Annotated in this window: 49 protein-coding genes and 3 pseudogenes (1 of these 52 running past the window's edge); 30 read left to right on the top strand and 22 right to left on the bottom strand. The window is 74.7% G+C overall.

Features of this window, described 5'->3' with window-relative positions:
• Both AB0442_RS23850 and AB0442_RS23845 read left to right on the top strand, forming a co-directional pair.
• On the top strand, nucleotides 1-1311 hold the 3' portion of the coding sequence (locus AB0442_RS23850; protein ID WP_366165177.1) for a fumarate reductase/succinate dehydrogenase flavoprotein subunit. It extends 636 nt beyond the left edge of the window; only the last 1311 of its 1947 coding nucleotides appear in the window; its start codon lies off the left edge, out of view; its stop codon occupies nucleotides 1309-1311.
• Nucleotides 1308-2045, top strand: a complete 738-nt coding sequence (locus AB0442_RS23845; RefSeq protein ID WP_366165175.1) for a succinate dehydrogenase/fumarate reductase iron-sulfur subunit — start codon at nucleotides 1308-1310, stop codon at nucleotides 2043-2045. The genes AB0442_RS23850 and AB0442_RS23845 overlap by 4 nt, the downstream gene beginning before the upstream one ends.
• Nucleotides 2046-2068: 23 nt before the next feature.
• Here AB0442_RS23845 and AB0442_RS23840 read toward each other — a convergent pair whose 3' ends face one another.
• Nucleotides 2069-4447, bottom strand: a complete 2379-nt coding sequence (locus AB0442_RS23840; protein WP_366165174.1) for a SpoIIE family protein phosphatase — start codon at nucleotides 4445-4447, stop codon at nucleotides 2069-2071.
• A gap of 433 nt (nucleotides 4448-4880) precedes the next feature.
• Here AB0442_RS23840 and AB0442_RS23835 point away from each other — a divergent pair, with 433 nt between their 5' ends.
• Nucleotides 4881-6293 (top strand): ricin-type beta-trefoil lectin domain protein, encoded by a 1413-nt coding sequence (locus tag AB0442_RS23835; protein ID WP_366165172.1) that lies wholly within the window; start codon nucleotides 4881-4883, stop codon nucleotides 6291-6293.
• A gap of 32 nt (nucleotides 6294-6325) precedes the next feature.
• Nucleotides 6326-8542, top strand: a complete 2217-nt coding sequence (locus AB0442_RS23830; RefSeq protein ID WP_366165170.1) for an RICIN domain-containing protein — start codon at nucleotides 6326-6328, stop codon at nucleotides 8540-8542.
• Nucleotides 8543-8624: 82 nt separating this feature from the next.
• On the opposite strand, the gene AB0442_RS23825 is transcribed toward AB0442_RS23830, so the two are convergent.
• Complete coding sequence (locus AB0442_RS23825) at nucleotides 8625-9209, bottom strand: hypothetical protein (RefSeq protein ID WP_366165168.1); 585 nt, start codon at nucleotides 9207-9209, stop codon at nucleotides 8625-8627.
• A gap of 113 nt (nucleotides 9210-9322) precedes the next feature.
• Here AB0442_RS23825 and AB0442_RS23820 point away from each other — a divergent pair, with 113 nt between their 5' ends.
• Nucleotides 9323-9748, top strand: a complete 426-nt coding sequence (locus tag AB0442_RS23820; protein WP_366165166.1) for a YchJ family protein — start codon at nucleotides 9323-9325, stop codon at nucleotides 9746-9748.
• Nucleotides 9749-9799: 51 nt separating this feature from the next.
• Here AB0442_RS23820 and AB0442_RS23815 read toward each other — a convergent pair whose 3' ends face one another.
• Both AB0442_RS23815 and AB0442_RS23810 read right to left on the bottom strand, forming a co-directional pair.
• The gene (locus AB0442_RS23815) at nucleotides 9800-10237 is read right to left on the bottom strand and encodes a hypothetical protein (protein WP_366165164.1); all 438 of its coding nucleotides are present in this window, start codon (nucleotides 10235-10237) and stop codon (nucleotides 9800-9802) included.
• A gap of 93 nt (nucleotides 10238-10330) precedes the next feature.
• Nucleotides 10331-10639 (bottom strand): DUF6087 family protein, encoded by a 309-nt coding sequence (locus tag AB0442_RS23810; protein ID WP_366165162.1) that lies wholly within the window; start codon nucleotides 10637-10639, stop codon nucleotides 10331-10333.
• Between the two features lie 166 nt (nucleotides 10640-10805).
• Between AB0442_RS23810 and AB0442_RS23805 the strand changes: the two genes are divergently transcribed.
• Both AB0442_RS23805 and AB0442_RS23800 read left to right on the top strand, forming a co-directional pair.
• Complete coding sequence (locus AB0442_RS23805) at nucleotides 10806-11180, top strand: RNA-binding S4 domain-containing protein (RefSeq protein WP_366165160.1); 375 nt, start codon at nucleotides 10806-10808, stop codon at nucleotides 11178-11180.
• 108 nt (nucleotides 11181-11288) lie between these two features.
• A complete protein-coding gene (locus AB0442_RS23800; protein ID WP_366165158.1) occupies nucleotides 11289-11696 on the top strand; it encodes a hypothetical protein in 408 nt (135 codons plus the stop codon).
• A 219-nt stretch (nucleotides 11697-11915) separates the two neighbouring features.
• Here the strand turns inward: AB0442_RS23800 and AB0442_RS23795 are convergent, their stop codons facing one another.
• From AB0442_RS23795 to AB0442_RS23775, 5 genes and pseudogenes are all read right to left on the bottom strand, one after another.
• Nucleotides 11916-13079 carry a CapA family protein gene (locus AB0442_RS23795; protein ID WP_366165157.1) on the bottom strand — a complete coding sequence of 388 codons (1164 nt, stop codon included), beginning with the start codon at nucleotides 13077-13079 and terminating at the stop codon, nucleotides 11916-11918.
• Nucleotides 13080-13188: 109 nt separating this feature from the next.
• On the bottom strand, nucleotides 13189-14247 hold the full coding sequence (locus tag AB0442_RS23790; RefSeq protein ID WP_366165155.1) for a LacI family DNA-binding transcriptional regulator: 1059 nt from the start codon (nucleotides 14245-14247) through the stop codon (nucleotides 13189-13191).
• 155 nt (nucleotides 14248-14402) lie between these two features.
• Nucleotides 14403-15275 (bottom strand): annotated as a pseudogene (locus tag AB0442_RS23785) (DUF1996 domain-containing protein); the annotation flags it as partial.
• A gap of 48 nt (nucleotides 15276-15323) precedes the next feature.
• A pseudogene (locus tag AB0442_RS23780) lies at nucleotides 15324-15794 on the bottom strand (discoidin domain-containing protein); the annotation flags it as partial.
• Between the two features lie 140 nt (nucleotides 15795-15934).
• A complete protein-coding gene (locus tag AB0442_RS23775; protein ID WP_366165153.1) occupies nucleotides 15935-19384 on the bottom strand; it encodes a discoidin domain-containing protein in 3450 nt (1149 codons plus the stop codon).
• A 339-nt stretch (nucleotides 19385-19723) separates the two neighbouring features.
• On the opposite strand from AB0442_RS23775, the gene AB0442_RS23770 reads away from it, so the two are divergent.
• From AB0442_RS23770 to AB0442_RS23740, 7 genes and pseudogenes are all read left to right on the top strand, one after another.
• A complete protein-coding gene (locus tag AB0442_RS23770; protein ID WP_366165151.1) occupies nucleotides 19724-20416 on the top strand; it encodes a hypothetical protein in 693 nt (230 codons plus the stop codon).
• A 79-nt stretch (nucleotides 20417-20495) separates the two neighbouring features.
• Nucleotides 20496-21461 (top strand): sugar ABC transporter permease, encoded by a 966-nt coding sequence (locus tag AB0442_RS23765; RefSeq protein ID WP_366165149.1) that lies wholly within the window; start codon nucleotides 20496-20498, stop codon nucleotides 21459-21461.
• A complete protein-coding gene (locus AB0442_RS23760) occupies nucleotides 21458-22291 on the top strand; it encodes a carbohydrate ABC transporter permease (RefSeq protein WP_366165147.1) in 834 nt (277 codons plus the stop codon). Before AB0442_RS23765 ends, AB0442_RS23760 begins: the two co-directional genes overlap by 4 nt.
• Nucleotides 22292-22296: 5 nt before the next feature.
• Complete coding sequence (locus tag AB0442_RS23755) at nucleotides 22297-24789, top strand: glycoside hydrolase family 3 C-terminal domain-containing protein (protein WP_366165205.1); 2493 nt, start codon at nucleotides 22297-22299, stop codon at nucleotides 24787-24789.
• A 147-nt stretch (nucleotides 24790-24936) separates the two neighbouring features.
• A pseudogene (locus AB0442_RS23750) lies at nucleotides 24937-25945 on the top strand (Gfo/Idh/MocA family oxidoreductase).
• Between the two features lie 23 nt (nucleotides 25946-25968).
• Nucleotides 25969-26469 carry an NUDIX hydrolase gene (locus AB0442_RS23745; protein ID WP_344624090.1) on the top strand — a complete coding sequence of 167 codons (501 nt, stop codon included), beginning with the start codon at nucleotides 25969-25971 and terminating at the stop codon, nucleotides 26467-26469.
• Complete coding sequence (locus AB0442_RS23740) at nucleotides 26466-27128, top strand: hypothetical protein (protein WP_366165146.1); 663 nt, start codon at nucleotides 26466-26468, stop codon at nucleotides 27126-27128. The genes AB0442_RS23745 and AB0442_RS23740 overlap by 4 nt, the downstream gene beginning before the upstream one ends.
• A gap of 199 nt (nucleotides 27129-27327) precedes the next feature.
• Here the strand turns inward: AB0442_RS23740 and AB0442_RS23735 are convergent, their stop codons facing one another.
• The gene (locus AB0442_RS23735) at nucleotides 27328-27726 is read right to left on the bottom strand and encodes a VOC family protein (RefSeq protein WP_363546827.1); all 399 of its coding nucleotides are present in this window, start codon (nucleotides 27724-27726) and stop codon (nucleotides 27328-27330) included.
• Nucleotides 27727-28004: 278 nt separating this feature from the next.
• Here AB0442_RS23735 and AB0442_RS23730 point away from each other — a divergent pair, with 278 nt between their 5' ends.
• Complete coding sequence (locus tag AB0442_RS23730; protein WP_366165144.1) at nucleotides 28005-29642, top strand: M4 family metallopeptidase; 1638 nt, start codon at nucleotides 28005-28007, stop codon at nucleotides 29640-29642.
• 80 nt (nucleotides 29643-29722) lie between these two features.
• Here the strand turns inward: AB0442_RS23730 and AB0442_RS23725 are convergent, their stop codons facing one another.
• Complete coding sequence (locus AB0442_RS23725; protein ID WP_366165142.1) at nucleotides 29723-30124, bottom strand: TIGR03618 family F420-dependent PPOX class oxidoreductase; 402 nt, start codon at nucleotides 30122-30124, stop codon at nucleotides 29723-29725.
• Nucleotides 30125-30267: 143 nt separating this feature from the next.
• Here AB0442_RS23725 and AB0442_RS23720 point away from each other — a divergent pair, with 143 nt between their 5' ends.
• The 3 genes from AB0442_RS23720 to AB0442_RS23710 all read left to right on the top strand — a co-directional run bounded on the left by AB0442_RS23720 (nucleotide 30268) and on the right by AB0442_RS23710 (nucleotide 33280).
• Nucleotides 30268-31653 carry a DUF2252 domain-containing protein gene (locus tag AB0442_RS23720; protein WP_366165203.1) on the top strand — a complete coding sequence of 462 codons (1386 nt, stop codon included), beginning with the start codon at nucleotides 30268-30270 and terminating at the stop codon, nucleotides 31651-31653.
• Between the two features lie 179 nt (nucleotides 31654-31832).
• Nucleotides 31833-33035: a cytochrome P450 gene (locus tag AB0442_RS23715; protein WP_366165140.1), complete on the top strand. Its 1203-nt coding sequence runs from the start codon at nucleotides 31833-31835 to the stop codon at nucleotides 33033-33035.
• Nucleotides 33032-33280: a ferredoxin gene (locus tag AB0442_RS23710; RefSeq protein WP_363546842.1), complete on the top strand. Its 249-nt coding sequence runs from the start codon at nucleotides 33032-33034 to the stop codon at nucleotides 33278-33280. Before AB0442_RS23715 ends, AB0442_RS23710 begins: the two co-directional genes overlap by 4 nt.
• A 78-nt stretch (nucleotides 33281-33358) precedes the next feature.
• Here the strand turns inward: AB0442_RS23710 and AB0442_RS23705 are convergent, their stop codons facing one another.
• Complete coding sequence (locus AB0442_RS23705) at nucleotides 33359-34606, bottom strand: MFS transporter (protein WP_366165138.1); 1248 nt, start codon at nucleotides 34604-34606, stop codon at nucleotides 33359-33361.
• A gap of 189 nt (nucleotides 34607-34795) precedes the next feature.
• Nucleotides 34796-36718: an FUSC family protein gene (locus AB0442_RS23700; RefSeq protein ID WP_366165137.1), complete on the bottom strand. Its 1923-nt coding sequence runs from the start codon at nucleotides 36716-36718 to the stop codon at nucleotides 34796-34798.
• Between the two features lie 211 nt (nucleotides 36719-36929).
• Here AB0442_RS23700 and AB0442_RS23695 point away from each other — a divergent pair, with 211 nt between their 5' ends.
• Nucleotides 36930-37286, top strand: a complete 357-nt coding sequence (locus AB0442_RS23695) for a DUF805 domain-containing protein (RefSeq protein ID WP_344627732.1) — start codon at nucleotides 36930-36932, stop codon at nucleotides 37284-37286.
• 285 nt (nucleotides 37287-37571) lie between these two features.
• The gene (locus AB0442_RS23690) at nucleotides 37572-37850 is read left to right on the top strand and encodes an acylphosphatase (RefSeq protein WP_363546850.1); all 279 of its coding nucleotides are present in this window, start codon (nucleotides 37572-37574) and stop codon (nucleotides 37848-37850) included.
• A gap of 46 nt (nucleotides 37851-37896) precedes the next feature.
• Here the strand turns inward: AB0442_RS23690 and AB0442_RS23685 are convergent, their stop codons facing one another.
• Both AB0442_RS23685 and AB0442_RS23680 read right to left on the bottom strand, forming a co-directional pair.
• Complete coding sequence (locus tag AB0442_RS23685; protein WP_366165134.1) at nucleotides 37897-38712, bottom strand: alpha-L-glutamate ligase; 816 nt, start codon at nucleotides 38710-38712, stop codon at nucleotides 37897-37899.
• A complete protein-coding gene (locus AB0442_RS23680) occupies nucleotides 38709-39599 on the bottom strand; it encodes a hypothetical protein (RefSeq protein ID WP_366165133.1) in 891 nt (296 codons plus the stop codon). Before AB0442_RS23680 ends, AB0442_RS23685 begins: the two co-directional genes overlap by 4 nt.
• A 496-nt stretch (nucleotides 39600-40095) precedes the next feature.
• Between AB0442_RS23680 and AB0442_RS23675 the strand changes: the two genes are divergently transcribed.
• Both AB0442_RS23675 and AB0442_RS23670 read left to right on the top strand, forming a co-directional pair.
• Nucleotides 40096-40656, top strand: coding sequence for an AAA family ATPase (locus AB0442_RS23675; RefSeq protein ID WP_366165201.1), 561 nt, complete (start codon nucleotides 40096-40098; stop codon nucleotides 40654-40656).
• 295 nt (nucleotides 40657-40951) lie between these two features.
• The gene (locus AB0442_RS23670) at nucleotides 40952-41719 is read left to right on the top strand and encodes a hypothetical protein (protein ID WP_366165132.1); all 768 of its coding nucleotides are present in this window, start codon (nucleotides 40952-40954) and stop codon (nucleotides 41717-41719) included.
• Between the two features lie 17 nt (nucleotides 41720-41736).
• On the opposite strand, the gene AB0442_RS23665 is transcribed toward AB0442_RS23670, so the two are convergent.
• From AB0442_RS23665 to AB0442_RS23645, 5 genes are all read right to left on the bottom strand, one after another.
• Nucleotides 41737-42384: a response regulator transcription factor gene (locus tag AB0442_RS23665; protein ID WP_344627734.1), complete on the bottom strand. Its 648-nt coding sequence runs from the start codon at nucleotides 42382-42384 to the stop codon at nucleotides 41737-41739.
• Nucleotides 42385-42416: 32 nt separating this feature from the next.
• Entirely contained in the window at nucleotides 42417-44090 is a 1674-nt protein-coding gene (locus AB0442_RS23660; RefSeq protein WP_366165130.1) for a sensor histidine kinase, read from the bottom strand.
• 109 nt (nucleotides 44091-44199) lie between these two features.
• Complete coding sequence (locus AB0442_RS23655) at nucleotides 44200-46917, bottom strand: SpoIIE family protein phosphatase (protein ID WP_366165129.1); 2718 nt, start codon at nucleotides 46915-46917, stop codon at nucleotides 44200-44202.
• 129 nt (nucleotides 46918-47046) lie between these two features.
• Entirely contained in the window at nucleotides 47047-48417 is a 1371-nt protein-coding gene (locus tag AB0442_RS23650) for a cellulose binding domain-containing protein (RefSeq protein ID WP_366165199.1), read from the bottom strand.
• 196 nt (nucleotides 48418-48613) lie between these two features.
• Nucleotides 48614-50131 carry a beta-N-acetylhexosaminidase gene (locus tag AB0442_RS23645; protein WP_366165127.1) on the bottom strand — a complete coding sequence of 506 codons (1518 nt, stop codon included), beginning with the start codon at nucleotides 50129-50131 and terminating at the stop codon, nucleotides 48614-48616.
• A 157-nt stretch (nucleotides 50132-50288) separates the two neighbouring features.
• Here AB0442_RS23645 and AB0442_RS23640 point away from each other — a divergent pair, with 157 nt between their 5' ends.
• From AB0442_RS23640 to AB0442_RS23620, 5 genes are all read left to right on the top strand, one after another.
• Entirely contained in the window at nucleotides 50289-51062 is a 774-nt protein-coding gene (locus AB0442_RS23640; protein ID WP_366165125.1) for a methyltransferase domain-containing protein, read from the top strand.
• Between the two features lie 71 nt (nucleotides 51063-51133).
• Nucleotides 51134-51973, top strand: coding sequence for a GntR family transcriptional regulator (locus AB0442_RS23635; RefSeq protein ID WP_366165124.1), 840 nt, complete (start codon nucleotides 51134-51136; stop codon nucleotides 51971-51973).
• A gap of 80 nt (nucleotides 51974-52053) precedes the next feature.
• On the top strand, nucleotides 52054-52989 hold the full coding sequence (locus tag AB0442_RS23630; protein ID WP_366165123.1) for a polysaccharide deacetylase family protein: 936 nt from the start codon (nucleotides 52054-52056) through the stop codon (nucleotides 52987-52989).
• Nucleotides 52990-53153: 164 nt separating this feature from the next.
• The gene (locus AB0442_RS23625) at nucleotides 53154-53504 is read left to right on the top strand and encodes a hypothetical protein (protein ID WP_344627720.1); all 351 of its coding nucleotides are present in this window, start codon (nucleotides 53154-53156) and stop codon (nucleotides 53502-53504) included.
• Nucleotides 53505-53562: 58 nt separating this feature from the next.
• The gene (locus AB0442_RS23620) at nucleotides 53563-54114 is read left to right on the top strand and encodes an alpha/beta hydrolase (RefSeq protein WP_366165119.1); all 552 of its coding nucleotides are present in this window, start codon (nucleotides 53563-53565) and stop codon (nucleotides 54112-54114) included.
• 5 nt (nucleotides 54115-54119) lie between these two features.
• On the opposite strand, the gene AB0442_RS23615 is transcribed toward AB0442_RS23620, so the two are convergent.
• A complete protein-coding gene (locus AB0442_RS23615) occupies nucleotides 54120-54596 on the bottom strand; it encodes a hypothetical protein (RefSeq protein WP_366165117.1) in 477 nt (158 codons plus the stop codon).
• A complete protein-coding gene (locus tag AB0442_RS23610) occupies nucleotides 54554-54781 on the bottom strand; it encodes a hypothetical protein (RefSeq protein ID WP_366165116.1) in 228 nt (75 codons plus the stop codon). Before AB0442_RS23610 ends, AB0442_RS23615 begins: the two co-directional genes overlap by 43 nt.
• Nucleotides 54782-54915: 134 nt before the next feature.
• On the opposite strand from AB0442_RS23610, the gene AB0442_RS23605 reads away from it, so the two are divergent.
• From AB0442_RS23605 to AB0442_RS23595, 3 genes are read left to right on the top strand one after another with little or no spacing between them, the layout of a single operon-like run.
• On the top strand, nucleotides 54916-55650 hold the full coding sequence (locus AB0442_RS23605; RefSeq protein WP_366165114.1) for a leucine-rich repeat domain-containing protein: 735 nt from the start codon (nucleotides 54916-54918) through the stop codon (nucleotides 55648-55650).
• Nucleotides 55647-56492: a hypothetical protein gene (locus tag AB0442_RS23600; protein ID WP_366165113.1), complete on the top strand. Its 846-nt coding sequence runs from the start codon at nucleotides 55647-55649 to the stop codon at nucleotides 56490-56492. The genes AB0442_RS23605 and AB0442_RS23600 overlap by 4 nt, the downstream gene beginning before the upstream one ends.
• Nucleotides 56493-56534: 42 nt before the next feature.
• Complete coding sequence (locus tag AB0442_RS23595; protein WP_366165111.1) at nucleotides 56535-56990, top strand: DUF3224 domain-containing protein; 456 nt, start codon at nucleotides 56535-56537, stop codon at nucleotides 56988-56990.
• Nucleotides 56991-57089 lie beyond the last annotated feature (99 nt).

The raw sequence follows: 57089 nt of genomic DNA, 5'->3' as shown, positions 1-57089 counted from the left end.
CGCGGCATCGTCGCCCGGGACCTGGTCACCGGGGAGGTGTCCACCCACCTGGCGGACGCGGTGGTGCTGGCGAGCGGCGGGTACGGCAACGTCTTCCACCTGTCGACCAACGCCAAGAACTCCAACGCCACCGCCGTCTGGCGGGCGCACCGGCGCGGCGCGTGGTTCGGCAACCCGTGCTTCACGCAGATCCACCCGACCTGCATCCCGCGCTCCGGCGACCACCAGTCGAAGCTCACCCTGATGAGCGAGTCGCTGCGCAACGACGGCCGGATCTGGGTGCCGAAGGCGGCCGGGGACACCCGCCCGCCTGCGGAGATCCCCGAGGCCGAGCGGGACTACTACCTGGAGCGGATGTACCCGTCCTTCGGCAACCTGGTGCCGCGCGACATCGCCTCCCGCGCCGCCAAGGCGGTCTGCGACGAGGGCCGCGGCGTCGGTCCCGGCGGGCAGGGCGTGTACCTCGACTTCGCCGACGCGATCGCCCGGCTGGGCCGGGACACCGTCTCCGCGCGCTACGGCAACCTCTTCGAGATGTACGAGCGGATCACCGCGGAGGACCCGTACCGGGTGCCGATGCGGATCTACCCGGCGGTGCACTACACCATGGGCGGCCTGTGGGTGGACTACGACCTGCAGACCACCGTCCCCGGGCTTTTCGCGATCGGCGAGGCCAACTTCTCGGACCACGGCGCCAACCGGCTCGGTGCGAGCGCCCTCATGCAGGGACTCGCCGACGGCTACTTCGTGCTGCCGCCCGCCCTCAACGACTACCTGGCACGGCAGGGTTCGGAGCCGGTCCACCCGGGCGACCCGCAGGTCGAGGGCGTGCGCCAGGAGGTGGTGCAGCGGCTGGACCGGCTGCTGGCCGTCCGCGGCGACCGCACCCCGGAGTCCTTCCACCGCGAACTCGGCCGGATCATGTGGGACGAGTGCGGGATGGCCCGCAACGACGCCGGGCTGCGCCGGGCGCTCGCCCGGATCCCCGAACTGCGCGAGGAGTTCTGGCGCCGGGTCACCGTCCCCGGCACCGGGGAGAGCCTCAACCAGCAGTTGGAGAAGGCGAACCGGGTCGCCGACCACCTGGAGCTCGCCGAACTCATGTGCCTGGACGCGCTGCACCGCACCGAGTCCTGCGGCGGCCACTTCCGCGAGGAGAGCCGCACCGAACAGGGCGAGGCGCTCCGCGACGACGAGGCCTTCTCGTACGCCGCCGCCTGGGAGTTCACCGGCACCGGCCGCGCCCCCGTACTCCACCGCGAGCACCTCTCCTTCGAGCACGTCCACCCCACCCAGCGGAGCTACGCATGAACCTCACCCTGCGGATCTGGCGTCAGGCCGGCCCCGACGACCCCGGCGGGTTCAGCACCTACCGGGTCGGCGACATCAGCCCCGACATGTCCTTCCTGGAGATGCTCGACACCCTCAACGAGACCCTGGTGCTGCGCGGCGAGGAGCCGGTGGCCTTCGACCACGACTGCCGCGAGGGCATCTGCGGCGCCTGCGGCATGGTCATCGACGGGCAGGCGCACGGGCCGCAGCCGACCACCACCTGCCAGCTGCACATGCGGCACTTCGAGGACGGCGCCACCGTCGACGTGGAGCCGTGGCGGGCCGCGGCCTTCCCGGTGGTCAAGGACCTGGTGGTGGACCGCTCCGCACTCGACCGGGTGATCGGCGCGGGCGGCTACATCACCGCACCGACCGGCAGCGCACCGGAGGCGCACGCCACGCCCGTCCCCAAGGAGGCGGCGGACGCGGCCTTCGAGCACGCCGCCTGCATCGGCTGCGGGGCGTGCGTGGCGGCGTGTCCGAACGGGTCGGCGATGCTGTTCACGGCGGCGAAGGTGGTGCACCTGAACCTGCTGCCGCAGGGTGCGCCGGAGCGGTCGAGCCGGGTGCGGGGGATGGTCGGCGCGATGGACGCCGAGGAGTTCGGCGGCTGCACCAACACCGGCGAGTGCGCGACGGCCTGCCCGAAGGGGATCCCGCTGTCGGCGATCTCGGCACTGAACAGGGAGTTCCTGCGGAGCAGTCTCAAGTGAGGGATACCTGACCGGCTGCCCCGTCAGGGGTCGGTCGGGAGTTCCTGTTCGGTCCAGATGGTCTTGCCGGCGGCGGTGTAGCGGCTGCCCCAGCGGTCGGTGAGCTGGGCGACGAGGTAGAGGCCGCGGCCGCCCTCGTCGGTGAGACGGGCGCGGCGCATCCGGGGCTGGGTGCTGCTGCCGTCGGAGACCTCGCAGGTCAGGGTGTCGGCGCGGATCAGGCGGACGCCGACCGGCCCGCCGGCGTAGCGGATGGCGTTGGTGACCAGTTCGCTGAGGACGAGTTCGGTGGTGAAGGCGAGGTCGTCCAGGCCCCAGTCGGCGAGCCGGGCGGTGGCGTCGGCGCGGACCTTGGCGACCGCGGCGGGGTCGGGGTCGACCGTCCAGGCGGCGGTGGATCCGGCGGGGACGGCGCGGGTGCGGGCGAGCAGCAGGGTGACGTCGTCGCGCAGCCGGGTGGGCGGCAGTCCGGCGACGAGTTGCAGCGCGGCCTCGCGCAGCGGGCGGTCCTGCCGGGCGACGGCGGCCAGCCGCCGCTGGATCTCGGCCATGCCCTCGTCGATGTCGCCCTCGCCGCGTTCGATCAGGCCGTCGGTGTAGAGGGCGAGGACGCTGCCCTCGTCGAGGACGGCCTCGGTGGCTTCGAAGGGCAGTCCCCCGACGCCGAGCGGCGGGCCGGGGGTGACGGGCAGGAAGTGGACGGTGCCGTCGGGGCCGGCGACGGCAGGCGGCGGGTGGCCGGCGCTGGCGATGGTGCAGGCCCGGGTGACCGGGTCGTAGACGGCGTACAGGCAGGTCGCGCCGACGGAGCCGGGGTCGGGACGGTACCGTCGCCCGGCGGGGGCGGTGTCCACCGGTTCGGCGGTGTCGCCCTCCTCGGCCTCGCCGGTGAAGTCGCCCTCGAAGAGCAGCTGGGAGACCAGGTCGTCGAGGTGGACGAGTAGTTCGTCGGGTTCGAGGTCGAGGTCGGCGAGGGTGCGGACGGCGGTGCGCAGCCGGCCCATGGTGGCGGTGGCCTGCAATCCGTGCCCGGCGACGTCGCCGACGACCAGCGCGACCCGGGCGGAGGAGAGCGGGATGACGTCGAACCAGTCGCCGCCGACGCCGCCGGCGCTGTCGGTGGGCAGGTAGACGCTGGCGGTGGAGACGGCGGCGACGGTGCGGACGGCGGGCGGCAGCAGGCTGCGCTGGAGCCCGACCGCGGCTCGGTGCTCGCGGGTGTAGCGGCGGGCGTTGTCGACGGCCAGGGCGGCGCGGGCGGCGATCTCGGCGAGCAGTAGCCGGTCGCCGTCCTCGTAGCGGTCCTTCCAGCGGTCACGGCGGACGGCGACCTGGCCGAGCAGGATGCCGCGGGCGGCGAGCGGGGCGGTGATCTCCCAGTCGTGGGCGGGTTCGGCGGCGCTCGCGCGGTCCGCGGTGCCGTCGGCCTTCACGTGCACGGTGTCGCCGGTGGCGGGCGCGGACTCGGACGGCCCGGCGACGGCGGTGCGGCGCAGCACCAGGCGTCCGGTGGGGTCGGGGACGGGTTCGTCGCCGGTGAAGACGGCGGCGGCGATGTCGACCACGGCGACGTCGGCGAAGTCGGGGACGATCGCCTTGGCGAGGCCCTCGGCGGTGCCGGTGACGGAGAGCGAGCCGCCGGCCGCGGCGGTCACCCGGTGCAGCAGGGCGAGGCGCTGCCGGGAGCGGTGCTGTTCGGTGATGTCGGTGAAGAGCACGGTGAGGCCGATGACGACGCCGTCGGAGTCCTGCAGCCGGAAGGCGGAGATGGCCATCATCCGGCCGCTGCGGGGGTCGACGACGGTGCGGGCGAGGCCTTCGGCGAGAACCAGCGGGCGGCCGGTCTCCAGGACCTCGCGCAGGTGGGCCTCCAGGGCGACGGCGTCCTGGGGCTGGAGGAAGTCGGCGAGCTTGAGGCCGCTGAGGGTCGGCGGCACGCCGGAGTAGGGCAGCAGGTGGGTGTTGGTGCGGACGATCTGCAGGTCGGTGTCGAAGACGGCGAGGCCGAAGCGGTCCTGGAGGAAGAGTTCGCGGGTGAAGGCCTGGTCCTGGCGCCATCGGGCGACGGTGGAGGACTTGGCGCCGAGGACGACCTGCCGGGTGGCGGTGGGGTCGTGGGGGTTGTCGCCGTGCAGGGTGAGGACGCGGACGTACAGGTTGAGCGGGCGGCCGTCGCCGGTGCGGACGGTGACCCGGCCGTCCCAGCCGCCGGGGCCGGACTCCTCGGGGCCGCGCCAGGCGTCCGGGTCGGCGAGCAGGTCGCGCAGGGCGCGGCCGACCAGGGCGCGGGCGGGCAGGGCGAGGAGATCCTCGGCGGCGCTGGTGCAGCCGACGATCGTGCCGCTGCCGTCGACGAGCGCTCCGGCGACGCCGTCGAGGAACGGGAAGCGGCGGTCTTCCATCTCGTCTCACCCCGTCCGGTGGTCTCCTCCCTCCCTCATACTCCACCGGTCCCCTGGTGTCGGCGCCCCGGGACACGGAGGGTGACCGGAGGTTCTGCCTTCGGGTCCTGTACGCACGGGGGTTGACGCGGCTGGTTCAACGGCCCTAACTTCACGTTCTGAAAAAGGGTCCAGACCAATTCGTCGGGACTTCCGTGCCGCCCACCTCGCCCGGGACGAACTGGTGACATGACGCCAGGCGGGTGCTGTGGAAGGACTTTGACGGATCGCAAGGAGATCCGCGTGCACCACCGCAGCCTGCGGCCCGGCGGCCGGTCGATCCTGCCGCCCGGGTCGCCGACGGCTGCACCATGTTCACTTCGTGAACGCAAAGGTCCCTGATCCTCACCCCCACCACGCCCGGCGCACCGTGCCCGGGCAGGAGGAGACAGCCTTGATCCGCACCCTTGCCCGTACCGTGGCGACCGCGGTCGCGCTGCCCGCGACGGCCGCCGCCCTGCTGATCGCCGGCGGCTCGCCGGCCGCCGCCGCGGCCGACCCCGGCCCGGGCTTCCCGGCCCACTTCGCCGCTCCCTACCTGGAGACCTGGAACTCGCCCTCGGTGATGACCGACGTGCGCAACGCCACCGGCCTCAAGTACTTCACGCTCGCCTTCGTGATCAGCAACGGGAGCTGCACCGCCACCTTCAACGGCAACACCGACATAGCCGACGCCTCCTGGCAGAGCGCGATCAACGGCCTCCGCTCGGCCGGCGGCGACGTGATCGCCTCGTTCGGCGGCGCCGCCGGCACCGAGCTGGGCCAGGCCTGCACCAGCGTCTCCGCGCTGCAGGCCCAGTACAAGCGGGTCGTCGACACCCTGAACCTGACCCGGATCGACCTCGACATCGAGGGCTCCGCGCTGAACGACACCGCCGCCAACGACCGCCGCAACCAGGCACTGGCAGCCCTCCAGCAGCAGTACGCGGCGGCCGGCAAGCGGCTCGCCGTCAACTACACGCTGCCGGTCAGCCCGTCCGGCCTGGAGTCCAACTCGATCAGCCTGCTGAACAACGCCAAGAGCCGCGGCCTGGACGTCAACATGGTCAACATCATGACCATGGACTACGGCCCGGCCATGGACATGGGGCAGGCCGCGATCAACGCCGCGAACGGCCTGCACACCCAGCTCGGCCAGATCTGGACGGGCAAGACCTCCGACCAGCTGTGGGCGATGGAGGGCAACACCCCGATGATCGGGGTCAACGACACCACCGCCGAGGTCTTCACCACCGGCAACGCCTCGACACTGGAGTCCTTCGCCGCCTCGCACGGCATCCAGCAGCTCGCCTTCTGGGCGATCGGCCGCGACAAGGCCTGCGCCGCCAACGGCACGCTCTCCGACTCGTGCAGCGGCACCCCGCAGTCCGCGTACCAGTTCACCAGGACCTTCGACGCGCTGACCGGCGGCACCACCCCGCCGCCCACCGGCCGGATCACCGGCTACGGCGGCAAGTGCGTGGACGTGGCCGCGGCGAACAGCGCCAACGGCACCGCGGTCCAGCTGTACGACTGCAACGGCACGGCCGCGCAGACCTGGACGGTCGGCACCGACGGCACCGTCCGCGCGCTCGGCAAGTGCATGGACGTCACCGCCGCCGGCACCGCGAACGGCTCCCAGGTGCAGCTCTACGACTGCAACGGCACCGGCGCCCAGCAGTGGCAGGCCCGCGCCGACAAGACCCTGGTGAACCCCGCCTCCGGCCGCTGCCTGGACGCCACCGGGCCCAGCTCCGCCAACGGCACCCGGCTGCAGATCTGGGACTGCTTCGCCGGCGCCAACCAGCAGTGGACCCTGCCGGCCTGATGCCGCGACCCGACCGAACAGGAGCGAACCCCATGCCAGTCCCACCCGTGCACCGGCGGGCGCACGCCCGGCGCCGGGCCCTGCCGCTGGTCACCGCCGTCGGCCTGATCGCCTCGGCGTCCACCGCGGTGATACTCGTCCAGGGCCAGGCCGCACAGGCCGCCGGCCTGCCCAGCGGCGCCACCGCCCTCGTCGCCCGGCACAGCGGCAAGTGCGTGGACGCCGCGGCCGCCGCGACCGCCGACGGCACCGCCGTGCAGCAGTACGTCTGCAACGGCACCGGCGCCCAGCAGTGGCAGTTCCAGGACGCCGGCGGCGGCTACGTCCGGATCAACGCCCGGAACGACACCAGCAAGGTCCTCGACGTCACCGACGTCTCCACCGCGGACGGCGCGAAGATCCAGCTCTGGGCGTACGGCGGCGGCCCCAACCAGCAGTGGCAGCCGGTCGCCGAGGCCGGCGGCGGCTACCACTTCGTCAACCGCAACAGCGGCAAGTGCCTGGACGTGCCGAGCGCCTCCACCGCGGACGCCGTCCAGCTCCAGCAGTGGACCTGCAACGGCACCGCCGCGCAGTCCTTCTTCTTCGGCAGCGGCAGCCAGAACCCGCCCGGCACGCCGGACTTCGGGCCCAACGTGGCGGTCTTCGACCCGTCGATGCCCGCCTCGACGATCCAGGCCAAGCTGAACTCCGTCTTCTCGCAGCAGGAGTCCAACCAGTTCGGCGCCCAGCGCCAGGCCCTGCTGTTCAAGCCCGGCAGCTACGACGTCGACGCCGACGTCGGCTTCTACACCCAGGTCGCCGGACTCGGCCTCTCCCCCGACGACGTGACCGTCAACGGTGCGGTGCACGCCGAGGCCGACTGGTTCCAGGGCAACGCCACCCAGAACTTCTGGCGCTCCGCCGAGAACCTGTCGGTCAACCCGACCGGCGGCACCGACCGCTGGGCCGTCTCGCAGGCCGCGCCGTACCGCCGGATGCACGTCCGCGGCAACCTGCAGCTGGACGACGGCGGCTGGTCGAGCGGCGGCTTCATCGCCGACTCGAAGATCGACGGGCAGGTGCGCTCCGGCTCCCAGCAGCAGTGGCTCTCCCGGAACGCCCAGTGGGGCAGCTGGACGGGCTCCAACTGGAACATGGTCTTCGTCGGCGACGTCAACGCCCCGGCGAACTCCTTCCCCAACCCGCCCTACACCACCGTCGGCCAGACCCCGGTGGTCCGCGAGAAGCCGTTCCTCTACGTGGACGCGGCCGGCGCCTACAAGGTGTTCGTCCCGGCGCTGCGCAGCAACAGCAGCGGCACCACCTGGGCCGGCGGGGCGCAGCAGGGCGGCTCGCTGCCGATCGACCGGTTCTACATCGTCAAGCCGGGGGCGACGGCCGCCGACGTCAACGCCGCGCTCGGCCAGGGCAAGAACCTGCTGTTCACGCCGGGCGTGTACCACCTCGACCGGGCGATCGACGTGACCCGGGCGGACACCGTGGTGCTGGGCCTGGGCCTGGCCACCCTCGTCCCGGACAACGGGGTCACCGCGATGACCGTCGCCGACGTGGACGGGGTGAAGGTGGCCGGCCTGCTGATCGACGCCGGCACCACCGACTCGGCGGTGCTGATGCGGGTCGGCCCGGCCGGATCCGCCGCCGACCACTCGGCGGACCCGACCTCGCTGCACGACGTGTTCTTCCGGGTCGGCGGCGCGGGCGTCGGCCGGGCCACCCAGTCGCTGGTGGTGAACAGCAACAACGTCATCGGCGACCACATGTGGATCTGGCGCGCCGACCACGGCAGCGGCGTCGGCTGGACGAGCAACACCGCCGCCAACGGCCTGACCGTCAACGGTGCGAACGTCACCGTGTACGGCCTGTTCGTCGAGCACTACCAACAGACCCAGGTGGTCTGGAACGGCAACGGCGGCCGGACGTACTTCTTCCAGAACGAGATGCCGTACGACCCGCCGAACCAGTCGGCCTGGACGAACGGTTCGACCCGCGGCTACGCCGCGTACAAGGTCGCCGACTCGGTGACCAGCCACGAGGCGTGGGGGCTGGGCAGCTACTGCTACTTCAGCGCCGACCCCTCCGTGGTGGCCGAGCGCGCCTTCGAGGCGCCGAACCGCTCCGGGGTGCGCTTCCACGACATGGTGACCGTGTCGCTGGGCGGCACCGGCACCATCAACCACGTGATCGACTCGACCGGGGGTCCGTCCAACTCCTCGTCCAACGTGGCGAACCTGGTCGCCTTCCCGTAGGCATCGACCGCACGAACGCTCCCCGGCCGGGTCCGCACCCGGCCGGGGAGCCCTGTGTTCATCCGTGCCGTGCCCGTACGGCTCAGAAGGTGGCGTTCCAGCTGTGCGCCACGTCGACCACCAGCCGGTTGTCCAACTGGAAGACCCGGAAGGGCAGCCGGGCCCGCACGCCGAGGCCGACCTGGCTCTGGCCCTCGAAGCTGCCGCCGAACTTGGCGTCCTTGAAGGTGCGGTAGCCGGTGAGGTTGACGCCGGGCAGCGACTGGCCGGCCTTCGCCGGGTACACCGGCGCACCGGTCGACGGGTCGTAGGACGGCGCCACGACCACGATCTCCAGGATCGCGCCGCCGTTCACCGGGATCGTCCGGCCCGAGCCGTCCTGGATCAGCGACGGCACGTACTGGACGCGGTAGCCGACGTGGCCGGCCGGCGTCGTGCCGGGGATGTCGAGCACCATGCGGTCCCAGCACGGATGCTGGCCGGTGCGGATGTCGGTCAGCGGGTGCTGCCCGGTGGCGGGGTTCGCGGCCTTCGGCAGGCTGCCCCAGCCGGTCGGGCAGGTCGTCACCGTCGCCGTGGGTGTCGTCGCGGATGCCGCGGCCGGTACCACCACGGCACCGGCGCCGGCGAGAACGAGTGCCATCGGGATCGTGATCCACCGTCGCATGATGCGCCTCCTCGGGCCGCGCCTGGATCCCTCACCCGAAGAGACGTGGACCGCGGCCGGGCAGTTGCAGCACCCGGCCCCGAGTTCCGGGGGCGGGCGGCGCGACCGGCAGAATGGGACGCATGTCGAAGCGCCGCCGCCACCCCCGATTCTCCCCCGCCGCCCCCTGCCCGTGCGGCCTGGGCGGGCCCTACGGCGGCTGCTGCGGGCGGCTGCACCGCGGCGAGGCGGCGGCGGGCACCGCGGAGCAGCTGATGCGCTCGCGCTACAGCGCCTTCGCCGTCCAGGACGGGCCCTACCTGCTGCGCAGCTGGCACCCGGACACCAGGCCGCCCCGGATCGGCTTCGACCCGGGGCTGCGGTGGACGGGGCTGGAGGTGCTGGCGACGACCGAGGGCGGGCCGTTCCACACCACCGGGACGGTGCGGTTCCGGGCGCACTTCACGGACGGCGACGAGCCGGGGGCCATGGAGGAGCACAGCACCTTCGTCCGGCTGGACGGCGCCTGGGTGTACGTGGCGGCGCTGCCGGAGGACTGAGCGGCGCTGCCGGAGGACCGAGCGGCGCCGCCCCGTCCCGGACGGGCGGGATCAGTCGTGGAAGGCGGCGACCAGGTCGTCCAGCGGGTCGTCGTCCACGATCAGGACGGTGCGGTCCAGGCCGCTGGTGAAGGCCGAGGCGGCCGCCACGTGCGCCCGGGCGATCTCCAGCGTCTCGGCGGCCCGCTCCAGCTCCTCGGAGACCCGGGCCTGCCGGGCTGCCGGGGTGTCCCCGTCGCCGTCCGGCAGCGCCACCTTGATCTGCCCCGCCGGGATCGCGGCGAGCCCGGCGGCGGCCTGCGCCAGCGCCTGCGGCAGGTGGAACAGGATCGCGTGCAGCGCCGTCACCACGTCGTGCACGCTGGCGGGGTCGGGGAAGGCGCCGACCCCCGGGGCCGTCCGGTGGTTGAGGACACGGACCTCCTCGCCCACGGCGTTGGCGATCTCGTACGGGGTCCGGGCCGGGCCCGGTGCGCGGTCAGGGCTCATAGCGGACATGCTCACCTCCGTGCGGTACGGGCACGTACGGCGGGGCCGTTGCACGCCCCGACGACCACCCGTTGTGCGTAGCGGCCGGGCGGCTCAGTCCGCACGGCGGCCGCTCGGACCGGGCCGGAACACCGGCAGCCGGCCCGAGGCCTGCGGGAAGACGGGGGGCCGACCGTCGCCGACGATCATCTGGTGGGCGGCGGCCCAGCTGTCGGCGATCGCCACGGGCTGCCAGGCGCGGCCGTCCCACTCGACGACCAGACGGGGTGCGTCCCGGTGGTGCGGGTGGCCGGCGCCGTCCGACGGTTCGCCGATCAGGAACGCGTCCCGGGTGCCGACCGGATGCCGCAGGTCGGCGGGGCGGGCGCAGCTGTCGGACAGGGGCTCTCTCTCGTCGGGCACGAACACCGGGGCGTCCTTTCGGCGGTTGGGCCGCCGGTGCGGCGGTCCTCCCGTCAGGCTAACCCGCCGTGCCTGACCGGGCACGTTGTGCAACGGCGGGCGACGGGAGGGCCGTCCGCGGCGCCGGCGTTTCGGTGCGGGGCGGGCGGGCGTCTAGGCTCGTGGCATGGCGGAGGACGAGGGCCCGGTACGGGTGGACAGCTGGATCTGGTCGGTCCGGCTGCTGAAGACGCGCTCGATGGCCTCGGCGGCCTGCCGGGCCGGGCACGTGCGGGTGAACGAGGAGCGGGCCAAGCCCGCGCAGACCGTGAAGCCGGGGGACGAGGTCCGGCTGCGGTACGACGGCCGCGAGCGGGTCGTCGTGGTCTCCAGGCTGATCCGCAAGCGGGTCGGCGCCGAGATCGCGGCGCAGTGCTACGTCGACCACTCCCCTCCCCCGCCGCCGCGCGAGTTCGCCGCCCCGACGGCGCTGCGGGACCGCGGCACCGGCCGCCCGACCAAGCGCGACCGCCGGGAGATCGAGCGCCTGCGCGGCTCCTGACGCCCAGCCGTTGACGTGCACCCGGCACCTGCCTCAGGCTTCGGATCACATCGCCGAATGTGAGCGGGCGTCAGGAGCGTGGCCGGCGCCGGGAGGGAGGGGCGCGCCGTGAGGCTGACGCTGTTCGGATACTGGTGCTCCCCCGAGAGCCCGGACCTGCCCGACCCCGCGGCCCTGGTGGACCCGGAGTGGGAGATGTGGGAACGCTCCGAGGTCGCCGACTACCTGGAACACGGCCACGTCGCCCGCCAGTTCCTCGGCGTCTCGAGATGCCGCATCTGCGGCGAGGTCAACGGCTCGGCCGAGTTCACCGACGGCGAGTACCTCTGGCCCTCCGGCCTCGCCCACTACGTGCGGGAGCACGCCGTCCGGCTGCCGGAGCGGATCACCGCCCACATCCTGCGCCGCACCGCGGAGTGGGAGGAGGTCGAGGTCGACACCTCCTGGTGGCACGAACGGGCCTACGCCCAGGCCCCGCACGGGGAACCGCTGACCGCGGCCGGGCCCCGGAGTTGATGCCGAAGCGCTCGGAGGGTCGGCTCGGGGCGGGTGCGGGTGGGGGACCTCCCGCCCCCGCACTCCGGGCCCCGTGAAGGCCGGCCCCGAGGGTGCGGGCCGCTGGGCGGCGTGAGCGTTCAGGGCTGCTCACGCCGTGTCCCAGCGGGTCCGCGGCCGTGCCGGTGCGTGGGCACGGCCGATCGTGGGTCCGGCCTCGGCCGGAGCGGGGCCGCGGGTTCAGTCGCGGGCCGCGGGCGCCGGGGCGAGGCCGGTGCAGGTGCGCAGCCGGTCGCGGCGGTGCTGGGCGGCGGTCGCGGCGGCACCGGACTGCGGCACCGGGACGCCGCGCCTGTCGATGTGCGCGGGGGTGAACCGCTCGCCGACGGTGCGGCCGTCCCCGCTCAGGGTCAGCGTGGTGACACCGGTCTCGTCGGAGTCGGTGTAGTTCGAGGTGCCGTACCAGAGGAAGTTGCCGAAGCCGTACGCCACGTAGGTGTCGCCGAGCATGCCGGAGCCCAGCATGGTGTGCGCGTGGGTGCCGACCACCGCGGTGGCGCCCGCCGCGGAGAGCTTGCGGGCGAGGTCGGTCTGGGCGCCGGTCGGGCAGGTGTGGCCCTCCTCGCCCCAGTGCAGGTAGACCAGCACGACCGGGGCCTGGCGCCTGGCCTCGGTGACGGCCCGCAGGAGCGCGGCCGGGTCGAGGGCGGAGGCGATCCCGGGCTTGGACGAACCGGCCCGCCACTTCTGGTTGGTGAGGTCCTGGACCTGGCTGGCGGCGAGCACCGCGACCTTCACGCCCTTGACCGTCGTCACGTACGGGGCGTACGCCTCCTCGGCGTCGCGGCCGAAGCCGACGACCGGGATCGGCGAGGAGGCCTTGGCGGCGAGCGTGTCGGCGAGGCCGGCGGCGCCGAAGTCCACGGCGTGGTTGTTGGCCAGCGAGACCACGTCCACGCCCGCGTCGCGCAGCGTCTGCAGCGCCTTGGGGCTGGTGCGGAAGGTGTAGGTCTTCGGCTCGGGCGCGCCGCGGCCGGTGATCGCCGTCTCCAGGTTGAGCACCGCGAGGTCGGCGGCGGCTAGCGTGCGGGAGATCGGGCCGAGTGCGGTGTCGGGGCCACCGGCGAGGCGGGACGCCGTCCGGCCCTCGAAGTGGACGTCGCCGGCGAAGGCGACGGTGATGGTGCCGCCCGCGGCGGCCGCCGGGGTGCCGCCGGCCGCGGCGGAGCCGGAGGGGGCGGCCGGGTCGGCGGAGCCCGAACCTGCGGGCGCGGCGGCGGTGGTGGCGGCAGTGGCACGGTCGGCGGCCGGGCCGGGGTGGCTGCCGCAGGACGTCAGGCAGGCCAGGCCCAGCACGAGCGCAGCAGCAGGCGCGGCACGGCGCACGACAATCCCCCCGGTCATCGAACTGTACGCGCCAACTCTACGACAAGATCCGCACATCCATCCGCGCGATCCCCATGACTCGCACACACAGGTGGAGGACTTGATTCCGCATGAGCCTGACAGCGGATCAGGAGGACCGGCGGACGACCAGCTCCGGCTCGAAGATCACCGAGGTGGCGCCGCGGCCGGGGCGGGCCAGCACGTCCAGCAGGATGCGGGCCATCTCGGCCGCCATCTCCTCCACCGGCTGCCGGACGGTGGTGAGCGGCGGCCGGCCGGCGGTGGCCGCGCTGCTGTCGTCGAAGCCGACCACCGCGACGTCCTCCGGCACCCGCAGGCCGTGGCCGCGCAGCACCGCGACGGCCCCCTGCGCCATCAGGTCGTTGGCGGCGAACACCCCGTCGAGGTCCGGGTGTTCGACGAGCAGCCGGGCCATCGCCCGCTCACCGCCGGCCTGGGTGAAGTCCGCCTCGGCGTGCGGCAGGTACGGCATGCCGTGGCGGGCCATCGCCTCGTGGAAGCCCTCCAGCCGGTCGCGGGCGGCGCGCACCGCGGACGGCCCGGCAATGGTCACCACCCGTCGGCGGCCGCGGGCGTGCAGGTGGTCGGCCGCGAGCCGGGCGCCGTCCCGGTTGGCCAGGTCGACGCAGCTGACCGGCAGGGGGGCGGCCGGGCGGCCGAAGAGCACGGTGGGCACGCCGGCGGCCAGCAGCAGGCCGGGCATCGGGTCGTCGGCGTGCGTGGAGACCACCATGGCGCCGTCGGCGTTGCCCTGCTTGAGGTAGGAGAGCGCCTGCTCGCGGGCCTCCGGGGCGTCCGCGAGCATCAGCACCGGGTGGACGCCGTGCGGGCGCAGACCGGTGAAGACGCCGCTGACCACCCGGCCGAAGAAGGGGTCGGTGAAGACCTGTGTCCGGCCGGCCTCCTCGTCCCGCCCGTCGGTGCCGCTGCCGGAGACGACCAGGGCGAGGGCGCCGGCCCGGCGGGTGACCAGTGAGCGGGCGGCGCCGTTGGGCACGTACCCGGTGGAGGCGACGGCCCGGCGCACGCTCTCCTGGATGGCCGGGTCGACGTTGCGGATGCCGTTGATCACGCGGGAGACGGTCGCGCGGGAGACGCCGGCGACCCGGGCCACGTCCTCCAGGGTCGCGGAGCGCTGGGCGGCCGGGCGGAGGGCTTCGCTCATGAGCCTTTTATAGCATGCGGGAGAGCGCTCTATCCGCTTGTTCCCGGGCCTTCACCAGCGCTGTTGCCCGACCGGGGCCGGGCCCGCCGCACGCCGTGCGCCCCCGTCCTCCCCGGGGAGCGGGGAGAACGGGAGCAACGGTCGGCCGACGGGCGTCAGGGCAGCCGGTACTGCTCGTTCAGCGCAGCACCGCGCCCGGGCTGGGTCTCGTCGTATCCGCGGGCGTTGCACTGGAGGCCACCGATGATGCAGTGGTCCACCAGCGCCGCCAGGGTGGGCGCGTCCCACGCGTTGAAGAAGTCGTAGTGGAAGGAGTACCCCCGGCCGCTCGCCAGCCGCAGCTGCGAGAGGTCGCCGGAGGGCACCGGCCACGCCATCTTGAACTCGATCATCGGGAGCGCCACCGGGTGGGTGGAGGGGCAGACGCCGTTGACCGGGTAGGCCATGTGGCTCTTGTGGTCGGGGGTGTCCAGGTACAGGCCGTTCCAGCAACTGGGGGCCTGGTAACGCAGGTTGACCGCGCCGCCGCCGGGGCAGGAGGTCGGCAGGTCGGTGTTGTGGTAGCTGTCGCCGCACTCCCAGCCGGCCACGTAGCCCGGGTTGGTGGCGAACTCCGTCCGGGTCGCGGACGGGCTGCCCACGACGAACCGCAGACCCGGCGGGAACGGCCGCACCGAGGTGTAGTCGGTCACCCCCGTCTTGTAGTAGATGGTCTGCAGGCCGACCGGGTCGACCTCCGTGGCGCCGTTGTACATGGTCGGCATCCAGTAGGCGGACTTGTCACCGGGGGCGAGGCAGGTGGTGCCGCCCGCCGCCAGCGAGGCCGGGGTGGAGGTCGCCGTGGTGGTGGTGTTGCCCATGAAGGTGTGCATGTGCGAGGCGCCGGCCAGCCCGGGGAAGACGATCGGGTCGTCCGGCAGGTTGTGCGTCGGCGAGCAGTTCGCCTGGAACTCGTGGAAGTAGGTGTGCGGCGGGTTGGCCGTGGACGGCGTCACCCCGGTCACCTGCGGGTTCGCGAGGACGTAGCCGGTCTGCGGGGTGGTGACGGTGCCGTACACCTTGAACTCGTACAGCGAGTAGCCGTACTGGGTGGCCCGCTGGGTGGCGTTGAGCCGGACGTACCGGCCGGTGCCGTTGACGTTCAGCGACTGCACGCCGCCGGCCGAGGTGGTGGTCGAGTAGATCGTCGACCAGGTGGCGGCGTCGGACGAGGTCTGCAGCTGGTAGGCGGTGGCGTACGCCGCCTCCCAGCTGAGTTCGACCTTGCTGACCGTCGCCGGACCGCCGAGGTCGATCTGGATCCACTGCGGGTCGCTCCAGTTCGAGGCCCACCGGCTGGTCGGGTCGCCGTCGACGACGGCTCCGGCCGGGAAGTTCAGGCTCTCGATGGACGAGGCGGTGACCGGCTTGGACTGCGAGATCAGTCCGTCGGCGGCGACGGCCTGGCGGGCGGTGCCGCCGATGCCCGCGAGGGCGAGCACCGCGGCGAACGCGACGGCGAGCGCCGTCCGGCGCGGCCTGCCCCGGGACAGGAAACGGGGTCGCATCGGACCTCCATTCGTGACGATGGGTGGGGGTTGCCCCGGGACGCGTCCGGTGGGGCGTGGCGCGTCCCGGGAGTCCGGGACCGGACACGGGTGTCCGGGTCGCGGAGCCCCGGCCCGGGAGCCCGGGCCGGGGCTCCGGGTCAGGCGTAGACGCCGAACTCGTACAGCGAGTCGCCGTAGGCGGTGCCGCGCTGGGTGATGTTCACCCGCACGTAGCGGCCGCTGCCGTTCACGTCGACGTCGTCGACGCCGCCGGTGCCGCTCGTCGTCGACCAGGCGGTCGTCCAGTTGGCGCCGTCGGTCGAGGTCTGGATCTGGAAGGCCTTGCCGTAGGCGCCCTCCCAGCCCAGCTGGACGTGCTTGAAGGACTTCACCGCGCCCAGGTCGACCTGGATCCACTGCGGGTCGGCCCACTCGCTGGCCCAGCGGGTGTTCCAGTTGCCGTCGGTGGCGTTGGACGCCGGGTACGGCGCGCCGTTGCCCTGGGCCTGGAAGGTGGAGGCGGTGGCGGGCCGGCCGAGCGCGATGTTCGTGCCGCTCGGGGTGGACGCGACCACCCGGAAGGACTTGGTCTCGATGCCGACGTTGCCGTGGCCGTCGTGGGCGTAGACGTAGACCTTGTAGACGCCGAGGCTCTTCGGGGCGACCGCGGTGAAGCGGCCGTCGCCGGTCTGGGTGAAGGCGACCTGGCTGAAGCCGGTGCCGCCGCCCGCGTACTTGGCGCAGTAGTAGAGGTTGTAGCGGATCAGGTCGCCGTCGGGGTCGGTGGTGGCGGCGGTGATGTCGAAGGTGCCGCCGGCCGGGACGGTCGCGGTGTTGCTCAGCGACAGGTCCGAGATGACCGGCGGGGTGTTGCCGCCGGCGTTCCCGCCGTAGTCCTTGGCGACCGAGTAGAAGGCGAGCCGCCGCCAGCCGGCGGGCACGGTGTTGTACCAGACGCCGCCGAAGTCGTTCTCGGTGCCGTAGTGGAAGACCGTCGCACCGAGCGAGACGCCGGTGTGGCCGGTGATGCAGCCCCAGTTGGAGAGGTAGGCGTCGCGCTTCTTGACGTCGGTGGGCTCCAGCGGCACGCCGTTGGCGTCGTCGGGCACCTCCCACTCGCCGTCCTCGCCGGACTCGGTGATGATGTACGGCTTGGTGTAACCGCCGCTGGTCCAGTCGTTCTTGACGTTGCAGACCGCGCCGTAGGAGTTCACCGCGAGCAGGTCGAGGCTGGGCGTGTAGTCCTTGTAGTACTTCCACGCGGCGGTGTACGCGTCGGTGGAGGTCACGGGGTGGTCGGGGTCGATGGCGTGGATCGCCCGGGTGACCCGCTCGACGTACTTGGCGTAGGCGACGCGCTGCTGCTCGACGGTGGTGCCGTTGTAGGCGTGGTCCTGGGTGGTGAGGATGACCTCGTTGCCGACGTCCCAGAGCAGCACGCCGGGGTGGTTCCTGTAGGTGGTCACCCACTGCTTGATCTGGTCGAGCGTGGAGTCCATGTAGGCGGTGTCGTTGACGTAGTCGGCGCCCTGGTTCAGCCAGAAGCCGTTGACCACCTTGAGGCCGTGCGCGGCGGCGGTGTCGAGCAGCGGCTTGCTGCCGGCGTCGGTGCCCCAGGTGCGCAGGGTGTTGACGCCCATCGCCTTGAGCTCGCGGATGTGCGCCTCGGCGGTGGAGTTGGCCGGGCCCCAGGTGATGCCCCTGAGCTGGTACGGCCGGCCGTCCACCTGCAGCTGCCAGTTGCCCTGCGAGCCGGTCACCTTGACGGTGGACGGCGCGGTGGGCACGGCCGGGTCGGTGAGCGGGGCCGGGGCGGTGCCGGTGGCGACCTGGACGGTGACCTTGTCGATGCTCAGGGTGCCGCCGGAGCTGGTGGCGTCGGTCGGGGTGGTGCAGTTGCAGACCGCGTCGGGGAAGCCGCCGCCGATGCCGAGGTTGAACACCAGGTAGAAGCCGTGGTGCACGGCCGCGTCCCAGGTGGCGACGCCGACCTGCGACTCGTTGACCTGCCAGACCTGGCGTCCGTCGAGGTACCAGCGGATCTGCTCGTCCGAGGCGGTGCGGTCGATGATCTGGGAGTAGGTGTGGTAGCCGGTCTGACAGCCGGTGCAGGAGGCCAGGCCGCTGGTCATGCCGTTGTACTCGTTGCAGTTGCCGCCGGGGGCGGTGCCGCAGTGCAGGGTGGTGGAGAGCTGGCTGCGGCCGTTGACGTTCTCCAGGATGTCGCTCTCGCCCGCGCCGGGCCAGACGGTGGAGTTGCCGCGGTTGGCGGCGCCCATCGCCCGGAACGACGGCCAGTAGCCGAGGCCGTTGACCACGTCCGGCTGCTTGACGGTGGCGGAGATCTGCAGCCGGCCGCCGGCCGGGGCGGCGAAGTCGGTGCGCTTGGACTCGACCCGGCCGGACGTCCAGGCCGAACCGTTCTTCAGGGCGGTCAGGTCGAGCGCACCGCTGCCGTTGAGACCCACGTTGGCCGGGGCGCCGGTGGCCGTCTGCACCTCGCCGGTGCCCCAGTTGGCCGGGCCGCCGGGGTACGCGGTGCCGGTGTCGGTGATCCAGTCGTTGCCGTTGGGCGCGGTGCCGGCGCCGCCGTTGAAGTCCTCGTTGAAGACGGTGGTCCAGTTGCCGGGCGGAGTGGTGGGCGGCTCGGTCGGCGGGGTGCTGCCGCCGCCGGTGCGGACCTGGAACTCCCAGAGGGAGTAGCCGTATCCGGTGCCGCGCTGGGTGCCGTACATCCGCACGTAGCGGCCGCTGCCGGAGACGTTCAGCGTCTCCGTGCCGCCCGCGCCGGCGGTGGTGGAGTAGGCGTCCGTCCAGCCGGTGCCGTCCGCGGAGAGCTGGATCCGGTACGCCTTGCCGTACGCGGCCTCCCAGGTGAGGACGACCTGGCAGACGCTCTGCGCCGAGCCGAGGTCGACCTGGATCCACTGCGGGTCGGTGTTGGCGGAGGACCAGCGGGTGCCGGTGTTGCCGTCCACCGCGTTGGCGGCCGCGGTGCCGTAGTTCTCCTCGCTGGAGGCGGTGACCGGGCGGCCCTGGGCGGCGTTCGCGGTGCCGCAGCTGCCGGTGGGGGTGCCGCCGCCGAGGGTGCCGAAGACCTGGAACTCCCAGAGGGAGTAGCCGTATCCGGTGCCGCGCCGGGTGCCGTACATCCGCACGTAGCGGCCGCTGCCGGAGACGTTCAGCGTCTCCGTGCCGCCCGCGCCGGCGGTGGTGGAGTAGGCGTCCGTCCAGCCGGTGCCGTCCGCGGAGAGCTGGATCCGGTACGCCTTGCCGTACGCGGCCTCCCAGGTGAGGACGACCTGGCTGACGGTGGCGACGGCGCCCAGGTCGACCTGGATCCACTGCGGGTCGGTGTTGGCGGAGGACCAGCGGGTGCCGGTGTTGCCGTCCACCGCGTTGGCGGCCGCGGTGCCGTAGTTCTCCTCGCTGGAGGCGGTGACCGGGCGGCCCTGGGAGAGCAGCGAGGCCGCCGCCTGGGCCCGCCCGGCGGGCAGGAACAGCAGTAGTCCGGCGACCAGGGCGCCGGCGACGAGCCCGGCCAGGGCCCGCCAGGGCGGTGCGGAGTGCGGGGTGGGGGCCGCCGCACGGGCGGGTGGAGCGAGCATGGGGAACTCTCCTGACGAGACGGGTGGGGGAGGACGGCATGCATCGGCCGATTCATGGGAGAGCGCTCTCGCAGTCATGGGAATGGTTGCCGCGATGTTTCCGTCATGTCAAGCCCCGTGCAGCAGCCCGGCCTCCGGCAATCGCGCTTTCAAATCGGCAGGTGCGCAAAGCTTTTGGGCGCATCCCCTTGACGGCGGGGCGGTTTCGGGGCCAGGCTCCGTTCGCCGGGAGAGCGCTCTCCCGTCTGATCCGGCAGGCGCCCGCATGCCTGTCCGGTGGAGCGCTCTCCCACCGCCGCACTCCCGCATCACGCCGAATCCCCCGCAAGGAGCCCTGCCATGCCCACTGCCCGCCCCGGCCGGAGATCCGCAACGCTCGCCGTCTCCGCCGCCCTCGCCGTCGCCCTGCTCGCCGGCGGCTGCTCCAGCAGCGGCCCGGCCGCCGAGGACGCCGCCGACGCCAAGATCACGCTGACCGTGAACCTGTTCTCCGAGTTCGGCTACGCGGACCTCTACAAGCAGTACGAGCAGCTGCACCCCAACATCACCGTCAAGGAGAACCGCGCCGACCTCGGCACCCACCACCAGAACCTGCGCGCCCACCTGCTGGCCGGCTCCGGCACCGCCGACATCGAGGCCGTCGAGATCGGCCAGGTCGCCGGGTTCCAGCCGCAGGCCTCGAAGTTCGTCGACTTCCTGCAGTACGGCGTCAGCAAGGACCAGTGGGTGCCCTCGAAGACCGCCCCGGCCTCCAGCGCCGACGGCAAGGCGTTGTTCGGCCTCGGCACCGACCAGGCGCTCTGGAGCCAGCCGGACATCGCCGGATTCACCGACCCGCTGTTCAACGGCGCACCCACCGGCAAGATCTTCTCTCAGTCCGCCAAGGACCTGCAGCCGCAGCCGCTCGGCGCCCACGGCGCGGAGATCGGCACCGCCATCGGCAACGCCCTCACCTCGATCGAACAGGGCAAGGCCGACCCGGCCACCGCCTGGCAGAAGGCCCTCGCCGACGTCGCCAACATCACCGGCTGACCCACCCCCTCACCCCGCGGTGCCGGCGCGGACCCGACCCCGCCGGCGCCGCGGCCCACCCCGCAAGGAGACCCCCGCCATGGCCGCGACCGTGTCCGCCGACACGCCGCTGCGCCCCGTCCGCGCCCCGGCAGCCCGCTGGAGCCGGATCGAGTGTCGCACCTCCCCGTACCTGTACGTCGCCCCGTTCTTCGTGGTGTTCGCGGTGTTCGGGCTGTTCCCGATGCTCTGCACCGGCTACGTCTCGATGACCGGCTGGCGGGCCGACCGGCCCGGCACCGAGAGCAGCTGGGTCGGCCTGGAGAACTACCGCCGGCTGTTGGACGACCCGTTCTTCTGGAACGCGCTGAAGAACACCCTCGGCATCGGCGTGCTCTCCACCGTCCCGCAGCTGCTGCTCGCGCTCGGCCTCGCACACCTGCTGAACCACCGGATCCGCGGCCGCACCTTCTTCCGGCTCGGGGTACTGCTGCCCAACGTCACCTCGGTCGCCGCCGTCACCCTGATCTTCGTCCAGCTCTTCGGCCGGGACTTCGGCCTGGTCAACTGGGTGCTCGGGCTGTTCGGCGTGGACCGGATCGACTGGCAGGCCGGCACGCTCTCCTCCTGGGCGGCCATCTCCGCGATCGTCACCTGGCGCTGGACGGGCTACAGCGCGCTGATCCACCTGGCCGCGATGCAGTCCGTGCCCTTCGAGCTCTACGAGGCCGCGGCGATCGACGGGGCGAGCCGCTGGCGGCAGTTCCGGTCGATCACGATCCCGATGCTGCGGCCGACGATCCTGTTCACCGTCATCGTCTCCACCATCGGCGCCCTGCAGCTGTTCGGCGAGCCGATGCTCTTCGGCCAGCAGCAGGACCCGACCACCGGCGGCTCCCAGCACCAGTTCCAGACCCTCGCGCTGTACTCGTACAACCGGTTCTGGGGCCGCTTCAAGTACGGCTACGGAGCGGCGGTCTCCTGGGCGATGTTCCTGCTCATCGTCGTCGTGGTGGCCGTCAACCTGCTCGCCGCCCGCCGGATGAAGGGGGCCGACGCCTCGTGAGCCGCAACCGCCGACTCTCCGCCGGCAGGGGCGTGTACGCCACCCTCGCGGTCGGCGTGGTGCTGTCCGTCTTCCCGCTGTACTGGACGGTCGCCGCCGCCTCCCGGAACAACACCGACGTGCACCGGGTGCCGCCCGTGCTGCTGCCCGGCGGAAACCTGCCGCACAACATCGGCGAGGCCTTCCGGCAGACCGACATGGGCCTCGCGCTGCTGAACTCGCTGGTCGTCTCCTCGACCGTCACCGCCTGCGTGGTGCTGACGAGTTCACTGGCCGGCTTCGCCTTCGCCAAGCTGCCCTTCCGCGGCCGGAACCCGCTGCTCGCCTCGGTGGTGGCCACCATGATGGTGCCGACCCAGCTCGGCATCATCCCGCTCTACATCATGATGGCGAACTGGTTCCACTGGGCCGACCACCTGCAGGCGCTGATCGTGCCGGCCGTCGCCAACGCCTTCGGCGTGTTCTTCCTGCGCCAGTACTTCGTCACCGCCGTGCCCGACGAACTCCTCGACGCCGCCCGGATGGACGGCTGCACCACCCGCGGCCTGTACGGGCACGTCGCACTGCCCGCCGCCCGGCCCGCGACGGCGGTCCTCGGCATGCTCACCTTCATGGCCACCTGGAACGACTTCTACTGGCCCAAGGTCGTCATGACCCAGCAGAACCCCACCGTCCAGCTCACCCTCTCCGAGCTGGCCAGCGGCTACATCAAGGACTACTCCCTCGTGCTCACCGGCGCCCTGGTCGCCAGCCTGCCGGTGATCGCCGCCTTCCTCCTGATGGGACGCCAGATCATCGACGGCATCATGCTGGGAGCGGTGAAGAGTTGACCGCCATCGACGCCTCCGGCCGCTTCCCCGACTCCCCCGACTCCCCCGACACCCTCGGACTCGAGGTCCTCGACACCGCACGCAAGGCCCGCCTGGTCTCCGGTGGCGGCACCTTCCGCACCAGCGCCGAACCGGCCCTCGGGCTGCGGCCGATCGTCACCTCGGACGGCCCGATCGGCGTCCGCGGCGAACGCTGGGACGAGACCGACACCGCCCTCGCGCTGCCCTCCCCCACGGCGATGGCCGCCAGTTGGGACGAGGAACTGGTCGAACGGCTCGGCGCGCTGCTCGCCGCCGAGGCCCGCCGCAAGGGCGTCGACGTGCTGCTCGCACCGACCCTCAACCTGCACCGCTCCCCGTACGCCGGCCGGAACTTCGAGTGCTTCGCCGAGGACCCGCTGCTCACCGGGCGGATCGGGGCCGCGTACGTCCGCGGGGTGCAGGGCGGCGGGGTCGCCGCGACCGCCAAGCACTACGTCGGCAACGAGTCCGAGACCGAGCGGATCACCCTGGACGCCGCGATCGACGAGCGCACCCTGCGCGAGGTCTACCTCGCCCCCTTCGAGGCCGCCGTCAGGGCCGGGGTGTGGGCGGTGATGTCCGCCTACAACGGCGTCAACGGCAGTTCCATGAGCGAGAGTCCGCTGCTGGCCGAGCCGCTCAAGGGCGAGTGGGGCTTCGACGGCCTGGTGGTCTCCGACTGGGGCGCCGTCCGCAGCACCGGGACCGCCGGGGCGGCCGCCGTCGACCTCGCCATGCCCGGCCCCAACGAGCACTGGGGCGAGCGGCTCGCCGAGGCCGTCCGCACCGGCCGGGTGCCGGCCGCGGCCCTGGACGACAAGGTGTGCCGGCTGCTCCGGCTGGCCCGGCGGGTCGGCGCCCTGGAGGGCACCCCCGCGCGGCCCCCGGTTGCGGCCCGCCCGGAGCGGGACCGCGCGCTGCTGCGCCGGGCCGCGGCCGCCGGGGCCGTGCTGCTGACCAACCGCGGCGGGCTGCTGCCGCTGGACCCGGCCCGGGTGCGCCGGATCGCCGTCCTCGGGCCCGGTGCGGCCGCCGCGCGGATCCAGGGCGGCGGCAGCGCCTCGGTCTACCCGGCCTCGGTGGTGTCGCCACTGGACGGCATCCGGGCCGCGCTCCCGCCCGGTGTCGAGGTCGTCCACGCGCCCGGCGTCCGGAGCTCGGTGCGCCCGAGCCCGGTCGCCGCCGGCGACTGCCGCAACCCGGTGACCGGCCGGCCCGGCGTCCACGTCCGCTTCCTGGACGCCGTCGGGCAGGTGCTGCACACCGAGGACCGGCCGAGCGGGCGCTCCTTCGAGGTCGACGGGTCGGTCGACCTCACCGCCCTGCACAGCGTCGACCTGCGGACGGTGCTGCGGGTCGGCACCGCCGGACGCTGGCGGCTCGGGGTGGTCGGGCTCGGCGCCGTCCGGCTGCGGGTGGACGGCCGGACGGTGCTCGACTGCTACACGGCCCCGGAGTCCGACGACCCGACCTACCTGCACGTCACGCCGTCGTTCCGGCAGGCCGAGGTCGAGCTCGCGGCCGGGCAGGAGACCGAGGTCACGGCCCGGCGGATCGTGGAGCCCGGCCACGGCCGGGTCGTCGCGCTGACCGCGGACGCCCCGGCCGGCACCCCCGAGGAGGAGCTCGCCGCGGCCGTCGAACTGGCCCGTGGGGCCGACGCCGTGATCGTCGTGGTCGGCACCTCCGAGCAGCACGAGAGCGAGGGATTCGACCGCAGCACCCTCGACCTGCCGGACGGGCAGAACGCCCTGGTCTCCGCGGTGGCGGCGGTCAACCCGGCCACGGTCGCGGTGGTCACCTCCGGCGGGCCGGTGCTGATGCCCTGGCGCGGCGAGGCCGCGGCGGTGCTGCTCGGCTGGTTCCCCGGCCAGGAGGGCGGCGACGGACTGGCCGACGTCCTCTTCGGCCGCACCGAACCGGGCGGCCGGCTGCCCGCCACCTGGCCGGCCACCGGCGCCGGACCCGCCGTCCCCGGCACCCGCCCCCGGGACGGCGTGCTCGCCTACCGCGAGGGCCTGCACCTCGGCCACCGCGGCTGGCTGCGGGCCGGCGCCGAGCCCGCGTACTGGTTCGGCCACGGCCTGGGCTACGGGCAGTGGGAGTACCTCGCGGTGGAGGTGCCGCAGCACCTCGCACCGGGCGCCGGGTTCACCGTCCGGGCGGTGCTGCGCAACACCGGCCGGCGGGCCTCGCGCGAAGTGGTGCAGGTGTACCTGGCCAGGCCCGGCAGTGCCGTGGAACGGCCGGTGCGCTGGCTGGCCGGGTTCGCGGCCGTCCGGGCCGAGCCCGGGCAGCGGGTGGAGGCCCGGATCGAGGTCGCACCGCGGGCGCTCGCCCACTGGTCGGCCGAGGAGCGCCGTTGGCTGGCCGAGAAGGGCGTGTTCACGCTGCTGGTCGGGCCGTCCTGCGGCGAGGTGCCGCTGTCCGCGGCCGTGGAGGTCGTCGCCGCCGACGATCGAGTGCTCCGGCGGTGACCGGTGGGCGGACGGGGGTCCCGGCCGCCGGTCACCGCCGGTTAGGCTGACCGGCGATCGGAGAGCGTTTGCCGTGGTGTCCGCCCCCGGGCGCCGCCCAGCCCTGCCGCGCCTCCCGAGCCGTACACCGACCCAGGGAGCAGCAGCATGGAGCCCGCCGCCGACCGTCCGATCCGCTGGGGCGTCCTCGCGACCGGCGGCATCGCCGCCTCCTTCACCGAGGACCTGCTGCACGTGGAGGGCGCCGAACTGCTGGCGGTGGCCTCCCGTTCCGAGCAGGGCGCCCGCGCCTTCGCCGACCGCTTCGGCGTGCCCCGCGCGTACGGGAGCTGGCGGGAGCTGGCGGGAGCTGGCGGCCGACCCGGACGTGGAGGTGGTGTACGTGGCCACCCCGCACGCCCACCACCACGGCGCGACGTCGCTGCTGCTGGACGCCGGCAAGTCGGTGCTCTGCGAGAAGCCGTTCACGCTGAGCGCCCCGCAGACGGAGGAGCTGGTCGCGACCGCGCGCAAGCGCGGGCTCTTCCTGATGGAGGCGATGTGGACCTACCTCGACCCGACGGTGCGCCGGATCACCGAGCTGGTCGCGGACGGCGCGATCGGCGGGATCCGGTCGGTGCACGCGGACTTCGCCTTCCCGGCGGAGTTCGACCCGGCGCACCGGCTCTGGGACCCGGCCCTCGGCGGCGGCGCCCTGCTCGACCTCGGCGTCTACCCGGTGGCCTTCGCCCAACTGCTGCTCGGCACGCCCGAGTCGGTGCACGCCTGGGCGCAGCTCACCCCGCAGGGCGTGGACGCCAACACCGCGATCGTGCTCGGCCACCCGAGCGGGGCCACCGCCCTGCTGGGCTGCTCGCTGACGGCGCGGAGCGGGCAGCGGGCGAGCATCCAGGGGTCGGCCGGCCGGATCGAGATCGAGCGCGACTTCTTCCACCCGGACGGCTTCGTGCTGCACCGGGACGGCCGCGAGCCCGAGGAGTTCCGGGCGGCGCCGCGGCAGGGCCACGGGTACGGGTGGGAGGCGGCGGAGGTCGTCCGCTGCCTGCGGGCCGGGCTGACCGAGTCGCCCTTGGTGCCACTGGACGGTTCGATCGCGGTGATGCGTACGCTGGACGCGGTCCGGGACCGGATCGGGGTGCGTTACCCCGGCGAGTGAGCCCCGGCCAGGAGGGGGCTGCTGTGGAACTGCTGCCGACCGCGGAGTTCGTCCGGACGCTTCCGCACGGCACGGTGTTCGCCGCCGCCCATCTCACCGACGCGGACGGGAATCCGCTGATGCTGCGGTCCGTCTACGACCCCGAGTTGTGGCAGCTGCCCGGCGGGAACCTGGATTTCGGCGAGGATCCGTGGGGCTGTGCGCGGCGGGAGACCTGGGAGGAGACCGGTCTGGTGCTGCCGGAGGAGCCGGGCCGGCTGCTCACGGTGATGTTCGCGCCGCCGGTCGGCGAGCTGCCGTTCAAGATCGGTTTCGTCTTCGACGGCGGGGCGCTGGACGCCGACCGGCTCGCGGCCGTCCGCACCGACCCGGCCGAGCACACCGGCTTCCAGGTGCTGCCGATGGCGGACTGGGCCGCCGAACTCACCCCGCGGCGGATGCGCTTCCTGGAGTCGGTGGACCGGGCGCGGCGCACCGGGCAGGCCGACTACCTCTACCTGGGACCGATGGGCGGCCGGAAGTGAGGCTGCCGATCCAGGCGCACCGGGCGCGGCTCGGGGCGCGGGAACACCGGGTGATCCGGCCGCGCGGGGCGGTGGAGCGGGCGGTGCTGCTCGGCCAGGACCACGTCCTGAACGGCTGGTTCGACCGCGGGGCGGCGCGGACGGTCGGCGGGCTGTGGTTGCTGGCGGCGCGCTCGCCGCGGTCGCTGGTCCATCTGCCGATCCGGGGCAACCGGTTGCCGGGGGCGTTCGCGCCCGCGGCGGACGGGGACGAGCGGCTGGACCTGGTGCTGGTGCACCACTCGCTGCAGTTCGCGCCCTCGCGGTGGAAGGCGCTGAGGGGCAGGCTCGGCGCCGGAATGCCGCGGACGGCGGACCTGCCGGAGGCGGAGGGACCCGCGGCGGAACTGCCGGACGCCGCACTGGAGGAGCGCCACCACCGGGAGTTCCGGGACCGCTTCCACCAGCACGTGGTGGCAGGGACGCTGTTCATGACCGGCAGTGCGCGGGCCTTCCGGGAGACCGCGGACCGCTTCCTGGACGTGGCCCGGCACGGCCCCGCGCACGTCCGCGCCCACCCCGTCTCCCCGCACTACTGCGCCGAGATCCACCACCTGGAGGGGATCCTCGCCGACGGCCGCGGCCTGCACCTCGAGTACTGGGAGGACTGGTCGGCCTGACGTACTGTCGGCGGCCCCGAAAGGGAGTACGCGGACGGGCCGGCGGGTCCGGGTGCGCGGTGGGAGCCGCGCGGCGGACTGGCGGCTGGAGTGGGACGGCGCGGAGCCGGCCGCGACGGCGTTCGGGTGAGTCGGCACGCCGGGCCCTGCGGGTCGGGCTGCTCCTCGCGCCGCAGGGCCGTGCCGGGGACGCACGGGCTCAGGTGGAGATCGGGGTCAGGAGGATCCAGACGTGGCCGAACGGGTCGCGGAGCATCGCCTGGCGGGCGCCGTACGGCATGTCCGCGGGCGGTGCGAGGAGTTCCGCGCCGGCGTCCACGGCCCGGGCGCTCAGGGCGTCGACGTCCGGCACGTGGACGTGCAGGGCGACGGACGCCCCGGCCGCGTCCGGCGTGGTGAACGGGGCGTCGGCATCACCGAGCATCAGGGTCGCGCCGTGGATCCCGATCTCCGCATGCACGATGCGGCCGCCCTCTCCCTCCAGCCGGACGTGCTCGGAGGCTCCGAACGCGGCCTCGTAGAAGGTGATCGCTGCGGCGGCTCCGTCGACCATGACGTGGGGGACGACCGCGTTCCTGTAGTGCTCGGGGATGTCCATGCCGATCACGGTAGGCCGCTGCCGCAGGCCCCGGCACCGGGCGGAAGGCCCGCCTTCGCTCCGGCGGAGGACGTAGGACCGGAGCACTGAGCAGGGCACCTCCCCTGACGGCTCATCGGTGCAGGCGGTCTTTACGGGAACTGTCCTGGACATGTAAAACAACGTACTCCGGCGGCACCCTCCCGCCGTGACCCCCTCTCAGGTTCAGCGCCAACGCTCCCCGGGCGCCGTGCACACCCCTCGCGGTGCCCGTACCTCCCCACACTCCGAGGAGCACGATGCGCATTCCCCGCAGCACTGCCGTGGCCACCGCCGTCGCCGTCGTGGCGGGTGCACTGGTGTCCGTCGCCTCGCCGGCGGCGGGTGCGACCGATCGTCCGACGCCGGGGCCGCAGGCGGCCGCGGTGGCCCGGGCCGAGGCCGCGATGGCCTCGCACGCCGCCCAACTCGGTTTCAGCGAACGGCAGTCCAGCTCCGTCCGGGACGTCGTCACGGATGCCGACGGCAGCCGGCACGTCCGGTTCGACCGCAGCTACGCCGGCCTGCCGGTGCTCGGCGGCGACCTGGTGGTGCACCTGGGCCCGGACGGCTCCTACCGCGGCGCGGACCGGGCGGCGAGCACCGACCTGGCGGTGCCGTCGACCACGCCGTCCGTCCCGAAGGAGGCCGCGGCCGCGCAGGCGAACGGCGAGCTCGTCCGTGCCGTGCCGGGCCGGACCACCGTCCAGCAGGGCGCGCAGCCGCAGTTGGTGGTGGACGCCCGCTCCGGGAAGCCGCGGCTGGCCTGGCAGACCACCGCCTCCGGCACCGACTACCTGGGCAACCCGGTGGCGCGGACGGTGCTGACCGACGCCCGCACGGGCGCCCGGATCGACGCCTGGGACGGCCTGGAGACCGCGGCCGGCGACGGCGCCTCGCTGTACAGCGGGACGGTGCCGCTGGAGACCACCGCCTCCGGCAGCAGCTACCAGCTGAAGGACCCGACCCGCGGCAACACCTACACCGGCGACGCGGCCAACAAGACCGACCTGTGCTTCGGTTCGATCTGCTTCAGCCGGGCGCCCGCCACGCTGTTCACCGACGCGGACAACCACTGGGGCACCGGCGCCAGCTCCGACCGGGCGACCGCCGCCGTCGACGCGCAGTACGGCACCAACACCACCTGGGACTACTACAAGAACGTGCACGGCCGCTCCGGCATCGCCGGTGACGGCAAGGGCTCGTACAACCGGGTGCACTACGGCAGCAACTACAACAACGCCTTCTGGCAGGACAGCTGCTTCTGCATGACGTACGGCGACGGCGACGGCTCGACCTTCGGGCCGCTGGTGTCGCTGGACGTGGCCGGGCACGAGATGTCGCACGGCGTCACCTCGCGCAGTGCGAAGCTCAACTACTCGGGCGAGTCCGGCGGGTTGAACGAGGCGACCTCGGACATCATGGGCACGCTGGTCGAGTGGTACGCGGCCAACGCGTCCGACCCGGGCGACTACCTGATCGGCGAGGAGATCGTGCAGCCCGGCTTCGGCAAGCCCGCGCTGCGCTTCATGGACAAGCCCTCCAGGGACACCAAGTCGGCGGACTGCTGGAGTTCGAGCGTCGGCAACCTCGACGTGCACTACTCCTCGGGCGTGGCCAACCACTTCGCCTACCTGCTGGCCGAGGGCAGCGGCGCGAAGGTGGTCAACGGGGTCTCGTACAACAGCCCGACCTGCAACGGGTCGACGGTCGGCGGCATCGGCCGGGACGCCCTGGGCAAGGTCTGGTACCGGGCGCTGACCGTCTACATGACGTCCACCACCAACTACTCCGGTGCCCGGACGGCCACCCTCAAGGCCGCGACCGACCTGTACGGCGCCGGCAGCGCCGAGTACGCGGCGGTCGCCGCCGCCTGGTCGGCGGTCAACGTGAGCTGAGCATCGGCGCAGAACCGCGCCCCGCTCACCCGGCTCCCGGCCGGGCGGGCGGGGCGCGGTGCGTTCCCGGAGGAGGATGCTCAGGCCCGGCCGAGGGCCCGGTCGACCCGGATCTCGATCACCACGCGGTCCGGGTTGACCCGCGGCGGGCGGTAGCGCTCGGTGTAGCGGGCCACCCCTTCGGCCACCTTGTCCGGGTCCTGGCTGACCGTCGCCACGCCCTCCAGGGTGGCCCAGCGGGCCCGGTCGACCTGGCAGAGCGCCACCCGGGCACCCTCCGGGCCGGCCTCGACGACGTTGCGCACCTTGCGGCTCGTCCGGCTGCTGATCACCCGGGCGGTGAGCGTCTCCGGGTCGAAGGTCGCACCCACCGGCACCACGTGCGGCGTGCCGTCCGGTCGCAGCGTGGTGAAGGTGCACAGCTGGTACTCCCGCCAGAAGGCGAGGTAGGCGTCGTCGAGCGCGCGCAGGTCATGGGCCATGACCTGCATGTTACGGACCCGGGACGTCCCCGCTGCCTGCCGGGGAGCCTCCGGCGGTAGCGTGCTGGGCTGCAGTAGCGTGATCAGCCAGAGGAGACGGAGTGCCGGTGGCAGGGTTGGCCGAGCAGACGGCGGGTGGGGCGATCTTGGGACGGGCGGTACCGGGATTCGCGCCGTGGCCCCCTCAGGGGGACGGCAAGCAGCGCGGCAAGGCGCTGCGCGAGCGGGCTCCGCGGGCGGCGCACGCCCGCTTCGAGGTGTCGGACGACCGGCCGACCGTGGCCGAGGCGGTGGACGAGGCCAACATCGGGCGCCTGGAGCACCTGGTGCCGATAAGAGTGGGACGGATGGCCGCCTCGCCGTTCGCCTTCCTGCGCGGGTCGGCCGGGCTGATGGCCCACGACCTGGCCGACACCCCGGTGTCGGGCGTGGTCGCGCAGCTCTGCGGTGACGCGCACGCGGCGAATTTCGGCCTCTACGGCGACGCCCGCGGCCGGCTGGTCGTCGACATCAACGACTTCGACGAGACCGCGCCCGGTCCGTGGGAGTGGGACCTGAAGCGGCTCGCGGCCAGCCTGGTACTGGCCGGCCGCCAGGCGGGCGCCTCGGAGGACGTCTGCCGGCAGGCCGCGTTCCACGCCTCCTCCTCGTACCGCAGGACGGTGCGCAAGCTGGCGAAGCTGCCCGCGCTGGACGCCTGGAACGCGATCGCCGACGAGCACCTCGTCGCCTTCGCCGAGGCGCACGACCTCGCCGGGGTGCTGGAGGCGGTGGCGGAGAAGGCGCTGCGCAACACCAGTGCGCGCTTCGCGGCGAAGTCGACGGTCCGTCAGGACGACGGCGGCTGGCGGTTCACCCCGGCGCCGCCGGTGCTCAGCCGGGTGCCGGAGGCCGAGACGGCCGAGGTGGCGGGCTCGCTGGCCGCCTACCTGTCGACCGTGTCGCCGGAGATGCAGCCGCTGCTGAGCCGCTACAGCGTGCAGGACGTGGCGTTCCGGATCGTCGGCACCGGCAGTGTCGGCACCCGGGCGTACGTGGTGCTGCTGGTCGACCAGCGCGAGCAGCCGCTGGTGCTGCAGGTGAAGGAGGCACGGCCCTCGGTGCTGCTGCCGCACCTGGCCCGGGCCGGCTTCGCCGTCTCCGGCCTGCCGGTGCACGAGGGCCAGCGGGTGGTGCTCGGCCAGCGCCGCATCCAGGTGGTCAGCGACGTGCTGATGGGCTGGACGACCGTCGACGGACTCCCTTACCAGGTGCGGCAGTTCCGCAACCGCAAGGGCAGCGTCGACCCGGCCGCGCTGCGCCCCGACCAGCTGGACGACTACGGCCGGCTGACCGGCGCGCTGCTCGCCCGGGCGCACACCCACACCGCGGACGCGGCCCTGCTCGCCGGGTACTGCGGCAAGAGCGAGGAGCTGGACGTGGCGATGGCGGACTTCGCCGTCGCGTACGCGGACCGCAGCGAGGCCGACCACGCCGAGCTGCTGGCCGCCGTCCGGTCCGGCCGGCTGCCCGCGGAGACCGGTATCTGAGACGGCGACGGCCATCGGCGGACTCCGGTCCACCGATGGCCGATTCGCGTCCTTCCGGCGCGTGCGACGTACCCGTACGGTCGGGTGTCGGGACGGGTGCCGCGGCCGCGGCGCCCGCACGCCCACCGACCGCGCACCAGCACGAGTGAACGCCCGGGTGCCGACGCCTGGAGGACCGGATGACCACCGCGAACGCCGCGGCCCCCGACATGCCCGCCCTCGTCCCGCTGCACTGCCTGCGCCACGCCGAACCCGGCCCGCCGCGACTGGCCGCCCTGCCCACCGGCACGCCCGTCTGGGTGGTGACCCGGCACGCCGACGTCCGCAAACTGCTCGCCGACCCGCGCCTCGACCGGGCCTCGCTGTTCGCCACCGACGCCCCCGCCACCACCCTGGTGCCGAACCTGCTGGACGACCCGGAGGCCATCCTCAACCTCGACGGCGAGGCGCACCAGCGGCTGCGCCGCACCGTGCAGCGTGCCTTCACCCCGCGCTCGATCGCCCGCTGGCGGCCCTGGGTGGGCTCGGTGGTGGAGGACCTGCTGGACGGCCTGGAGGCGGCCGGGTCGCCCGCCGACGTGGTGGGCGCGTTCAGCCGTCCGCTGCCGGTCGCGGTGATCAGCCGGCTGATGGGCCTGGACGGACTGGACTACGAGCGGCTCGGCCGCTGGAGCGACCACGCGCTGTCGGCCACCGCGTACACCGCGGAGGAGATCCGGCAGGCCATGCAGGAGTTCGGCCGGTTCGGGCAGCAGGTCGTCGACGAGCGGCGCAAGGACCCGGGCGAGGACCTGGTGAGCAGCCTGGTCGAGGCCGCCGACCGCACCGAGGGCGTCACCGAGGCGCAGCTCGTCTCGCTGGTCTGCGGGCTGGTCGTGGCCGGCCACGAGACCACCATGACCTCGCTCGGCAACGCCCTGGTCTACCTGCTCTCCGACGGCGCCGACGGCTGGGCCCGGATCGGCGCGAGCGAGGCGGACGCCACCGCCGCGGCCGAACAGCTGCTGCGCGCGGTGCCGCTCGGCGACCAGGAGACGGCTCCCGGGCTGCTGCGCCGCGCGGTCGAGGACGTGGAGATCGGCGGGGTGCTGATCCCGGCCGGCAGCGTGGTCGCGGCGGACGCCCGCACGGCCAACCACGACCCGGCGGTCTACCCCGACGGCATCCCGCTGTTCGACGCGCTCGACACGCCGAGCCTGACCTTCGGCGCCGGTCCGCACCACTGCCTCGGCGCCTGGCTCGCCCGGATGGAGCTGGAACTCGCCCTGCACGGGCTGGCCCGCCGCTTCCCGCAGCTGCGGCTGGTGGACGCGCCGGACGCGATCGAGTGGCGGCGCGGCCTGCTGACCCGCAGCCCGCAGCGGCTGGCGGTGGCCTGGTGAGCACCGCGGCGGGGGACGCCGGCGCTCTCGAGGTCCGGGTGGACCGGATCCGCTGCGTCGGCACCGGGCTGTGCGCGGCAGCGGCCCCGGCGGACGTGCTGCTCGGCCCGGACGGCCGGGCGGTGCCCCGGCACGCCCGGGCCGAGGCGTCGGACCGGCTGACCGAGGCCGCCGAGATGTGCCCGACCGAGGCACTGACGGTGCACCTCGCGGCGACCGGCGAACTGGTCGCCCCGCTCGACTGAACCGGGCGCGGGCGTGTGAACGGTGCTGCGGGGGCTGCCCGTGCTGCCCGTGCCCGCACCGCGGGCCCCGGCGGGCCGTCAGTTCGGCACCGGCTGCGGCGCCTCGACCACCGCACCGGCGACCGCCGCGGCCGGTCCGCCGGCGCGGCGGTCCACCGCCCAGGAGACCGTGGCGATCGCGCAGCCGGCCAGCGCGAGCCCCGCGCCGACCAGGGTGGGCGAGGTCCAGCCCCAGCCTGCGCTCAGGGCGAGACCGCCGAGCCAGGCGCCCTGCGCGTTGCCGAGGTTGAAGGCGCCCTGCACGGTGGCGGAGGCGAGCGTGGGCGCGTTCCTGGCCTTCTGCAGCACCAGGGTCTGCACGGTCGGCACCACCGCGAACCCGAAGACGCCGATCAGCACGACCGTGGCGGCCGCCGACCACTCGGCGTGCGCGGTCACCGCGAAGCCGCCCAGGGCGAGCGCCATCAGCAGGAAGGCGGCGCAGATGCTCGGCCGCAGCGCCCGGTCCGCGGCCCATCCGCCGACGGCGTTGCCGATGGTGAAACCGACGCCGAACAGGGCGAGCACCAGGGTGACCGAGCCGTCGGCGAAGCCCGAGACCTCGGTGAGCAGCGGGGTGATGTAGCTGTAGCAGGCGAACAGGCCTGCGCAGCCGACGACCACGGTGGCCAGGGCGAGCCAGAGCTGTCCGCTGCGGAAGGCCGAGAGCTCGTGCCGCAGGCCGGCCTGCGGGTGGCTGGGCAGCGGCGGGACGAAGCGGGCGATCGCGGCGGCGCCGAGCCCGCCGATCGCCACGACGACGAGCATCGCGGCCCGCCAGCCGAGCTGCTGGCCGAGCAGGGTCGCCGCGGGCACGCCGAGGATGTTGGCGACGGTGAGGCCGGAGAACATCACCGAGACGGCGCGGGCCCGGCGGTGCGGGGCGGCGAGTTCGGCGGCGGCGACCGCTCCGGCGCCGAAGAACGCGCCGTGCGGCAGGCCGGTGATCAGGCGGGCGGCGGCGAGGAAGGTGAAGTTCGGGGCGATCGCGCAGAGCAGGTTGCCGACCGTGAACAGACCGGTCAGTCCGACCAGCACCGCCTTGCGCGGCAGTCGGGCGCACAGGGCGGTGAGCAGCGGTGCACCGATCACCACGCCGAGCGCGTACAGCGAGACCAGCCAGCCGGCCCGCGGGATCGAGACGTGCAGGCCGTCGGCGATGTGCGGCAGCAGCCCCATCGCGGCGAACTCGGTGGTGCCGATGGCGAAGGCGGTGACGGCGAGGGCGGCGAGCGCCGGGCCCCCGCCCTCGGACCGGGTCGGATCGACGGGCGGCGCTGGGCGCATGAGGGGCTCCGTGGTGCGCCGCCGGTGCGGCGGCTTCGCTGGACGGCGGGCGGTCGCCGCTGACCGCCGGAGGGCCGCGCCGATCCGCGGGTGAGGGCGGCCCGGGGGATTTCCGCCGGTCCGGCCGGGATCGGGCGTGTTCGCACCGAATGCTAGCCGCCGGGGCCGCGCCGGCTGCCCGCCGGGGTGTCAGGCGGCGGTGGTGAGCGTCCGGATCCGGCGGAGTTCGGTGACGATGTCGTTGAGGGTGAGGCAGTCGGGCGGCAGGTCGGCGAGGGCCGGGCGGCTGCCGGGTGCGTCGCCGCGGCCGTCGAGGGCGTCGGCGACGGCGTCCAGGGCCTCGGTGACCCGGCGGGCCGCCGGGGCGGCCGGCCGGGCGGCGCCGTGTTCCAGCCGGACGGCGCAGGCGGTGGCCGCGTCGACGATCCGTTCGGCGCCGGTGGTGACGCCCAGCCAGTCGGGGCCGCGGCCGGTGTGCAGTTCGGCGGCGGCGGTCTCGGCGGCGGTCCGCGCCTCGGCGAGTGCCTGGTAGGCGGCGCGGCGCAGTTCGGCCCGCTGCTCGGCGGCGTGGCCGGCTGGGTGCCCGTCGGGATCGCCCGGCCCGGCGGCCAGCACGTGCTGCAGGTAGCGGCGGGTGTGCCGCAGGGCGTGCGCGGAGCGGTGGCCGACCCGCGCCTGGGTGTCGGCGAGCCTCGGCAGGTGGCCGACGAGCAGCACCAGCAGGCAGGCGACGGCGGTGTCGGCCAGCCGGGAGGCCGCGGCCTGCCGGTCGCCGCCGACCGAGACGAAGCTCAGCACGGTCACCGTGACGACGGTCGTCTGCAGGGCGAAGTGCCGTACGGCGAGCGGCACCAGGGCGGCGCCGAGGGCGACCGCCGCGGCCGGCCACCAGCGGCCGGTGAGCAGCCCCGCGAGCGGCACGAAGGCCAGCACCCCGGCGGCGGTGCCGGCGAACCTGCTGACCACCCGCGAGAACAGCGGCCCGAGGTCGGGCTTGACCAGGAAGGCCGCGGTCGCCGGCAGCCAGTACCAGTGGCCGGTGTGCAGCAGCAGGGCGACGCCGGTGCTGACGGCCACGCACGCCGCCACCCGCAGGCCGTACTCGCGGCCCGCGGGGCCGGCCGGATGGACCAGCGGGCGCCGGGCCGGCGGCGGGGGCGCCCCGGGCGCGGCCGCGCCGAAGGCGACGCCGGCCTCCAGCACGGCGCGGTCGAAGGCGCTGCGTGCCGGGGTGTCGGAGACCGGTGCGGGCAGCGCGCCGGGGGCGGTGTCGCCCCGGACGGCCTCCGCCAGGCGGCGCGGTCCGTCGGCGATCCGGGCGGGCAGCGGCTCGCCCTCCCAGAGCAGGGCGACGGCGGCCTCGCAGAGCGCGGCGGCGGTGCCGAGCCGGGCGGCGAGCCGCAGGTCGACGGCGGGACGGCCGGGCCCAGGAAGCCGGATCAGGGCCCGCAGCCGCAGCGCTTCGTCGGCCCGGTCGAGGGCGGCGGTCAGGGCGCGGCGGGCCGGTTCGGCGGCCGGGGTGCCGACCGCCTCCAGCGCGTCGGCGAGCGCGTCGTACACGCCGGCGACGGCGGCCCGTTCGTCGTGCAGCCGGTGGCCGGGCCGGCGCACCGTCAGGCGGAGCAGCAGCAGCCAGGCGGCGCCGGCCAGGAAGGCCGAGGCGCCGAGCCAGGCGGGGACGGTCAGCTGCATGCCGCCGCCGACGGCGGTCAGCACCAGCAGTTGCAGACCGGCCAGCGACCAGACCGGACCGGCCACGCTGACCGCGCCCGACACCAGCCCCACCAGGGCGAGCACCGGCAGCACCCGGGCGCCGGCCCCGGCGCTCTGCCCGACCAGCAGGCCGAGCGCGCCCGCGAGGGCGGGGACGGCCATGTGCAGCACCCCGCTGCGCCAGGTGCCGGGACGGTCGTTGATGCCGGCGAACATCGCCCCGAGTCCGGCCAGCACGCCCACCTGCGGCTGCCCGGCCGCCAGGCACACCGCCAGCACCGGGCCGGTGCCCAGGGCGCCCCGTGCGACCGCGGCCCACGGCACCGGCCCGCGCTGCCAGCGCAGCGGGTGGAGCAGCCAGCCGGGTGCGGCCGCGGGGTGCGGCAGGGGGCGGCGCACGGTCCTCCTCGGGGTACGGGGCGTGGGCCTGTGACGGGTGTGCCACCAGCCTAGTGGGGCCGTTTGTCGGGGCCGCTGCGACCGGGTTACAGCCCTGTGTCGACCCGGATCGAAAGGCTTCCCCCACCTGTTGAAAAAGTTCTTGACCGCCCATCACCCCCACCACTACATTCCCCCCAACCCAATCGGTACGAAAACAGGGACAACTGACGTGGACTGGTACTTGGCTGTGCTCAAGAATTACGCGGGTTTCGGCGGCCGGGCACGCCGCAAGGAATACTGGATGTTCGCCCTGGTCAACTTCGCGATCTACGTCGTCCTGGCGATCGTCGGCAGCCTGCTGGACACCTCGCTGCTCACCGCGCTGTACGGCCTCGCCGTGCTGGTCCCCAGCCTCGCCGTGACCGTCCGCCGCCTGCACGACACCGGCCGCCCCGGCCTGTGGATCCTGATCGGGCTCGTCCCGCTGATCGGCGCGATCGTCCTCATCGTCTTCGCCGCGACCGAGGGCCAGCCCGAGGCCAACTCCTACGGCCCGAACCCGAAGCTCAGCCCGGCCGTGGCCTGATCCCCCACCCGCACCGACGAACGGGCCGGGGCAGCCGCATCGGCTGCCCCGGCCTTTCCCATTCCCCGGCGGCGTTCAATTCCCGTTCCCCCGGCACCGCCCCGGTGAATTTCCGATCACTTCCCGGACAATTTCCGAGAACGGCTCGAATCGTCCGGCCGGAATTCCGCCGTCCGGTCCGGCCGTACGCGGGGCCGCCCCTGACGGGACGTCGACTCCGCCGGGCCCGGCCCGCGGCGCGGCGGCACCACGGGGGCCGGCCGGGATCGGGTATACCTGGCAGGCGTGATCCGTAGACGTGTGATGGTGGCCGGGGTCGTGCAGGGCGTCTTCTTCCGCGACACCTGCCGGCAGCAGGCCGTCGCGGCCGGTGTCGCCGGCTGGGTGCGCAACCTGCCGGACGGGAGGGTGGAGGCCGTCTTCGAGGGCGAGCCGGCGGCGGTCGAGCGCCTGGTGGAGTGGTGCGGGCGCGGCCCGAGCCGCGCGGTCGTCGAGGAGCGCCGGGTCTCCGAGGAACCGCCGGAGGGCCTGACCGGCTTCGAGGTCCGGCCGACCGCCTGGTGAACGCGGTCTGACGGCGACATCCGCTCCGGCGCCGGACCTCCGGGGGTCAGGCGGCCCGGGCTCCGGCGGGGAGTCGGCCTTCTGCGGCGGCCGTGGCGAGGGCGGCGAGTGCCTCGGGGGCGCCGGCCTGCCCGCGGATGCCGGGGAAGGCGTTGACGTCGACGATCAGCGGCCCGTCGGGGGTGTCGAGGACGTCCACCCCGTACACCTGCAGTCCGAAGACCTCGCCCGTGGTGCGGACCAGTTCCGGCCAGCCGTCCGGCAGTGCGGCGACCGGCAGCTCCTCCCGCGCGACGGCGGCCGGCGCGGCGAGTTCGGAGCGACGGCGCTCGGCGAAGAGCGCTCCGCCGACCGCCCAGAGCTTGTGGTCCCAGCCGTCGTTGCGGGCCAGCGGCTGGACGACCACCGGCTCCCCGGGCCACTGCGCGGCGAGCCGGCGGGCGTCGGCGGCGTCATGCACGGCCGTGACCAGGTCACCGCGGCGGCTGTGCAGGCTCTTCACCACCACCGGCCCGTCAACGGCCCGGTCCAGTGCGGCGAGGTCGGCCGTCCGGGTCGGCGCGAAGGGCAGTCCGGCCGCCAGGGCCAGGTCGGCCATCCGCTGCCGGTCCTGGCAGAACGCGGTGGCGGCGACCGGGTTCAGCACCGGCACCCCGCGCTCCTCCAGCCGGGCGGCCAGCGCGAGCGCCTGCGGGGTGCGGGCCTTGAGCAGGCAGACGTCCGGTACACCGGGCCGCTCGGGGGCGTCCGGGTGCTGGCTGTCGACCGCGTGGCCGCCGGCGCGCAGCAGGGCGGCGGTGGCGGCCAGCAGCGGATGGTCCGGGTCGGCGGTGAGCAGTCTGACGTGCGCGCGGGCGCTCACGCGGCGCCGCCGACCGCGGCCGACAGGGTCCCGGCGACGCCCTGCGGCGGCACCGCGGCCACCGAGGGCCAGGAGGAGCCGCTGCGGGCCAGCCGGAGGACGGCACGGGAGACGCGGGCGACGGCCTGCGGGACGGCACGGAAGCTCGGGAAGTCGTTGACGTCGACGACGACGGGGCCGTCCGGGCCGAGCAGGATGTCGACGCCGTACAGGTCCAGGCCGAACACCTCGCCGACCTGGGCGGCGACCGCGGCGACCTCCGGCGCGAGGGCCACCGGCCGTTCGCGGTGCGGGTGGTGCGGGTGCAGCGGTGAGGTCCGTTCGGTGGCGAAGAGTTCACCGCCCGCGCTGTACACCTTGAGGTCGACGCCGGTGTTGGGCACGTACGGCTGGGCGATCAGCAGGCCCTCGCCGCCCAGGTCGGCGCCGATCCGGGCGAGTTCCTCGGGACGCTCCACCAGGTGGACGGCACGGCCCGAGCTGCCGTCGGCCGGCTTCACGACCAGCGGGTAGCGGGCGTCGGGTATCCCGCCGAAGTCCTCCCAGCGGGCGGCCGCCCAGGTGGTGGGGACGGGCAGTCCGCGGTGCGCGGCGATGACGGCGGCCTGGGCCTTGTCGCGGACGGGCCGGATCGCCCGGGCGTCGTTGACGGTGGTGAGGCCGACCGCGGCGGCGGACTCCAGCAGGCCGAGGCCGGGGCCGCCGGACACGGTCTTGAGCACCCAGGCGTCGTGGTCGCCGGCGCGCACCAGCTCACCGAGGTCGAGCAGCGAGCTGCCCGGGCGGACGACGTCGACCCGGTGGCCCCACGCGGTCAGTTGCCGCACCACGTCGAGCGGCATGCCGTCGTTCCGGTAGTGCTCCTCGACCAGGAAGCAGAACCTCATCCGCAACTCCCCTCCCCCCGGTCGGGCACCGTCGGCCCGGCCACAGCGCTCCAGGATGCCACGAACCATCCGGGCAAGATCGCCCAAGTCGTCCGCGAACGGCTACAAGCCGGTCACAGCCGGCGACCGGTGCGCGCACGGAGCGTCCCGGCGGGTGGGCTCTCCGGGCGGCCGGCCGACCGTCGCCCCGGACGCCCGACGGGGTGTCACCGGGCGGGCCGGGCACGGGATCCGGGCCTACCCGGGCGCGGACGTCACCGGGTCGTCCCGAAGCCGTTCCAGCACACCACAGCCGGGTCACGGCACGGAACGGCACCCCTCGGGCCCGGGTGATCGCATTACCCTCTCTTGGTGAGGCCTTGTCCCGTTCCGGGTAGGGCACGGGTACCGGAAGGAGGGGGCGGTGCACGAAACCGTCAGTACCGGGCCCGCGGCGGGGGCCGGGACCGAAGCACGCACGGCACGGACCGCACCGGGCGTGCTGCGCCCGGCGGGCCTGCACGACCTGCGCGGCCGGCCGGTGCCGGGCGCGCTGCGCTACCCGGCCGAGGACGTGGTCGTCGTCTCCGGCCTGCCGGGCAGCGGCAAGTCCACCCTGATCAGGCGCTGTTCGCGAGCCCCCGTGGTCGACTCCCAGCACTCGCGCGAGCGGTACGAGGAACGGCTGCCGTCCCTGCCGTACGCGCTCTACCGGCCGCTGGTGCGGCTGTACCACTACCGCGAACTGCACCGGGCACTGCGGTCCGGCGGGCCGCTGGTGGTGCACGACTGCGGCACGCTGCCCTGGGTGCGGTGGTGGATCGCGCGCACGGCGGCCGCGCAGGGACGCCGGCTGCACCTGCTGCTGCTGGACGCGAGCCCCGAGGAGGCCGCCCGGGGCCAGCGGGAACGCGGACGCAGGGTGTCCGCCTACGCCTTCGCCCGGCACCGCTGGGCCACCGACCGGCTGCACGCCCGCCTCGCGGCGGCCGACGGGCCGCTCGCGGGCTGCACCTCCACCGTGCTGCTCGACCAGACGGGCGCGCTGCGACTGAAGGACATCGACTTCGCGACCTAGCGCCGTGTCAGGCGACCTTCGCCCCGTCGCGACGCCCGGCACGCACTCCCGCCGCACCGGACGCCGCTCCTTGACGGGCAGAGGTTGCCTGACGCGGCACTGGCGGGCGTGTCCTCAGAAGGGGCAAGGTGGCTCGACCAGGGGCGCGTGGGCCCCTGACGGCTGCCCGCACGGGGACAGCAGGATACGACCGGGCCGGGGCGTTCACCCCTCGGGCCGGGTGGGGGGCGCCCAGCGGGGTGAGGGGTCGCGCGCGTCGCGTCGCGCGCCGGTGCGTGCTGGCTACTGTGCAGCCATGCCCACCCCCTCATCCCGGCGCAGGCCCCGACTGCGCCGGCTCGCCGACCGGCTCGGCGCGCAGTACCGCACCGCCTTCGAGCCGCAGTACGACCCCGTCCGCCGCTGCTGGACCCTGCGCTGGTACGACGGCCCCACCCCGGCCACCGTGCAGTCGGCCCTGCGCCGGCTGGGCCCGGAGTCCGAGGGCGTGCTCGTCCGGCGCGACCTGACCACCCGGTCCCTCGCACTGGCGGCCCTCCGGGAGACCCGGGCCGGTGCCATGCACCGCTGGGTCGGCAGCTGGGGCCAGCGCTACCACCTGGCCCAACTGCTCGCCGACCAGGAGCATCCGGACCGCACGGCCGGACCGCGCGAGGCCGCGATGCTGGACCGGCTGCTGGCCGCCGCCACGCCCGACGGCGGCGGCCCGTGGGCGGTGCCCGACGAGTCCCGCGCGTTCGAACTGATCGCCCGGGACGGCATCGCCTGGCTGCTGCCGAGCGAGCGGCTGGCCGGACCGGACGACGCCGACGGCGTCGCGCTGACCCCGCTCGAGTACCTGACCTCCCGGTACGCGGCCGGGGTGCACCGCGCGGCCTGGGAGACGGCGCTGACCACCATGCCGCTGCGGGCCGCGGTCACCTCCGCCGAGGCCGACCCGGAGCCGACCGCGGACGCCGCCCGGGCCGCGCTCGCGCTGCTGCCCGCCCTCCGGGCCCAGCTCAACCGCGACCTCGACCGGGCGCAGGCCCGGCTCGGCGGGGTCCTCCAACCACAGGTCTGAGGCCCCGAAGGCGCCGGTCAGAGCCCCGCGTCGCGGGCGAGCAGCGCGGCCTGCACCCGGTTGTCGCACTCCAGCTTGGCCAGGATCCGGCTGACGTAGGTCTTCACGGTGGCCTCGCTCATGTGCAGCCGGGCACCGGCGTCGGCGTTGGACAGGCCCTCGCCGAGCAGGTCGACCACCGCGCGCTCGCGTTCGGTGAGCACGGCCAGCCGCCGGCGGGCGGCCTCCCCGCGGGCGGCGGCCGGTCCGGCCGCCAGGCTGTCGACGATGTGCCGGGTGGCGGCGGGCGACAGGAAGGCGTTGCCGCCGGCGGCCGCCCGGACGGCCTGGATGAGTTCGCCCGGGGCGGTGTCCTTCAGCAGGAACCCGGCGCCGCCGGAGGAGATCGCCCGCAGCACGTTCTCCCGCTCGCCGAAGGTGGTGAGCACGATCGCCCGCGCGCCGGGCGCGGCCCGCGGCAGCTCCGCCAGCGCGCTCAGCCCGTCCATCACCGGCATCTGGATGTCGAGCAGCACCACGTCCGCCGCGTGGGCGCGGGCGAGTTCCAGCGCCTCGCGGCCGTCGGCGGCCTCGGCCACCACGTCGATGTCGTCGGCGGAGGTGAGGATCATCCGGATGCCGGCCCGGATGAGCGGCTCGTCGTCGGCGACGAGGACCTTGATCACGTCTGGGGTCTCCCGGTGGAGGTCGCGGTCGGTCACCTGGCAGCGTAGTGCTGCTTCTCGACGAGCCGGCCGTCGCGGAAGCAGAGCCTCAGCACGGTCTCCGTCTCCAGGGCGTCGGCGTCCTCGCCGGAGACGAACCAGGAGCAGGAGGCGCCGGCCGGCACCGGCGGCCCCTGGCGCCGGTAGTCGTTGGTCAACTGACGGCTGCCGGGCGGCAGCTGACGGCGCACCTCCTGCTCGGAGCTGCCGACGGTCAGCGCGTCGAAGGTCTCCCGCTGGAGCGTGGCGTTGTCGAGCATGTGGAGGAAGGTAGCCACGGCCCAGACCAGCGCACCGACCGAGGCCAGCAGCACGAGTCCGGCGCCGACCGCGCAGCCCAGTGCCGGGCTGCGGCGCGGTGTCGGGTCGGGCGGCACCGGCAGGTCGAGGCCCAGGTCGTCCGGCAGCCCGGCTCCCGCGTCCGCGCCCTCGGGCCGCCCGGCACCGTCGTACGGGAGCACGCCGGCCAGCCGGAAGCCACCGTCCGCCGCGGCACCGGCGTGCACCATGCCGCCGAGCAGCCGGGCCCGCTCGTGCAGGCCGGTCAGTCCCTGGCCGCCGCGGACGGCCCCGTCGGCGCCGGCCGGCGGCGGACCGTTGTGCACCTCCACCACCAGGGCGTCCGGTTCGTAGCGCAGCGAGACGGTGATCCCCGCCCCGGGCGCGTGCTTGTGGGCGTTGGTCAGCCCCTCCTGGACGATCCGGTACGCCGCGTGCCCCGAGGCGGCCGGCAGCGGCCGCGGCTCGCCGGCCCGTGTCAGCGTCACCGCGGCGCCCGCCGCCCGGGAGGCCTCGACCAGCCGCTCGACGGCCTCGACGCCGCCCGCCTCGGGCAGGGTGTCGTCCCGCAGCAGCCCTACCACCTCGCGCAGCTCGCGCATCGCACCCGCCGCCGCCTGACGCAGGACGCCGACGGCCTCGCGCTGCGGCCCGGTCAGGCTGCGGTCCACCTCCAGCGCGCCGGTGTGCACGGCGATCAGCGCGAGCTGGTGGCCGAGGCTGTCGTGCATGTCCTGCGCGATCCGGTGGCGCTCGCGCAGCCGCGCCTGATGGGCGATCATCGCCCGCTCGCGCAGCAGCTGGGCGTTACGTTCCTGCACCGCGGTGAGCAGCGCGCGGCGCTGGGCGCGGTAACGGCCCACCACCGCGGGCAGCACGGCGAGCAGCAGGAAACCGACCGAGGAGACGACCAGGTTGGCGCGGACGGGCAGGCCGTCGGTGTTGAGACCCAGCGAGAAGGCGACGACCGCGTTGAAGGCGAGGCAGAAGACGGCGGTCAGCACCGGGGGACGGGCGATCCGGTACCCGGCGGACCAGCCGGCCAGCACCAGGAGGGGCAGGAACCCGCCGTACCCGCCGATCGCCGCGCCGGTGAGCACCAGCACGGACCCGGGCAGGCCCCGGCGCAGCAGGCAGAGCGCCGCCGCCGCGAGGCCGGTGGCGAGCGCCGCGCCGCGGCCGGAGTCGGCGAGCTGGATCAGCCCGCCCGGCCCGCCGACGAACAGCGCGGCGACGCACTCCCGGACCACGAGCCGGACGCCCCAGGGGCCGGGCAGGGCCCGGCGCGCCAGGGCCCGCGGCGTGAGGTCGGCCCTGGTGGGGGCGGTCGGGAGGAGCTCCGCCGGGAGGACACCGGCCAGGCGGCGGGCGGTCGGCTTGGTGGTCACGCGCAGAGGCTAGCGGGCCGCCTCCCGGGCTCCGCGACCATCCTCCGTCGCTCTCCGCCGCGACCAAAGTCGGGGAACCGGCGGCTCCGGTCCCCGGCGGGCCGGCGGGCTACTCCCGCCGGACGAGGAGCAGGGCGATGTCGTCGGGCCGCTGCGCCGTCCGGCGGGCGCGGCCGACCAGCCGGTCGGCGAGGCCGTCGAGGGTGCGGGTGCCGTCGGTTCGGCCGTCGCCGTCCGGTGCGCCGCCGCGGGCCGCGGGTGCGGCGGGCAGGACGGGCCCGGCGTGGGCGAGCGAGCTGCGGAGTTCGTCGATGCCCTGGTCGATGGAGGTGGACGGGGTCTCCACCAGGCCGTCGGTGTACAGCGCGAGCACCGAGCCGACCGGGAGGTGCAGCCGGGTGGTCGGGTAGTGCGAGGAGCGGTCGACGCCGAGCAGCGGTCCGCCCTCCAGGTCGACCAGGTCGGTGCGCCCGTCGGGGCGGCGCAGCAGTGGCGGCGGGTGGCCGGCCCGGACGCCGTGCCCGCGGCCGTCGGAGGGGTCGAGGTGGATCAGACAGCAGCTGGCGAGCAGGCCCGGGTCGAGGTCGGCCATCAGGTGGTTGGTGCGCACCAGCACCTCGGCGGGCGGGCTGCCGCCGGAGGCGAAGGCGCGGACGGCGCTGCGCAGTTGTCCCATGGTGGCGGCGGCCCCCACGTTGTGGCCCTCGACGTCGCCGATGACCAGGCAGAGGCCGTGCGGGGTGACGATGACGTCGTACCAGTCGCCGCCGATCTCCATGCCGCGGGTGCCGGGCAGGTAGCGGGCGGTGATGGCGATGCCGGGCACGGTGGGCAGCCGGTGCGGGAGCAGGGCCTGCTGGAGGCCGCGGGCGAGCGCGAACTCGGCGTCGTACAGCCGGGCCCGCTCCAGGGCCTGGGCGATCAGGCCGCCGAGCGCGGTCAGCTGGACGCGGTCCTCGGGGGTGAAGGTCCTGGGCTGTTCGAAGCCGAGGATCAGGCTGCCGATGGGGTGGCCGGAGGCGATCAGCGGCAGGAAGGCCCAGGCGCGCATCTCGTCCTGCGGGATGCCGGGGTAGGCGTCGAGGAGTTCGCGGGAGGACTGGAAGAAGAGCGGGGTGCCGGCGATCAGGGTCTCGGTGCCGGGCAGCCGGGCGCCGAGCGGGGTGGCCTCGAAGCGGTCGAGGAACCCCTCGGGGTAGCCGCTCTGGGAGACCAGGTGCATCCGGCCGTTCTGGGCGAGGTAGAGGGCGAGTTCCTGGCCGCCGTAGCCGGGGAGGATCTGCTCCAGGACGGTGTTGCAGACCTCCTGGACGGAGACCGCCTCGGTGAGGGCGCTGGCCAGCTGCAGCAGGTGGTAGGTGGCGCCGAGGCTGGCGGGGGCGGCGGGCGGGGCCTCCGGCAGGGCGGCGGCGTGCGGGTCGGCCGGTTCGGCGGCGGCGACCACCCGGCCGGTGACGCCGTGCGCGTCGGGGTAGAGCGAGAAGGCGAGCCAGTGGTCGGGGGGCCGGCAGGCGAGGAAGGCGGTCGGGCGCCGGGAGAGCATCGCGGCGCGGTAGCGGTCCTCGTAGGCGGGGTCGCCGAGCCAGGGCAGCACGTCCCAGGGGTGCCGGCCGAGGAGTTCGTCCCGGCGGGCGTGGAGGAACATCTCGGCGGTGCGGTTGACGTAGACGACCATGCCCTCGGCGTCGAGGGCGAAGACGCCGTCGCGCAGCCGCTCCACGGCGGCGACGGCGGCGGAGCCCGCGGAGTCGTCGAGGACGACGACGACCAGGTGGGTGCCGTCGGCGACCCGGCGGCCGCGCAGGTCGAGGGTGCGGTGGCCGCCGCGCGGGTCGCGGACCCGGACCTGCCGGTCGAAGGGGCGGCCGTCGGCCGCGGCCCGCCGGGCGGCCTCGCGCAGCAGCGGCATGTCCTCGGGCGAGAGCCGTTCGACCAGGGTGGCGAGCCGGCCGTCGAAGGAGCCGGGGGCGAGGCCGAGGATGGCCTCCAGCTCCGGGTCGACGGCGATGGTGCGGCCGGGGATGTCCCAGTCGAAGACGCCGACCCGGGTGGCCGGCCCGGACGGCGGCGGGAGCTGGACGACGGTGGGCTCGTCGGCGGCGGCCAGTGCGCCGTAGGGGGCGAGCGAGGCGGCGATCCGGTTCGCGGAGGAGCGCAGCTGGCGGCGGGCGCCGCCGGGCAGGCCGGCCTCGGTGCTGGGCCACAGCACGCACAGCACGCCGAGGGTGCCCTCGCGGGTGGCGATCGGTGCGGCGGCGAAGGAGAAGGCGTAGGGCAGGCCGACCGCGAGGCGGGGGAAGCGCCGCATGGTCTCGTCGGGGTCGGCGAGGACGATGGTGCGGCCGGAGCGGAAGGCCTCGGCGGGGGGCAGCGGGGCCGGCACGGCGATCCGCCGGAAGGCGCTGAGCAGTGGCAGCGGGACGCCGACGACGGTGCTGAGCACCAGCGAGCGGTGGTCGGGGGACGGCAGGTAGATCAGCCCTCCGTAGCCGGAGGTGAGGTCGACGGCCCTGGTCAGGCCCTCGGCGAGGAGTTTCTCGACGGCGTCGCGGCCGGCCGCCCGGGGCGGGGCACCCGGCGGGGCGATCTCCTCGGCCGGGGGTGGCGGTGCCCCGGCGGTCGCCGGGGCGTCCTCCTGGGGCGGCAGCGGGACGACGTCCGGCGGCGGCAGGGGGCCGGTGGGGTCCGGGGCGGCCCGCGGGGGGCCCGGCGGCGGGTCGGGGTCGGCGGTGGCCGGGGGGCCGGTCGGGGCGTCGCTGTCCGCGGGGGCGTCCCGGTCCTCGGCTGCCGCCCCCGGTTCGCCGTCAGCCGGCACGCCCAGGCGCATTCTTTCTCTCTAGTCCCGGACCTCCGAGGGTGTCAAACGGAGGCAAAGTCTCCGCGCCGGCCGGACCGGGGTCCGGCCGGCGCGGGGCCGCCGCGCACCGCGCGGGGGCGGGGCGGCGGGGCGGGCGGATCAGCCCGCGGGCACCGTGTCGGTGAACGAGGTGCCCGCGGCGCGGTAGCCGGCGACCTTGGCCGCGACCTGCGCGGGGCTGAGCACCTGGTCCTTCACGAAGTACACGTAGTCGACCTGCTCGTCGTAGGAGCGCGGGGTGCTGCCGGTCTGCCCGTTGAGGTCGATCAGCCAGTGGTTGAAGTCGATCCACTGCGGCGTCTCGGGCAGGTACGGCTCGCCGTGCACCGCGAACACCCGTCCGTCGATGTAGTAGGTGATCGCCGTGCCGTCGATGGTGATCTGCAGGTCGTGCCAGCCGTCGAACGAGGTGCGGCTCTCGGTGTGGGTGTTGACGGCGTTCCACGGGTCCGGGTTGTAGGTCTCCCAGGACGTGGTGTACATGATGTCGCCCTGCTCGCCCCAGCCGCCGTTGGGCAGGTACTCGAAGTCCTGCTCGCTGTAGTCCGGGTCCATCGGCGCGTTGAGCGGGGTGAAGGCGAAGAACGTCTGGTTGACGTGGTCGCCGTCGGGTCCGCCGCTCGGGGTGTCGTCGAACTTCACCCGGGCCGCGTAGGTGCCGTTCTTGAACTTGCGGGCGGTGGTCTGGATCTCCGTCTCCCGGGTGCCGGCGGCGGTGCCGTCGGTGGTGAGGCGGAGGTTCATCACCGAGTTGGCGAAGGTGACGTCGGCCGGCGACCAGGTCGCGCCGGGCACGCCCGGGCCGCCCTGGCCGGACTTCACCGTCCAGCCGTGCTGCCGCAGCGCCGGGTCGCTGCTGGAGCCGTAGCCGAAGTCGTCGAAGAGCGCGGGCGCGTTCGGGTCGGTCGGCGGGGTCGTCGGGGGTGTGGTGGGCGGCGTGGTCGGCGGCGTGGTCGGGGTGTTGCCGTCCGGGGCGGTGCCCCAGACGAGCGCGCCGGAGCGCTGCAGGGTGACCTTGTCCCAGGTGGCGTAGCTGGTGCGGGCGGCGCCGAAGGAGTAGTCGTCGGACTGGGTGAGGGTCTGCCAGTCCGAGCGGTAGAAGCGCAGCTGCATGTCGCCGGTGTCCTGCCCGGGGGCGAGCGAGCCGGCGCCCGCGGTGAAGCCGATCTCCAGGTAGCGGTCGGCGGTCGCGGTCGGGTTCGCGAGGGTGCCGAAGGTGCCGGTGATGTTGCCGCAGCCCTTGACCGCCCAGGAGCAGGCGAAGCGGTAGGTGGTCGTCGGGCCGTCGGCCTTGAAGTAGTAGCGCAGCTTGAGCTCGCTCAGCGGCACGCTGGTCGAGCCGGTGTTGACCACCTCCAGCCAGGGTTCGGCCTGGTCGGCGGTGGCACCGGTGGCGCTGGTGCGGTACTGGACGCTCAGCGCGTCGTTCGCGGCCGAGGCCGGCGGGGTGAGCAGCGCGGCGCCGGCCAGGCCGGCGGCGACGCAGACGGCCGTCGCGGTGCGCAGGCGGCGCGGGACGCGGGGCTTTCCTGACACGGTGTTCCCTCTCTCCGTGGGGGCGGTGCGGACGCGGGCGCCGCGGTCGGCGGGCACCCGGGCGGTGCAGGGAGCGAACGGGTGGTGCGGATCGGGGGCGGCCGGTGGCCGCGGGCGGGCAGGCGCGGGGTCAGAGGTCCGCCGGCAGGCCGAGCGCCGCCAGTCTCGGGCGGTGGCCGGTGAGGGCCTGCTCGAAGGCGGGCCAGTCGGTGTCCGGGTTCCAGGCGCGCTCGGCGAGGGCGCAGAGCCGGGGGTAGAGCCGGCGGTCGGCCTCCGCGGGGTCGGGCACGAACTCGGTCCAGAGCTGGGCCTGGGCGCCGAGCACCCGGGCCCGGGCCTCCTCCGGCCAGTGCGCGGGGGCCGGGTCGAGCCCGTGGACGGCCCGCAGGTCGACCACCGCGCCGTCTTGGCCGAGCGGCTCACCGGGACGGTCGGAGGCGGGGTAGTCCAGGTAGGTCGCGCGGTGGGGCGCCATCACGATGTCGTGGCCGCGCCGGGCGGCGTCCAGGCCGTGGTCGGCGTCCCGCCAGGGCATCACGGTGAACTCCGGCGGCAGGCCGGGGCTGCTGCTGTCCTCGGCCCAGCAGACCGGCCGGCGGCCGTGCTCCAGCAGGTGGGCGCCGACCCGGCCGAGGAACCAGCCGTGCAGTTCCTTGGGCGAGGCGAGGCCGAGCTCGGCGGCGCGCCGCCGGGCGGACGGGGCGGCCTCCCACTCGGCGGTGGGGCACTCGTCGCCGCCGAGGTGCACGTACGGCGAGGGGAAGACGTCCATCACCTCGTCCAGCACGTCGGTGCAGAAGGCCAGCGCCTCCTCGTGCACCCCGAGGACGTTCTCGCAGACGCCCCACTCCGTCCACACGTCGAGCCGGCGTTCGGGGTGGTTGCCGAGCCTCGGGTGGGCGGCGAGGGCGGCGCGGGCGTGGCCGGGCATCTCGATCTCGGGGACGACGGCGACCCCGCGCTCGGCCGCGTGGCGGACGAGGCCGCGCAGTTCGGCCTTGGTGTACGCGCCGCCGTGCGGGCGGTCGTCGAAGCTGTCGCTGCCGGCCCGGCCGGTCATCGTCCGTGCCCGGACGGAGCCGACCGCGGTGAGCCGCGGGTAGGCGTAGACCGGCATCCGCCAGCCCTGGTCGTCCGTCAGGTGAAGGTGCAGGACGTTCAGTCCGTGCAGGGCGAGCAGGTCGACGGTGCGGTGCAGGTAGGACACCGGCAGGAAGTGCCGCGCGACGTCCAGCATCAGGCCGCGCCACGGGTACCGGGGGCGGTCGGTGACGGTCAGGCAGGGCAGCTCCCAGCGGACGTCCGGCACCGGGCGGTCCAGCAGCGCCTCGGAGGGGAGCAGTTGGCGCAGCCGCTGGATGCCGTGCAGCAGGCCGGCGGTGGCGGCCGCGTGCAGCCGGACGGCCTCGGGGGCGACCGCGAGCCGGTAGCCCTCGGGGCCGAGTTCCGCGGTGAGCGCGGGGTCCACGGCGAGCAGGACGGCACCGTCCGGCGAGGACGGCAGCGGCAGGCCGGTGGCCGGGCGGAGCAGGGTGCGCAGCAGGTCGGCGGCGGCCGCGGCCGGGCCGGGGGCGTGCACGGCCGTGGCGTGGTCGAACGTGAACCGGCCGGGCGCGGGGACGATCCGGCGGGGCGTCGGAATGATCACGTCGGGACCACCTCGGGAGGACTGGAAACTTACCACTTGCGGACTGGAGCACCACTGGTAAGAGAAAGTGGCATAGACCAGTTGGCGCGTCAAGGGGGGCGGCACCGGAACACGCCCGGCGGCCCGCTCCCGGACGGGAGTTGATTGACTGGCAGCCATGACCTCCACCGTGTTCGAGACCGACACCCCCGACCCGACCGCCTACCTCGACCGGGTGGCCGCGACCGACCTGGGCCGGGCCTACAAGCAGCGCATGCTCGACGAACTCGACGTCCGGCCCGGCGCGACGGTGCTGGACCTCGGCTGCGGCCCCGGCACCGACCTCGATTCCCTGGCCACGGCCGCCGGCCCGGCAGGGCGGGTGATCGGCGTCGACCACGACCGGGCCGCCGTCGACACCGCCGCCGCGCGCACCGCCGCACGGCCCGCCGTCGAGGTCCGGCTCGGCGACCTCCACGACCTGCCGCTGCCGGACGGCGCCGCGGACCGCGCCCGCACCGACCGGGTGCTGCAGCACGTCGCCGACCCGGGACGGGCGCTCGCCGAGATCCGGCGGGTGCTGCGGCCCGGCGGCCGGCTCGTCATGGGCGAGCCCGACTGGGGCACCCTGACCGTCGACCACCCGGACGGCGAGCTGACGCAGGCCTACACCCGGTACGTCACCGAACGGGCGGTGCACAACGCCCGCATCGGCAGCCGCCTCCCGCGGCTGGCGGTCGAGGCCGGGTTCGAGGTGCCCGCCGTCCTCCCGATCACACCGGTCCTCCGCGACGTCCGGGCGGCCGACCGGATCCTCGGACTGGAACGCTGCACCCGCCGGGCCGTCACCGCCGGGTACCTCACCCCGGACGGCGCCGACCGCTGGCTCGACCACCTCGAGAACGGGCCCTTCCTCGCCTCGGTGACCTTCTACGTCGTGGTGGCGACCTGAGGGCCGACCGGAGGCGCCTCGGCCGCCCACACTGGTAAGGTGCTGGTCAGGTTCGGACGAGGGGAGCCGCCGTGGCGGTGAAGCGGACGCGGGTGCGCGACCACCTGCGGGATCTGGTGGAGGCCCGCAGGCCCGGTGAGCCGATCCCGTCCGAGCGGGCGCTGTGCGAGGAGCTCGGGGTGTCCCGGCCGACCCTGCGGGCGGCGGTGGACGAGCTGGTGGCCACCGGCCTGCTCGTCCGCGAGCACGGGCGCGGCATGTTCGTGGCCCCGGAGAAGATCGTCCAGGAGATGGCGATGGCCTCCGAGGGCAGTGCCTTCAGCGTGCCGCGGGCCGCCGGCAGCTGGGCCGGGCGGGTGCTGGAGTTCGAGACCGTGCCGGCCGGGGCGCGGCTCGGCCGGCGGCTGCGGATGTCCCCCGCCGCGGAGCTGACCCGGGTGGCCCGGCTGCGCCTCGTCGACGGCGAGCCGATGGCCATCGAGCACCTGCACGTCCCGGCCGCGCTGGTGCCCGGGCTGGCCCCGGCCGACATGGAGTCGGGCGACTTCTACGACCTGCTGCGCGAACGGCACGGCGTACGGGTGCGGGAGGCCGTCCAGTCGATCGAACCCACCGTCACCAACGAGGCGGAGTCCCGGCTGCTGGGGGTGCCGGTGCTGTCGCCGGCACTGCTGTTCGAGCGGCTGACCAGTGACGCGGCCGGGCGGCCGGTGGAGTACGTGCACTCGGTGTACCGCGGTGACCGGTACCGGATCGTCTCCCGGATCGCCTTCGACGACGGTCCTCCCGGGGCCGCGGCCGAAGGCGGGAGCGGCGCGGCCGCGCACCATCCGGGCATCCCGCCCGGCGACCTCCCCGGACGGCCCGGCGGGCGGAGCACTACCACGGGTGACGTCCAGCCCCCGGCCTGACACCCCGCCGCTGGGCCGTCCGTGCGTCCCTGCGACGGTGGGCGGTTGACCGCCGGTCACCTCGGGGATCATCCGCTGGTATGAAGATCGGCTCATCGGGTTGTCATCCTCGGGTCGGCCCGGCGCTCTGGGCCGGGCTGGCCGTCGTCCTGACGGCCTGTTCGACGGCGCCCTCCCGGAGCGCCGCTCCCCCGGCCGCCACGGCGCCGGCCGCACTCCCGCCGCTCGCCGCCGTCGAAACCCGCGAACGCCACCCACCCCTGGGGATCGACCCGGTGCAGGCCGCCCGGCAGTCCGCGGAGCGTCGGGCCCGCGAGCAGGCCGCCCGCTGGGGACTCGACCGGCTGCCGACCGCCGCCCCCGCCCCGCCCGAACAGCGGCCCGCGCTCACCGCCGGCCGACCCGGCCTCGTCCTGCGGCCCGGCCTGCCCCCGGTCGTCCAACGCGTCCCCACCGAGGACCGGGTGGTCTTCCTGACCATCGACGACGGGGCGGAGAAGGACCCGGAGTTCGCCCGGATGACCGCCGAACTCGGCATCCCCTACAGCACCTTCCTCACCGGCTACCTGGCCCGGCCCGACTGGGGCTACTTCCGCGGCCTGCTCGCGAACGGGCACGCCGCCACCGGCAACCACACGCTCAACCACCGCGACATGCGGGGGCTCACCGCCGCCGAGCAGCGCACCGAGATCTGCGGCCAGCAGGACGAGCTCGAACGCGAGACCGGCTCCCGGCCGCCGCTGTTCCGCCCGCCCTACGGCGAGTACACCGACGACACCCTGCGGGCCGCCCAGCAGTGCGGCATCCGCGCCGTCGCGCTGTGGAACGAGGAGGCCTTCCCCGACCGCATGGAGTACCGCTACGCGGACCGGGTCCTGCACCCCGGCGACATCATCCTCACCCACTTCCGCGGGCGCGCCGAGTGGGGCGGCACGATGACGGACGTGCTCCGCCGGGTGCTCCGCACGGTGAACGAGCAGGGCTTCGCCCTGGCCCTGCTCGACGACTACCTCTGACACCGCCGTAGCGCCCCGCCCCGACCCGGCCCGCCCCGGCCCGCCCCGGCCGGAGCAGGACCGGCGCCCGAGGGGCGAGAACGCCGTCCCAGCATGCGGAAACGTTGGCAGCGTCCGCGACCGCCGTGATCGACTGTGCGCTCCCGCACGGAAGGAGCACCGCCATGCTGCCATCCCTCGACGGCCTGGTCTTCTCGCCCACCGGACGCGCCGAGCACGGCGAGGTCGACGCCGCCACCAGCTTCGCCTACCGCGAGCAGGACGGCCGGGTCTGGGCCTCCTACCAGGGCGGCGACATCGTGCACGGCCACCTCGTCGGCACCCGCGCGGGCGACACCCTCGAATTCCGGTACGTGCAGCTCAACCGTGCCGGCGAGACCAGCAGCGGACACTGCGTCAGTACGCTGTCCCGGCTGACCGACGGACGCCTGCGGCTCGACGAGTCCTGGCGCTGGGAGTCCCGCCCGGGCGCCGGCACGAGCGCGGTCGAGGAGGTCCTGCCGCCCGTCGGCTGAACCGCCCCGCCCCGGTCGCCCGCACCCCGTACCCACGACCCGATCCGAGGAGCCCGCCGTGTCCTCCGCCGCACCCCTGCACCTCGTCCTGCCCGGCTACCAGAACTCCGGCCCCGCGCACTGGCAGAGCCGGTGGGAGGCCTCCGACCCCGGCCTCGTCCGGGTCGAGCAGGCCGACTGGGACGCGCCGCGGCGCACCGACTGGGTGGCCACCCTGGACGCCGCGGTCGCCGCCGCCGACCGCCCGGTCGTCCTGGTCGCGCACAGCCTCGGCTGCATCACCGTCGCCCACTGGGCCGTCGGCCGCACCGGGCCCGGCCCGGTCGTCGGCGCCCTGCTCGTCGCCCCCGCCGACGTGGACACCGCCGAGGTGCCGGAACTGGTGAACTTCCGGCCCGTGCCGCTGCGCCCGCTGCCCTTCCCGACCACGGTGGTCGCCAGCACCGACGACCCCTGGTGCACCGCCGAGCGGGCCGCGGCCTTCGCCGACGCCTGGGGCGCGAAGCTGGTGGACGTCGGCGCACTCGGGCACATCAACAGCGACTCCGGCCTCGGCGACTGGCCCGAGGGCCGTCGCCTGCTCGCCGACCTCACCGGCACCGCCCGGTAGCCGGTTCAGGCGTAGTACGAGGCCACCGCCGGCTGGCCGGTCCAGTTCGGACCGGCCGCCGGGTCGGCGCCGAGGTAGCGGAATCCCGGGAAGGCCACGGGCGGACGGCGCCCGCCCTGCAGGGTGAGCAGCCGGCGGCGCGCGTCGTACTCGAAGCCTGCGGCGCGCAGGGCGGCCAGGACCGGGCGGGCGGCGCTGCGGCCGTCCGGCCGGCGGACCGAGGCCGGGTCGAAGGTGGCCGCGAGCAGGCCGTCCCCGGTGAGGGCACCGACCCAGCGGGCCAGCAGCCCGAGCTTGTCCCCGAGGTAGGGCAGGCCGTGGACGCAGGTGACGAGGTCGTAGGTGCGCTCCGGCTCCCAGTCGGCGACCGAGGCGGTCAGCAGCCGCAACCCGGGCAGGACGGGCACCGGACCGAGCGGGCCGACCAGGTCGACGCCGGTCAGCTCGCTGCCCGCGGCGACCGACCCGGCGGCGGCGACCAAGGCCCGCCCCTCCCGCTGCACAGGTCCAGCCAGGCACCGGGCCGCCCCCGCAGCCGCTCGGCCGGGTCGAAGCCGAGCTCCCGGGCGTAGCCGTTCACCCCGGTGAGGGTCCGCTCCCGGTTCATGGTGCTGTTCGCCACCACGGGGGAGGCCGCGAGTTCCACGTCCCCGACGAGATCACCCATGCCGGCCACCCTACGGCCGACCACAACCCCCCTGCGGACCTGGGCGGCAGCGCTCCCTAGGGTGGTCGCATGACGAACCGCCCGCAGGTGCCCGCCGTCCTCGACGGGCGGAGCGCCCGGCAGGACACCTGCCGGTGCTTCGACCAGCACCACGCGACGAACCGGCGGCGGGTGGCCTCCACCCCGAGCAGCAGGACACCACGGCGCCGGGCTGGCTGCGGCTTCTCAACCTGGTGGAGGAGGCGGCGGCGGACGGCCGCGAGGAGTTCCACCCGCTGCAGGGGCTGCCCGCCGAGGAGCGCCGGCAGATCATCACCCTGCCGCCGACGATCGCGAAGCTGACCGCCGTCCGCAGGCTCGGGCTGTACGGCAGCAACCTGGTGCGCGTCCCGCCCGAGGTCGGGGCGATGTCCGCGCTGGAGGAGTTCGACGTCTACACCTCCTACCGGCTGCACTGGCTCCCCTACGAACTGACCCGCTGCGCACGGCTGCGGCGGAGCCGGGTCAGCACCCGGGCGCTGTACGGCAACGAGAAGACCAGGCCGCCGTTCCCGCCGCTGGACCGGCAGCCGCGCGAGGGCGGCACGGGCGCGGTCTGCAGTGTCTGCGGCGGGCCGGCCGCGCGGCCGCGCCGGGTGTGGATCACGCTGCGGGTGGCCACCGACGTCCTGCCCCTGCTGGTCGACGCCTGCTCCAAGGCCTGCGTCGCGGCGCTGCCCACCCCGCCGGAGGGGTACGTCCGCAGCCCGCACTCGGGCGGGCCGACCGTGCAGCAGCCCGTCGCCGACCACTGGTTTCCGCCCGAGCGGCGTGCCGTGCGGCACGAGACCCGCAACCGGCACCGCGCCGAGCAAGGAGGGACCCCGTGACCGCGACCCCCGCCGTGGCCTACGTGACCGGCAAGGACGCCCCGGACCAGGAGGTGGGGGCGGCCCTGGCCGCGTTCGCCGGGCAGGGGGTGGCCGCGGAGGCGGTGGTGTGGGACGACCCGGCGGTCGCCTGGGATCGGTTCGACGCGGCGGTGGTCCGCAGCACCTGGGACTACACCGGGCGGCGGGACGAGTTCCTGGCCTGGGCGCGGCGCGCGGCCGGGCTCACCCGGGTCTGCAATCCGGTACCGGTGCTGGAGCGGAACACCGACAAGACCTATCTGCGGGAGCTGGCCCTGGCCGGGGTGCCGGTGGTGCCGACCGCCTGGGTCGGGCCCGGCGAGCGGCTGGACGGGGGGACGGCGCCGTGGCCGGAGCTGGTGGTGAAGCCCACCGTGTCGGCCGGCGCGCGGGACACCGTGCGGACCACCGACCGGGCGGCCGCCGCGGCGCACGCCGACCTGCTGACCGCGGCCGGCCGGACGGCGATGGTGCAGCCGTACCTGCCGGCGGTGGACGGGGAGGGCGAGACCTCGCTGGTGTTCATCGGCGGCGCGTTCAGCCACGCGGTGCGGCGCGGGCCGATGCTGTCCGGCCCGGAGGGCCGCTTCGCGGACGAGCCGCGGCGGCCCGACGCCGACCAGCTGGCCGTCGCCGAGCGGGTGCTCGCGGCCGTGCCGGAGCGCGCGGAGCTGCTGTACGCGCGGGTGGACCTGGTCCGCGGGCCGGAGGGCACTCCGCTGCTGATCGAGCTGGAGCTGACCGAGCCGCGGTTGTTCCTGCAGTACGAGGCCGGGGCACCGGCGCGGCTGGCGGCCGCGGTACGGGCGCTCGCCGGCTGATCCCGGAGTGCGCGCGGGCCCGGCCGCCGGTCCTCGGCCCGGTTGTCGGCGGCCCGTGCCAGGCTGGCCGCAGCGATCCGCAGCGACGAGGGGACGGACGGGATGGACGGGCTGGCCGAGGGCGGCTTCACGGTGGACAGCTGGGAGCCGGAGGTGCTGGACGAACTGCCGGGGGCGACGCTCGCCCGGGTGAAGCTGACCAAGACGTTCCGGGGCGGGCTGACCGGCACCAGCACCGTGCACATGATCAGCGCGGCGGACGGCGAGGGCCAGCCCGCGGCGTACACCGCCTTCGAGCGGTACGTCGGCGAGTTGGACGGCCGCAAGGGCAGCTTCGTGCTGCAGCACTGCGCACCCGGCAGCCGCGGCGAGCGGCTGGTGATCGCGGTGGTGCCGGGCACCGGTACCGAGGAGCTGGCCGGGATCACCGGCGGCTTCGAGATCCGGATCGACGACGCGGGCGTGCACAGCTACGTCTTCCGCTACGCCCTGGCCTGATCCGGGTATGGCGACGGCCCGCTTCCCGGGTGCGGGGAGCGGGCCGTGCGGGGGTGCGGGGTGCCGGGATCCGGGGTCGCCGGTCCGGGCCGCCGAAGA

It is taken from the genome of Kitasatospora sp. NPDC085895 (assembly GCF_040702125.1).
In the GTDB taxonomy this organism is placed as follows: domain Bacteria; phylum Actinomycetota; class Actinomycetes; order Streptomycetales; family Streptomycetaceae; genus Kitasatospora; species Kitasatospora arboriphila.
Note: the sequence above shows the minus strand (reverse complement) of the source record. Positions and strands in the feature narration are given on the sequence as shown.

Coding starts and splice junctions, on each gene's coding strand:
- AB0442_RS23705 (WP_366165138.1), bottom strand. CDS start 34,606: ATGCGCCCAGCGCCGCCCGTCGATCCGACCCGGTCCGAGGGCGGGGGC.
- AB0442_RS23625 (WP_344627720.1), top strand. CDS start 53,154: ATGCTGCCATCCCTCGACGGCCTGGTCTTCTCGCCCACCGGACGCGCC.
- AB0442_RS23820 (WP_366165166.1), top strand. CDS start 9,323: ATGGGACGCATGTCGAAGCGCCGCCGCCACCCCCGATTCTCCCCCGCC.
- AB0442_RS23765 (WP_366165149.1), top strand. CDS start 20,496: ATGGCCGCGACCGTGTCCGCCGACACGCCGCTGCGCCCCGTCCGCGCC.
- AB0442_RS23730 (WP_366165144.1), top strand. CDS start 28,005: ATGCGCATTCCCCGCAGCACTGCCGTGGCCACCGCCGTCGCCGTCGTG.
- AB0442_RS23715 (WP_366165140.1), top strand. CDS start 31,833: ATGACCACCGCGAACGCCGCGGCCCCCGACATGCCCGCCCTCGTCCCG.
- AB0442_RS23815 (WP_366165164.1), bottom strand. CDS start 10,237: ATGAGCCCTGACCGCGCACCGGGCCCGGCCCGGACCCCGTACGAGATC.
- AB0442_RS23770 (WP_366165151.1), top strand. CDS start 19,724: ATGCCCACTGCCCGCCCCGGCCGGAGATCCGCAACGCTCGCCGTCTCC.
- AB0442_RS23725 (WP_366165142.1), bottom strand. CDS start 30,124: ATGGCCCATGACCTGCGCGCGCTCGACGACGCCTACCTCGCCTTCTGG.
- AB0442_RS23655 (WP_366165129.1), bottom strand. CDS start 46,917: ATGCGCCTGGGCGTGCCGGCTGACGGCGAACCGGGGGCGGCAGCCGAG.
- AB0442_RS23840 (WP_366165174.1), bottom strand. CDS start 4,447: ATGGAAGACCGCCGCTTCCCGTTCCTCGACGGCGTCGCCGGAGCGCTC.
- AB0442_RS23805 (WP_366165160.1), top strand. CDS start 10,806: ATGGCGGAGGACGAGGGCCCGGTACGGGTGGACAGCTGGATCTGGTCG.
- AB0442_RS23790 (WP_366165155.1), bottom strand. CDS start 14,247: ATGAGCGAAGCCCTCCGCCCGGCCGCCCAGCGCTCCGCGACCCTGGAG.
- AB0442_RS23680 (WP_366165133.1), bottom strand. CDS start 39,599: ATGAGGTTCTGCTTCCTGGTCGAGGAGCACTACCGGAACGACGGCATG.
- AB0442_RS23795 (WP_366165157.1), bottom strand. CDS start 13,079: ATGACCGGGGGGATTGTCGTGCGCCGTGCCGCGCCTGCTGCTGCGCTC.
- AB0442_RS23610 (WP_366165116.1), bottom strand. CDS start 54,781: ATGGGTGATCTCGTCGGGGACGTGGAACTCGCGGCCTCCCCCGTGGTG.
- AB0442_RS23775 (WP_366165153.1), bottom strand. CDS start 19,384: ATGCTCGCTCCACCCGCCCGTGCGGCGGCCCCCACCCCGCACTCCGCA.
- AB0442_RS23825 (WP_366165168.1), bottom strand. CDS start 9,209: ATGCGACGGTGGATCACGATCCCGATGGCACTCGTTCTCGCCGGCGCC.
- AB0442_RS23630 (WP_366165123.1), top strand. CDS start 52,054: ATGAAGATCGGCTCATCGGGTTGTCATCCTCGGGTCGGCCCGGCGCTC.
- AB0442_RS23735 (WP_363546827.1), bottom strand. CDS start 27,726: ATGGACATCCCCGAGCACTACAGGAACGCGGTCGTCCCCCACGTCATG.
- AB0442_RS23830 (WP_366165170.1), top strand. CDS start 6,326: ATGCCAGTCCCACCCGTGCACCGGCGGGCGCACGCCCGGCGCCGGGCC.
- AB0442_RS23670 (WP_366165132.1), top strand. CDS start 40,952: ATGCCCACCCCCTCATCCCGGCGCAGGCCCCGACTGCGCCGGCTCGCC.
- AB0442_RS23640 (WP_366165125.1), top strand. CDS start 50,289: ATGACCTCCACCGTGTTCGAGACCGACACCCCCGACCCGACCGCCTAC.
- AB0442_RS23845 (WP_366165175.1), top strand. CDS start 1,308: ATGAACCTCACCCTGCGGATCTGGCGTCAGGCCGGCCCCGACGACCCC.